Origin of the sequence: Cupriavidus sp. U2, from assembly GCF_009663685.2 — a bacterium.
Classification (GTDB): domain Bacteria; phylum Pseudomonadota; class Gammaproteobacteria; order Burkholderiales; family Burkholderiaceae; genus Cupriavidus; species Cupriavidus necator_C.
Genome location: NZ_RCOG02000019.1, coordinates 1 through 57,671 on the forward strand (window position 1 = coordinate 1; position 57,671 = coordinate 57,671).

General features: G+C 66.5%; 46 protein-coding genes (1 of these 46 running past the window's edge). 21 read left to right on the plus strand and 25 right to left on the minus strand.

Annotation, left to right across the window (positions count from 1 at the left end; all coding sequences use genetic code 11):
- Positions 1 to 300 (plus strand): IS30 family transposase (locus D9X30_RS15375; RefSeq protein WP_153946827.1); only part of this gene is annotated, 300 nt, incomplete at its 5' end.
- Between the two features lie 185 nt (positions 301 to 485).
- Here D9X30_RS15375 and D9X30_RS15380 read toward each other — a convergent pair.
- From D9X30_RS15380 to imuA, 5 genes are all read right to left on the minus strand, one after another.
- Positions 486 to 2,384 (minus strand): esterase/lipase family protein, encoded by a 1,899-nt coding sequence (locus tag D9X30_RS15380; protein ID WP_153949447.1) that lies wholly within the window; start codon positions 2,382 to 2,384, stop codon positions 486 to 488.
- A gap of 38 nt (positions 2,385 to 2,422) precedes the next feature.
- Positions 2,423 to 4,918, minus strand: a complete 2,496-nt coding sequence (locus D9X30_RS15385; RefSeq protein ID WP_153949446.1) for a type VI secretion system Vgr family protein — start codon at positions 4,916 to 4,918, stop codon at positions 2,423 to 2,425.
- 226 nt (positions 4,919 to 5,144) lie between these two features.
- Positions 5,145 to 8,585 carry an error-prone DNA polymerase gene (locus D9X30_RS15390; protein WP_153949445.1) on the minus strand — a complete coding sequence of 1,147 codons (3,441 nt, stop codon included), beginning with the start codon at positions 8,583 to 8,585 and terminating at the stop codon, positions 5,145 to 5,147.
- An 18-nt stretch (positions 8,586 to 8,603) separates the two neighbouring features.
- A complete protein-coding gene (locus tag D9X30_RS15395; protein WP_153949444.1) occupies positions 8,604 to 10,175 on the minus strand; it encodes a Y-family DNA polymerase in 1,572 nt (523 codons plus the stop codon).
- Entirely contained in the window at positions 10,108 to 10,992 is an 885-nt protein-coding gene (imuA, locus tag D9X30_RS15400; RefSeq protein ID WP_153949443.1) for a translesion DNA synthesis-associated protein ImuA, read from the minus strand. The genes D9X30_RS15395 and imuA overlap by 68 nt, the downstream gene beginning before the upstream one ends.
- A gap of 223 nt (positions 10,993 to 11,215) precedes the next feature.
- On the opposite strand from imuA, the gene D9X30_RS15405 reads away from it, so the two are divergent.
- A complete protein-coding gene (locus D9X30_RS15405) occupies positions 11,216 to 11,539 on the plus strand; it encodes a hypothetical protein (protein WP_228771042.1) in 324 nt (107 codons plus the stop codon).
- A 52-nt stretch (positions 11,540 to 11,591) separates the two neighbouring features.
- Here D9X30_RS15405 and D9X30_RS15410 read toward each other — a convergent pair whose 3' ends face one another.
- The 9 genes from D9X30_RS15410 to D9X30_RS15450 all read right to left on the minus strand — a co-directional run bounded on the left by D9X30_RS15410 (position 11,592) and on the right by D9X30_RS15450 (position 23,103).
- Positions 11,592 to 12,089, minus strand: coding sequence for a DUF1579 domain-containing protein (locus D9X30_RS15410; protein WP_153949441.1), 498 nt, complete (start codon positions 12,087 to 12,089; stop codon positions 11,592 to 11,594).
- Between the two features lie 221 nt (positions 12,090 to 12,310).
- A complete protein-coding gene (locus D9X30_RS15415; protein ID WP_249640977.1) occupies positions 12,311 to 12,676 on the minus strand; it encodes a DUF2880 domain-containing protein in 366 nt (121 codons plus the stop codon).
- A 113-nt stretch (positions 12,677 to 12,789) separates the two neighbouring features.
- Positions 12,790 to 15,906 (minus strand): efflux RND transporter permease subunit, encoded by a 3,117-nt coding sequence (locus D9X30_RS15420; protein WP_153949439.1) that lies wholly within the window; start codon positions 15,904 to 15,906, stop codon positions 12,790 to 12,792.
- A 6-nt stretch (positions 15,907 to 15,912) separates the two neighbouring features.
- Entirely contained in the window at positions 15,913 to 17,070 is a 1,158-nt protein-coding gene (locus D9X30_RS15425; protein ID WP_153949438.1) for an efflux RND transporter periplasmic adaptor subunit, read from the minus strand.
- 2 nt (positions 17,071 to 17,072) lie between these two features.
- On the minus strand, positions 17,073 to 18,542 hold the full coding sequence (locus tag D9X30_RS15430) for a TolC family protein (RefSeq protein WP_153949437.1): 1,470 nt from the start codon (positions 18,540 to 18,542) through the stop codon (positions 17,073 to 17,075).
- Positions 18,543 to 18,736: 194 nt separating this feature from the next.
- Positions 18,737 to 19,144, minus strand: a complete 408-nt coding sequence (locus D9X30_RS15435; RefSeq protein ID WP_153949436.1) for an auxiliary protein of the heavy metal cation-transporting efflux system HmyCBA — start codon at positions 19,142 to 19,144, stop codon at positions 18,737 to 18,739.
- Between the two features lie 184 nt (positions 19,145 to 19,328).
- Complete coding sequence (locus D9X30_RS15440; RefSeq protein WP_153949435.1) at positions 19,329 to 20,465, minus strand: alkene reductase; 1,137 nt, start codon at positions 20,463 to 20,465, stop codon at positions 19,329 to 19,331.
- A gap of 28 nt (positions 20,466 to 20,493) precedes the next feature.
- Positions 20,494 to 21,297: a 2,5-didehydrogluconate reductase DkgB gene (gene dkgB, locus D9X30_RS15445; RefSeq protein ID WP_153949434.1), complete on the minus strand. Its 804-nt coding sequence runs from the start codon at positions 21,295 to 21,297 to the stop codon at positions 20,494 to 20,496.
- A 126-nt stretch (positions 21,298 to 21,423) separates the two neighbouring features.
- Positions 21,424 to 23,103, minus strand: coding sequence for a long-chain fatty acid--CoA ligase (locus tag D9X30_RS15450; RefSeq protein ID WP_153949456.1), 1,680 nt, complete (start codon positions 23,101 to 23,103; stop codon positions 21,424 to 21,426).
- A 202-nt stretch (positions 23,104 to 23,305) separates the two neighbouring features.
- Between D9X30_RS15450 and D9X30_RS15455 the strand changes: the two genes are divergently transcribed.
- A complete protein-coding gene (locus D9X30_RS15455; protein ID WP_228771041.1) occupies positions 23,306 to 26,077 on the plus strand; it encodes a winged helix-turn-helix domain-containing protein in 2,772 nt (923 codons plus the stop codon).
- A 56-nt stretch (positions 26,078 to 26,133) separates the two neighbouring features.
- Here the strand turns inward: D9X30_RS15455 and D9X30_RS15460 are convergent, their stop codons facing one another.
- The 6 genes from D9X30_RS15460 to D9X30_RS15485 form a co-directional block, all read right to left on the minus strand.
- Positions 26,134 to 27,282 carry an acyl-CoA dehydrogenase family protein gene (locus tag D9X30_RS15460; protein WP_153949433.1) on the minus strand — a complete coding sequence of 383 codons (1,149 nt, stop codon included), beginning with the start codon at positions 27,280 to 27,282 and terminating at the stop codon, positions 26,134 to 26,136.
- 28 nt (positions 27,283 to 27,310) lie between these two features.
- Entirely contained in the window at positions 27,311 to 28,141 is an 831-nt protein-coding gene (locus D9X30_RS15465; protein WP_153949432.1) for an SDR family NAD(P)-dependent oxidoreductase, read from the minus strand.
- Between the two features lie 23 nt (positions 28,142 to 28,164).
- Positions 28,165 to 28,581 (minus strand): MaoC family dehydratase, encoded by a 417-nt coding sequence (locus D9X30_RS15470; protein ID WP_249640978.1) that lies wholly within the window; start codon positions 28,579 to 28,581, stop codon positions 28,165 to 28,167.
- Complete coding sequence (locus D9X30_RS15475; RefSeq protein WP_153949431.1) at positions 28,578 to 29,033, minus strand: MaoC family dehydratase N-terminal domain-containing protein; 456 nt, start codon at positions 29,031 to 29,033, stop codon at positions 28,578 to 28,580. Before D9X30_RS15475 ends, D9X30_RS15470 begins: the two co-directional genes overlap by 4 nt.
- Before the next feature lie 9 nt (positions 29,034 to 29,042).
- Positions 29,043 to 30,227: a lipid-transfer protein gene (locus tag D9X30_RS15480; RefSeq protein WP_153949430.1), complete on the minus strand. Its 1,185-nt coding sequence runs from the start codon at positions 30,225 to 30,227 to the stop codon at positions 29,043 to 29,045.
- A gap of 66 nt (positions 30,228 to 30,293) precedes the next feature.
- Positions 30,294 to 31,853, minus strand: a complete 1,560-nt coding sequence (locus D9X30_RS15485; protein ID WP_153949429.1) for a long-chain-fatty-acid--CoA ligase — start codon at positions 31,851 to 31,853, stop codon at positions 30,294 to 30,296.
- 212 nt (positions 31,854 to 32,065) lie between these two features.
- On the opposite strand from D9X30_RS15485, the gene D9X30_RS15490 reads away from it, so the two are divergent.
- The 4 genes from D9X30_RS15490 to D9X30_RS15505 all read left to right on the plus strand — a co-directional run bounded on the left by D9X30_RS15490 (position 32,066) and on the right by D9X30_RS15505 (position 37,071).
- Positions 32,066 to 33,253, plus strand: coding sequence for a CaiB/BaiF CoA transferase family protein (locus D9X30_RS15490; protein ID WP_153949428.1), 1,188 nt, complete (start codon positions 32,066 to 32,068; stop codon positions 33,251 to 33,253).
- Between the two features lie 23 nt (positions 33,254 to 33,276).
- On the plus strand, positions 33,277 to 34,263 hold the full coding sequence (locus tag D9X30_RS15495) for a tripartite tricarboxylate transporter substrate binding protein (RefSeq protein ID WP_153949427.1): 987 nt from the start codon (positions 33,277 to 33,279) through the stop codon (positions 34,261 to 34,263).
- A 146-nt stretch (positions 34,264 to 34,409) separates the two neighbouring features.
- Positions 34,410 to 35,372: a Bug family tripartite tricarboxylate transporter substrate binding protein gene (locus D9X30_RS15500; RefSeq protein ID WP_153949426.1), complete on the plus strand. Its 963-nt coding sequence runs from the start codon at positions 34,410 to 34,412 to the stop codon at positions 35,370 to 35,372.
- Between the two features lie 166 nt (positions 35,373 to 35,538).
- Entirely contained in the window at positions 35,539 to 37,071 is a 1,533-nt protein-coding gene (locus D9X30_RS15505; protein WP_153949425.1) for a class I adenylate-forming enzyme family protein, read from the plus strand.
- 42 nt (positions 37,072 to 37,113) lie between these two features.
- Here the strand turns inward: D9X30_RS15505 and D9X30_RS15510 are convergent, their stop codons facing one another.
- Entirely contained in the window at positions 37,114 to 38,016 is a 903-nt protein-coding gene (locus tag D9X30_RS15510; protein ID WP_153949424.1) for a LysR family transcriptional regulator, read from the minus strand.
- 172 nt (positions 38,017 to 38,188) lie between these two features.
- Between D9X30_RS15510 and D9X30_RS15515 the strand changes: the two genes are divergently transcribed.
- Complete coding sequence (locus tag D9X30_RS15515) at positions 38,189 to 38,983, plus strand: enoyl-CoA hydratase/isomerase family protein (RefSeq protein ID WP_153949423.1); 795 nt, start codon at positions 38,189 to 38,191, stop codon at positions 38,981 to 38,983.
- A 92-nt stretch (positions 38,984 to 39,075) separates the two neighbouring features.
- On the opposite strand, the gene D9X30_RS15520 is transcribed toward D9X30_RS15515, so the two are convergent.
- Both D9X30_RS15520 and D9X30_RS15525 read right to left on the minus strand, forming a co-directional pair.
- Positions 39,076 to 40,059, minus strand: a complete 984-nt coding sequence (locus D9X30_RS15520) for a tripartite tricarboxylate transporter substrate binding protein (protein WP_488772687.1) — start codon at positions 40,057 to 40,059, stop codon at positions 39,076 to 39,078.
- On the minus strand, positions 40,056 to 41,585 hold the full coding sequence (locus D9X30_RS15525) for a class I adenylate-forming enzyme family protein (RefSeq protein ID WP_249640979.1): 1,530 nt from the start codon (positions 41,583 to 41,585) through the stop codon (positions 40,056 to 40,058). The genes D9X30_RS15520 and D9X30_RS15525 overlap by 4 nt, the downstream gene beginning before the upstream one ends.
- A 222-nt stretch (positions 41,586 to 41,807) precedes the next feature.
- Here D9X30_RS15525 and D9X30_RS15530 point away from each other — a divergent pair, with 222 nt between their 5' ends.
- From D9X30_RS15530 to D9X30_RS15575, 10 genes are all read left to right on the plus strand, one after another.
- A complete protein-coding gene (locus D9X30_RS15530; protein WP_153949421.1) occupies positions 41,808 to 43,001 on the plus strand; it encodes an acyl-CoA dehydrogenase family protein in 1,194 nt (397 codons plus the stop codon).
- Between the two features lie 17 nt (positions 43,002 to 43,018).
- A complete protein-coding gene (locus tag D9X30_RS15535) occupies positions 43,019 to 44,143 on the plus strand; it encodes an acyl-CoA dehydrogenase family protein (RefSeq protein ID WP_153949420.1) in 1,125 nt (374 codons plus the stop codon).
- Between the two features lie 34 nt (positions 44,144 to 44,177).
- Positions 44,178 to 45,344, plus strand: coding sequence for a thiolase family protein (locus D9X30_RS15540; protein ID WP_153949419.1), 1,167 nt, complete (start codon positions 44,178 to 44,180; stop codon positions 45,342 to 45,344).
- 14 nt (positions 45,345 to 45,358) lie between these two features.
- Positions 45,359 to 45,766 (plus strand): Zn-ribbon domain-containing OB-fold protein, encoded by a 408-nt coding sequence (locus D9X30_RS15545; protein WP_153949418.1) that lies wholly within the window; start codon positions 45,359 to 45,361, stop codon positions 45,764 to 45,766.
- A gap of 12 nt (positions 45,767 to 45,778) precedes the next feature.
- Complete coding sequence (locus D9X30_RS15550; RefSeq protein ID WP_153949417.1) at positions 45,779 to 46,672, plus strand: MaoC family dehydratase; 894 nt, start codon at positions 45,779 to 45,781, stop codon at positions 46,670 to 46,672.
- A 36-nt stretch (positions 46,673 to 46,708) separates the two neighbouring features.
- A complete protein-coding gene (locus tag D9X30_RS15555) occupies positions 46,709 to 48,001 on the plus strand; it encodes a CaiB/BaiF CoA transferase family protein (protein WP_153949416.1) in 1,293 nt (430 codons plus the stop codon).
- 12 nt (positions 48,002 to 48,013) lie between these two features.
- The gene (locus D9X30_RS15560; protein WP_153949415.1) at positions 48,014 to 48,661 is read left to right on the plus strand and encodes an AraC family transcriptional regulator; all 648 of its coding nucleotides are present in this window, start codon (positions 48,014 to 48,016) and stop codon (positions 48,659 to 48,661) included.
- A gap of 76 nt (positions 48,662 to 48,737) precedes the next feature.
- A complete protein-coding gene (locus D9X30_RS15565) occupies positions 48,738 to 48,983 on the plus strand; it encodes a hypothetical protein (protein ID WP_153949414.1) in 246 nt (81 codons plus the stop codon).
- A gap of 193 nt (positions 48,984 to 49,176) precedes the next feature.
- A complete protein-coding gene (locus D9X30_RS15570; RefSeq protein ID WP_228771040.1) occupies positions 49,177 to 50,253 on the plus strand; it encodes a hypothetical protein in 1,077 nt (358 codons plus the stop codon).
- Between the two features lie 41 nt (positions 50,254 to 50,294).
- On the plus strand, positions 50,295 to 51,443 hold the full coding sequence (locus D9X30_RS15575) for a BamA/TamA family outer membrane protein (protein ID WP_228771039.1): 1,149 nt from the start codon (positions 50,295 to 50,297) through the stop codon (positions 51,441 to 51,443).
- An 80-nt stretch (positions 51,444 to 51,523) separates the two neighbouring features.
- Here D9X30_RS15575 and D9X30_RS15580 read toward each other — a convergent pair whose 3' ends face one another.
- On the minus strand, positions 51,524 to 53,512 hold the full coding sequence (locus D9X30_RS15580; RefSeq protein ID WP_153949412.1) for a PhoX family protein: 1,989 nt from the start codon (positions 53,510 to 53,512) through the stop codon (positions 51,524 to 51,526).
- Positions 53,513 to 54,470: 958 nt separating this feature from the next.
- Between D9X30_RS15580 and D9X30_RS15585 the strand changes: the two genes are divergently transcribed.
- The 3 genes from D9X30_RS15585 to D9X30_RS15595 all read left to right on the plus strand — a co-directional run bounded on the left by D9X30_RS15585 (position 54,471) and on the right by D9X30_RS15595 (position 57,000).
- Positions 54,471 to 55,898 (plus strand): L-lactate MFS transporter, encoded by a 1,428-nt coding sequence (locus D9X30_RS15585; protein WP_153949411.1) that lies wholly within the window; start codon positions 54,471 to 54,473, stop codon positions 55,896 to 55,898.
- Between the two features lie 15 nt (positions 55,899 to 55,913).
- Complete coding sequence (locus D9X30_RS15590) at positions 55,914 to 56,045, plus strand: MFS transporter small subunit (RefSeq protein WP_153949410.1); 132 nt, start codon at positions 55,914 to 55,916, stop codon at positions 56,043 to 56,045.
- A gap of 160 nt (positions 56,046 to 56,205) precedes the next feature.
- Positions 56,206 to 57,000 carry an SDR family NAD(P)-dependent oxidoreductase gene (locus D9X30_RS15595; RefSeq protein WP_153949409.1) on the plus strand — a complete coding sequence of 265 codons (795 nt, stop codon included), beginning with the start codon at positions 56,206 to 56,208 and terminating at the stop codon, positions 56,998 to 57,000.
- A gap of 22 nt (positions 57,001 to 57,022) precedes the next feature.
- Here the strand turns inward: D9X30_RS15595 and D9X30_RS15600 are convergent, their stop codons facing one another.
- Positions 57,023 to 57,671, minus strand: partial view of an SDR family oxidoreductase gene (locus tag D9X30_RS15600; RefSeq protein ID WP_153949408.1) — the 3' portion only. Its footprint extends 353 nt past the window's final position; the window shows 649 of its 1,002 coding nt (coding positions 354-1,002); its start codon lies off the right edge, out of view — the gene reads right to left on this strand; the stop codon is at positions 57,023 to 57,025.

Here is a 57,671-nt window from a genome sequence, read left to right on the forward strand (position 1 = left end):
TACGACCAGGGCAAAGAGATGGCGCATCACGCGGAGTTGACCAGGCGAGTCAGTATCGAAGTGTTCTTTGCCGACCCGCACAGTCCGTGGCAGAGGCCAAGCAACGAGAACATGAACGGACTGGTTCGAGAGTATCTACCGAAGGGCGACGATCTATCGGTCTTCTCGCAGGGGTACTTGAACAGAGTCGCGAAGGCGCTGAACTATCGGCCTCGGGCGGTTCTCGACTTCGCCACTCCCGCCGAAGCCATGGCCGAAGAGATCAACAAATTACGAACTGGTGTTGCATCTCAGACTTGAAACCGCCCTGCTATTAATGGGGCGATCAAATACCATTCTCCCTATACACCATGGGCGAGGGTTGGAAATGACAGGATTTTCTTTCATGATTGACTCCGGAAGACTAGTTTTAACGCAGGCCGACAACGTGCCCACGAACACGAGTAAACTTAGGCGCTGCACATACGGTGAAAGGAGACTTATAGTCATTGGCTGCACCCTCCCTTGATCTTGTGAACGGCCTGCGCCACGCTATAGAGCGTGGCCCATCGCGTCCACGGATGCCTGAAGCTGAATTGGTGTTCGTAACCCTTCTGCCTGAATGCCATTTGCACGCCTTGAGCCGCCTGGCCCGCCACTTCCGGAATAAGCCCCCGCGCTTGCGCTTCTGAAGACCACGCGGGCACAGTGCCATCGCCGGGTATGACACCGCTGTCCTTGACGCCGTCGTTCCGCAGGTCCGCCTGACGCATCTCCTTCCACACGGTCAAGACGACAAGTTGTCCACGCACACGCAGCTTCAGTTTGCCTTTGTGATCGTCTTCCTCTAACTCCGCACGCTTCAGTTCTTCCGGCGAGACATCGTCGGGAATATCGCCTTGCCAGATCACTTTCCCGAAGGTCAATAGCTCGCCCTCCGGCTTGCTAATCTCAACCTTTTGCAGTTCTCTACCGGCATTGACTGGGGAAGGTTCCAGTGCTCCGCTTCCGAACATTGCATAAGTATTGGGATGGTAGGTACTCGCCAGGGCTTCCTGCCTGCGCACCACGGCCGCGATAACGTTCTTGTAATAGACGTGAACGGACATATTAATTTCTTCTCTTTTCAAATACTTCGCCACCACCCCCGCCGGATCCAGCAGCTTCGGATCCGGCAATAACCCATACCACGCATCGCTGACATATAAATCCTCCAACGCGCTCGTTTCCGGAAACCGCAATCGCTCACGCCCCTTGGCATCCACCACGATCCACCACGGCTCTCCGTTGTTGTAATCGGGCATGGGTGCCAACTCCATCGGCCCTTGTGCATAGCTGGCCACTGCAATAAATTCGCGGGCATTGGCGCCGAACAGGCTCTGATTGATGAACCGTTCCAACCCACTTCTACCCTCGCCGCCAGCGCGAAATCGTCTGGCAAACACTGGGGCGCCCGTGGCCGGCTGGGCGCCATGCAGCACGGCAAGCATGTCGTCGGCGCCGCCGCATAGCACGGCAGCCATGCGCGCCACCAAGCCACCCATCGAATGGGTAACGATGATGGCCTTGTCCGTGTGGTTCTCTCTGCAAATTTCCCGGACGCCCATGATGCGTGTCTTCTTCTTTCGCCTCTTGTCCTCGAAGTCGACCCCATCGAGTACGTCCCTGGCCGACAGTTCGTTCGATTGCAGAAAGTTGTAGCCAATCGCATAGACCGGGTATCGATAGCTGACAAAGGTCTTGAATACTTCGGAATCCAGTGTCAGGGCTTCACCGGCGCCGTACCCACCGTATTCCGACGGGTGGGTACCCAGTACCGGCTTCAGGGCCGACTTCTCTCCGTCTTCGCTTCCATTCGCCCACTCGCCAATTGGCTCGCCATACTGCATTGGCTTGTTCAGCGCCCCCTTCAACCATTCCAGCGTCGGTTGGTAGCTCCAGCGATGCAGGGTGCTCCAGCCACGCCGGCGTGCTTCTGCGGCGTCGATCCCGAGCTTGGCTTCGTCGATGGAAATCAAGGGACCACGAGGGTCCACTACCGCGGGCTCTGGATCGAAGCGGGCGGCGCGCGAGGCGGCGCCCCGAAGCCACCCGCGCAACACGGCGAAGAACGCGGCAAAGCCGGAAGCAACTCCGTCCATGTTGGGTGGGTACCAGACTTCGCGGCCATTCTGACTATTCGCCAACAAACTCCCCATCACCCCCGGCAGAAAAATGACCGGTATGGGCGTTCGCGGATCGCAGTGAATCTCCTTGACGCACCGATCACTGTCAGGCGTAAGCACGGCGGACGCTATTGGCGTGCCGTCGAAGTCAAGGCCGGTGGGGAGCCGGACGGTCTGGCTGCCGCCGTCATGTGACACATCGGCTGGAGTTTGCGGATCGGTGCTTTGCGGACTATCCATCGTTCAAATTGAAGAAGGGTGACATTCGGGCAGGCGGTTCACGCCTTACCCACCTTAGGAAGAATCCGAATCCTGATGCGCTCGACATCCTGGTTCTTCTGGACGGAAGTCCTGCCGGATGCATCGGTCACGCCCACGATCTTCGACCCGTCGTCGCGCAGGATCTCGTAGGGGTGGTCACTCAACGGGTCCCCGGTGATCTCGTTACGGAGCACGTAGGCGTCGTTGAAGGCCGTCCTGGACATTTCGTTCATCGACTGCGCCAGCGAAGCCGGCCCCTGCCGCGCCATGCCATTGGATCGGATCGTGCGTTCCCCGCGCGTTCCGTCTTCAATGCCAGTCGCCGACATGCGCAGATACGAGCCCCCGCACTTGAGCAGCAACTCATCCTTGGCCTCGATCACGACCCGCCCGTTGGCGCTGGTGACGGTGATGTTCTGGTCTGCCATCAGTCGCATCTCGTCACGCTGCGCCTGTATCTCCACCTTGCCCCGGGCGGCGAACAGCTTGATGCCCAGGCGTTGGGCGAAGATGGAGATACGCTCTCCCGCCGCCACCGTGAATCGCTTGATCGCACTCACGTCGACATGGTTCGTGGCCGTCGCAATCAGATTTTCGTTGGCCGAAAGTTGAAGATCGGCTCCCGATGCCAGCGCCATGCCGGCCGGCGCGGTGGCCAGCAGCCCGGCGCGTTTGAGCTGGTCCAGCGTATCGTCCAGCAGGGCCCTCTGGCGGGCGCAGTCCGCTGCCTCCGCTTGCGCCGTCCTGGCCGCTTCCGCCAGCGCTTCGCTCGACTGCAGCGCCTGCTGCAGCAGGCTCCGGACGCGCTCCATCTCCAATTGCTGCCCGCTCGCCGCGGGCTGATCGTCCGCCGAGATCAGCACACCCTTGCCGGCACGGATGGCGCCCCACCCTGACGTCCTCAGTTCAAAGCCATCCCCGCGTTGCTTGCTGTCCGCATCGACGAGGTACCCAAGGTTGAGCTGGCTCTTGCCGCCGTATTCCGTCGACAGCTTGATGCCCTCATGGCCCTCCCAATCGTCCATGCGCAGCTTGTTGTTGCGCTGGGTACGGATGACATTGCGCGATGGCCAGCGGCCCTCATGGGTAATGAGGTCCGGTTGCACGCTGTTGTGCAGGGCGTGCGCGATGTAAGGACGGTTCGGGTTGCCGTCGTGGAAGGCGATGGCGACCTCGGTACCATCGAGCAGGGGAAAGTGAAAGCCGGTCTTCAGACCGCCTGCGAAAGGCTTGGCCAGTCGCAGCGGCACGCTTTCGCCGCCTTTGCGCCACGCGTCGAAATCGAAGTCGAAGCGGACAACGTAGCGTCCCTCCCCGGTTAAATAGGCGTACTTGTACCGGTCTGGCGCGCTGATCCTGCCGCTCAGCGTACCGGCGATGCGCGGCCACTTTCTTTCGTCGATCGGCAGACGATAGCGCCGACCCGACGGAATGGCCTTGTACGTGTTGCGATAAGCCTGGTCTCGCCCACCCTTGTGAATGACCTCGGTAACAACCTGTCCGTGCGGCGCATCGGGTAGCACCGCATCCATGCGCAGGATGCGTGCGGGGCAGAGTTCCAGGACGTTGCTCTCCCCCTCGTAGACGATCTGGCCGGCCAGTGCCGCTTCATGACGGAGCTGCGCCTCCCATCGGGCACCTTTCCAGTCCAGGTGATGGGTGCCGAAGACATAGGGCTGACCGTAGTTTCCCTTGTCATTGAAGGCGAGATTGGCTTCGTCCCTTAACCGCTCGTAGGCATGGTCCGGGTTGTAGTCGGCGGCCATGAATGACGCCGCCACGGTCCGCGCATGGGTCTGCAGCGAAAACACGGTCTCCGCGCCAGATTCGAGACCGGCCGTCTCGCGATACGGCACATGCAGCGCCGGCTGGTAGATGTAGTGGTCGATATCATCGGCGATGGTAAAGACCTCGCCAAGATGGGTACCGAACCGGCTCGGCACGAAGTAGCTGTACAGCCCTTCCTGCTCCATGAGCAGCCGGACGAAATCCCAGTCCGTCATCTGGTACTGAAGCCGGAATTTGTGCTCGGGATATTCGCGACGCGTCCGGAACGCGAACTGGTGGCCTTCCAGGCCGTGGCGCCGCAGGATGGACTCGATGATCTGCAGTGCCGTCTTCTGCTGGTAGATGCGACTGGCCGTGGTCAATTCGAGCAAGGCCACCGTGGGCCTCAGCTCCATTTCGTAGGCACAGAAATCCCGGGTGGTCCGGGTTCGCGAGAATTGCGAGATCCAGCCGGAGAACAGGCGCGGCACCGATCCGTCCGCTGGCGTCACCCTGAAGGTGGCCGGCTTGCGCAGGTAATTCTCGCGCGCCAGTTCCAGCGGATGTGTCAGCACCGCCTTGAGGCGATAGGGCTCGCCCAGACGTTCAGTGGCTTCGAATGACACCACGGACAATGCCGCGGCATCCGGTGCGGCGGGGACGTCGAGATGATAGGACTGCCGCCCCGTCAACGCGCCTTGCAGCGCCCTGCCAACCGTACTGAGCGTATCCACGACACCAGCCATGTTCCCTGCTCCGTGATTTGAGACGAACCCTGCGAACGGGAGGCGGCACACAAGCCACGCACCTCGCGGCGCACGTTATCCGGTTTCAAACCAGCGGGGAATATCGGTGTTGCGTTCTCTACAACTAACTCAAACGAAATCCTGAAATCAATTTTTGCCGATATACGGAGCCGAAATTCATCGGTAGCGGCTTGTCTCCGCCATCGCCAGTCGGAACATTCCGATGTCAATGAAAATCCCGGCTCCCCACCATCAGCCTGCCCAGCAGCGGGCTCAGGTCCACCAGCTCCTGGGCCACCAGGTGCTTCACGTCGCCCTGCCGTTGCCAGGTGCCGATCACGCCCAGCAGCGTGGCGCCCAGTACCTCCTTGCGCTGGCGTTCGACCAGGTCGGGCCAGATGATCACGTTGATCGATCCGGTTTCGTCCTCGATGGACGTAAAGATCGTGCCGCTCGCAGTGGAGGGGCGCTGGCGCACCGTCACGATGCCGCAGGCCCGCACGCGGCGGCCGTTGCCCAGGCGTGACAGCTGCTGTGCGGTGATGTACTTGAGCGCGGTCAGCCGGCGTCGCAGCAGCGTCAGCGGGTGGCATTTCAGTGACAGGCCCAGGCTCGCATAGTCGGCCGCCACGTCCTCGCCGATCTTCGGTTCGGGCAGTGCCAGCGCCAGTTCCTGGGGCGGCGCCTCGTGCAGCAGGTCGCGATGCGCGGTCTGCACCGCCGCGCCACGCGCATGCCAGCGTGCCTGGCGCCGATGGCCGGCCAACGACACCAGCGCGTCGGCCGCGGCCAGCACGTCGATATCGTGGGCATCGAGCCGCGCGCGGCGCGCCAGGTCTTCCACGTTCTCGAAAGGCCGTTCGGCACGCGCGGCCTCGATGCGCCGCGCGGCGGCCTCGCGCATGCCCTTCACGCGATTCATGCCCAGCCGTACGTCGCGATACGGCCGCCCCGGCCGCTGTGGCTCCAGCGCGCTTTCCCAACCGCTGACCGTCACGTCCACGGGCTGCGCTTCCACCTTGTGGCGGCGCGCGTCCTGCACCAGTTGCGATGCCGAATAGAATCCCATCGGCAGGCTGTTGAGCAGCGCGCACAGGAACGCGTCGGGGTGGTGGCACTTGATCCAGGCGCTCACGTAGACCAGCTTGGCAAAGCTGGCCGCATGGCTTTCCGGGAACCCGTATTCGCCAAACCCCTCGATCTGCTTGCAGATGGCCAGCGCGAAGGCATCAGGGTAGCCGCGCGACGTCAGCGCACGCACCAGCGCGTCCTGGTGCTTCTTCAGGTCGCCCCGGCGGCGCCACGCGGCCATCGAGCGGCGCAGCTGATCGGCCTGGCCCGGCGTGAAGCCGGCCGCCTCGATGGCCAGTTGCATGACCTGTTCCTGGAAGATCGGAATACCCAGCGTGCGGCCCAGCACACGACGGATCACGTCGTTGAAGTAGGTGGGCAGCTTGCCCGTGCGGCGCAGGTCCTCGCGCCGCTTCAGGTAGGGATGCACCATGCCGCCCTGGATCGGCCCGGGCCGCACGATCGCCACTTCCACCACCAGGTCGTAGTACTGGCGTGGCTGCAGGCGCGGCAGCATCGACTGCTGCGCGCGCGATTCGATCTGGAACACGCCGATGGTGTCGGCCTTGCAGATCATCGCGTAGGTGGCATCGTCGGTCTCGGGCAGGTCTTCCATGCGCGTGGGCAGGCCCGCGCGATCGGGCTCGGGATTCGGGATCATCGCCAGCGCACGCCGGATGGCGGTCAGCATGCCCAGCGCCAGCACATCCACCTTGAGCAGGCCCAGCGATTCCAGATCGTCCTTGTCCCACTGGATCACGCTGCGATCCTTCATGGCGGCGTTCTCGATCGGCACCAGCCGCGACAGCTTGTGCCGGGCGATCACAAAGCCGCCCACGTGCTGCGACAGGTGGCGCGGGAAGCCGCGCAACTGCTCGGTCAGGCTGGCCCATTGCCGCACGGCCGGCGAATCGGGATCCAGCCCGTAGCGGGATATCCGCTCGATGAATTCGGTGCCGCCGTCCCACCACGCCTGGCCCTTGACCACCTGCTCCACCACGCTCGGGTCGATGCCCAGCGCGCGCCCCACGTCGCGCAACGCGCTGCGCGACCGATAGGTGATCAGCGACGCCGCCAGCGCGGCACGGTGGCGGCCGTACTTGTCGTAGATGTACTGGATGACTTCCTCGCGCCGCTGGTGCTCGAAGTCGACGTCGATATCGGGCGGCTCGTCGCGCTCGCGCGACAGGAAGCGCCCGAACAGCAGGTTGGCCTGCTCGGGGCTGACCTCGGTGATATGCAGGCAGTAGCAGACCAGTGAATTGGCCGCCGAGCCGCGTCCCTGGCACAGGATGCCCAGCTTGCGCGCATGGCTGACGATGTCGTAGACGGTCAGGAAGAATGGCTCGTAGCGCTTCTCTTCGATCAGTTCCAGCTCGCCTTCGAGCTGCTTTTTCCATTCGGGCTCCATGCCGTGCGGGAATCGTTCGTCGATGCCCTTCCTGACCTCCTGCCGCAGATAGCCGATCGGCGTCAGCCCGTCGGGCACCAGTTCCTCGGGATATTCGTAGCGCAACGTGTCGAGCGAGAACCGGCACTGGCCGGCGATCTGCAGCGTGCGCGCCAGCGCCTCGCGCGGATAGAGCCGCGACAGCACCTGCCGCATGCGCAGGTGGGCTTCGGCATTGGGCGCCAGTGCCATGCCGCAGGCCGGCAGCGGCTGGCCAAGGCGGATGGCGGTCAGCACATCGGACAGCGGCTTGCGCGACCGCACATGCATGTTGACCGCCCCGGTGGCCACCAGCGGCACGCCGGTATCGCGCGACACCTGCTGCAGGCGTTCGCGGTGCAACGCTTCGGCATGGCCCTGCAGCAGTTCCAGCGCGATCGATACGCGGTCGCCAAACACGTCGCGGCACCATCGCGCCTGTGCGCGCAACACATCGGCATCGGGGCAGTAGTCGGGCAGCAGGATCGCCAGGCAATCGGGCATGCCGCGCAGGTGATGCGCGTCGGGCTGCGGATCGGCGATATCGGACGGATACAGCACGTAGCTGCCCTTGTCGGCGCGCCGGCGCCCGAGCGTGATGAACTCGCTGAGATTGCCAAAGCCCTCGCGGTTCTGCGCCAGCAGCACCAGGCGGGGCGGCGGCATGGTGTCGCCCGGGGCCGCCGTCAGCGTGAAGCGGCTGCCGATGATCAGATTGAACGCGTCGGCCGCGGCGGCCAGCGTTTCAAGCATCGCGTGCCGGCGTGCCGCGGCATCGGGGTCTTCGCCGAAGTCGACCGGCGCCCCTTCCTCCTCGCCACCCTCGCCACCCTCGCCACCCTCCTCGTCGTCTTCCTCGACGAAGGCCACGATGTCCTCCACATCGTCCACGTCGCCCGCACCCTGCCCCGCCGCCAGGCGCCGCGCGCTGCGGGCCACGGCTTCCCACATGTCCTCGCGCAATACCTTGATGGCGTGGTGCGCGCGGGCGGTGCCGGCCACCGAACACTCGTCGGTGAGCGCCAGGCCGCTGTAGCCCAGCTGGAACGCGCGGGTAATCAGTTCCTGCGGATGCGACGCGCCAGTCAGGAACGTGAAGTTGGAAATGCAGTGCAGCTCGACATAGTCGGGCAACGACGGCAACAGGGAAGACAATCCGGGCAACATCGCCAAGCTCCGGGGCACTCAGGCAAACAGGCCGTGCAGGAACCAGCGGTATTCGCCGCCGTCTTCCTGCCCGTCGCGCATGGGGCGGCCGGGGCGTTCGCGATAGACCCAGCAGCGCAGCCCGTCGGCGCGTTCGGCAATGAAATAGTCGCGCGTGGCCAGGCCGCCATCCCACCAGCCGGCCTCGATGCGCTCGGGGCGCGTCAGCATGACCAACGGCCCCTGGTACACGGGACGGTGCTTTTCCACACGCAGCGGCTGCGGCGCTTCCAGCAGCCAAAGCGGCCGCTCGGGCGGCAAGGCGCCCGTGGCCAGCGCACGCGCGGGCGTCTCGCCCACCGGGCACCACTGGTTGGCGCGCTCGGGACGATGGTCGGCCAGCGGCTGTGGCTGCAGCACGTTGTCGCGGCCCAGCCGGGCGACCAGCGTATCGATCAGCCGGCCCAGTTCGGCCGGTTCGGCGCCGGGCTCCGGAAACAGCGAATCGCTCTGCGGCACGCAGGTTTCCATCGTCTCCACGCGCAGCCCCAGGCCTCCTACCGGCGCATGAAAACGCACCTTGTCGAGCTTCTCGCGCAGCAGCTTCGACAGATGCACGGGGTCGCGGCTGGGCTGCGCCAGCGCCAGCGGCACCGGCGTGCTGTCGGTGTCCTCGCCCAGCCGGTAGCGTTCGTGTTCCAGCACCAGCACGCAGCGCGTCACGCCGGCCTGCTGCGCCGCCAGCCAGCCCGACAGCGCCAGCAGCAGCCGCTGCGCCCCGGCCAGCACGCCTTCGGCCGATTCGATGCGGCCCGGCAGCTCCATGCGTTGTGCAAACGCGGGCGGCGCTTCGAACCATGCAAAGCCCGAAGGAACCTTGCCATAGGCCTGGTCCAGCCGCGCCAGCAGTTCGGTGCCGATACGGCGCGACAAACCCGCGCGCGGCAACTGCCGCACCTGTCCAAGCGTATGGCAGCCCACGCCTTCGAGCCAGTCCGGATCGGTGTACGCCTGCAGGCAGGTCACGGGCAGGCGGTCCAGCAGGCGCATCATGCGCGGCGCCTGCACCGCGCGCCGGGCCGGCCGTACGATGCCGCGCGGCGTCTTGCGCAGCGGCTGGCGCGCCAGCCATGCCGCGCCCTGCGCCGTGGTGCCGCTGCCAATCTGCACGAACGTGCCCAGTTGCCGCACGCGGGTGCGGATCGCCCGGCACAGCGCGCGATGCCCGCCGAACAGCCGCAGGCTGGCCGTGACGTCGAGCATCACCGTGGCCGATTCGGGTTCCGGGTCGATCGTCACGGCCGGCGTGAAATGCAACAGCGTCAGCGCCACGGATGTCACCAGACCGGTCTCGGCGGCCGGATCGCGTTCAAGCTGCACCACATCGGCCGACAACGCCTGCACGCCGCCGCGCCGCATGCCGTAGCACACGCCCAGCGCCGCGGCCGGGCCATTGGCCAGCACCACGCGCTCGTGCGCCATCACGGCCACCGGCAGTTGCTGCAGCGTACCGTTGCCATGCGCGGCGGGGGTGCCGGCGGGCTCAGGCCAGCTCGGCTGCAGCGCGTCCAGCGGCAGGCGCGGCAGATGCACCGCGATCCAGTACGTCATGGGCAATCGGATCGAGACCCGCCGCGACGGCGGGTGTGGGAACGGCAGGCATGCCCGTGCGCCGGGGCACATGGGCCATGCCTTCGAGTGGCAACAGCAACGGCGTGTCGCGCACCGGGCCACGCCGCTTGTGGAAGGTGATCGACATCAGGTTGCCGGGCTGCGGCGACAGCGCCAGCCGCAGCACCGCCGGCGACGAGTCGTGCAGCACCCGCATGGGCCGCAGCACCCACACCACGGTATCGCCGCCCTGCGCCAGCACCTGCAGGCGCCGCAGCGCCTCGGGCCGCGCGCCGGCCAGCCACACCAGCACCGCGCCGAACGCCTGGCTACGCAGCATCTGCTCGGCCGCCCAGAGCATGTCCGTGCGCTGCGAGGCCATCGTGGCGGCCACCGGCGGGCGCACCCAGTAGAGCTGCCGTGCGGGCAGGCGGTCATCGTCCAATCCGCCCGCCAGTCCGCCAGCATTCGGCAGGTAAGGCGGATTGACCAGCGCGATGCGCCGCCCGCCGGCCGCCAGCGTGCGCAGCGCCGGCATCAGCAGGCGCAACTCGCCCGCTCCGTCCTGCGTCAGCAGCAGTTCCGTCACCGCACCGGCCGGCCACCCGCCGCCCGGCAACTCGGCGGTCAGCGCGTCATAGCCGGTCGGACAGACGGGCAGCCGGCCGGCACGGCCCAGCTGGCCCGCGCGCCACAGGCCGGGATACCGCTGTTCGAGTTCGCGCACCGATTCGCGGGGCGGCTCGGCCAGCGGGGAGGATGAGGGCGCATGGTCCTCCGCCAGAAGCGAAGGCTGCCCATGCGGGGCGGGGGTCATGATCGGGTTGTCGGCCCACGCGCAGTCGGCGCGGACATAGGAATTCGTCGAATACTGTATGTTTATACAGTATCGGGGCCGGCGCAAGGGGTACGCTATCCAAGTGTCTGAATCGGCGCTTGTGAAGTGATTTTTGCGTCCTTGCCACACTTCCGGGCGGACGATTGCAAACAAGTGTCAAGTGTCATTGTGAAGTGTCAGGCAGTGCGGAAAAATGCGCGGCATGAAAAGGAATACGCGCGAATGCGTGCATCTGCTGATCGAAGGTTTGCAGCGTCAGGGCCCGGTGCGCCGTGACGGGCTGGCTGACGCCTGCGGCCTGTCCGCCGAGGAGACCACGCGCGCATTGAAAGCCGCGCGGCAGATGAGCGTGATCGACCATGTCCCCTACGGCCCCGGCACGCCGCCCGCCGCCGTCTTCTATCAGCTGACCGGACGCCAGTTGCCGCCGGCGCGCAAGAGCACGCGAATGCCGCCAGCCCCCGATGACCGCTTCCAGCCGCTGCTGGAAGCCTGGTGGAACAGCAACGAGCTGGACCGGGCCTGATGCAGGCACGCCGCCTGATGACCGGCGGCGGCGCCACGTTGGGGTGCGTCGGCTACCTGTCCCGCCGGTAGCGGGCCTGCATGATCTGGACCCACTCGCCGTTGTCGGTCTGCATGAATGACGTCAGCGTGCGGTTGTCGTCGTCCTGAAACGCCATCACATCGCGATACTTCGCCATCTTGCCCGGCACCACGGTGCCATCCGGGCCGAACGCCGGACCATCGGCGCGCAGGGTCAACGTCTTGCCGTCGGCTTCCAGGTCGCCCTCGTAGATCCACATGTGGGTCATCATCGAACCGATGAAGGTACCCACGAAGTGCTGGCGGGCGGGGTCGTAGCCCAGCGTCATGACCGTCACGGCCGGCCCGCAGCCGGGGAATTCGCCTTCGGAGCGGGTCTGCACCCAGGTGTCGCCAATCTTGCTGACCTGCTCGGGAATCTTCCACTTCTCGGCCGGGCCTTCGGGCCCCATCTGGGCTTCGCCTTCGGCTGTCCAGTTGCCTACCAGCCGATGCAGCCAGCGGTGTTCGTTGGTGATGTCGACTTGCATGCTTAAGTCTCCGGTGGATGAGTTCAGATCGATATCGCCGTCTTGTGTACAGCGTACACAAATCCTAGGAGATGATCGGAACGATGTCCACATCGGTGTGGCAGCATGACAAAAACTTAATCTTGAGGCGCACACATCACTTGCAGTGATGAAAGGCGCTTGAGACGGCGTTCAGCCTCAGTGTGGCCGCCCGAGACGGGTGACCGGCCGCTGCCTGTCTATTACTGCGGCAGGCGAACCTTCGGCACGATGAATTGGTTGCCCGGCGCGCGCATCACGTCGCACTGGGCTTCACCCTTGCGCGCCTCGCCGGCCTGGTTCACGAATTCGATGCTGCCCACCACGCTGTAGACATCCTCCGCCACGCGGCGCGAGGTGCCTTGCACCCACCGGAACTTGTCGGGGTTCGGCAGCTTGGCCTTGACAGCCTCCATGCAGGCCACTGGCGCCTCGGGCGCTTCCGGCCTGCCGCCACGCTGACCCATTTCGATATTGACCGGTGCATCGGCGGCGGCTGCCACCATCGGCAGTCCGATGGCCACGCAGGCCAGGGCCGGCACGAGCTTGCGGCGCAGGTGTGTTGTCACAGGTGTGTACTCCAGAACGAAAACGGCCGGCACGCGCGATGCATGCCGGCCGGTTGCCATTGTACTGCGGCGAAAATCCCTTACGTCCCTTACGTGCTTACGCGCTCACGCCATTACACGGACATGTCGCGCGGTTCGGGCTTGCGGTCGTCGAACCAGCGATACAGCGTGGGCACCATCACCAGCGTCAGTAGCGTCGACGTAATCAGCCCGCCGATCACCACCACGGCCAGCGGCCGCTGCACCTCCGAGCCCGGGCCGTCCGAGAACAGGAACGGCACCAGGCCCAGCATGGCGATGGTGGCGGTCATCATCACCGGCCGGAATCTCTGGGTGGCGCCGCGCACCACCGCATTGCGCAGCGACATGCCCGACTCGCGCAGCGTGCGGATGTACGACACCAGCACCACCCCGTTGAGCACCGCCATGCCCCACAGCGCGATGAAGCCCACCGATGCCGGCACCGACAGGTATTCGCCGGTGACGAACAGCCCGATGATGCCGCCGATCGATGCAAACGGCAGCACCGTGATGATCAGCGTGGCAAAACGCAGCGAGTTGAACAGCAGGAACAGCAGGAAGAAGATCGCGGCGATGGTGATCGGCACGATCAGCTTCAGGTGGCCCATGGCGCGCTCCATGTTCTGGAACTGGCCGCCCCACTCGTAGTAGTAGCCCTCGGGCAGCTTGACCCTGGTCTCCGTGGCGGACTGCAGTTCGGCCACGAAGCCGCCCAGGTCGCGGTCCTTCACGTTGATCATCACCACCACGCGGCGCTTGGCCATTTCGCGGCTGATCTGCGCCGGGCCATCGCTGACCTCGATCTTCGCCACGCTTTGCAGCGGCACCTGCACGCCATCGGGCGCCTGCACCAGCAGCTGGCGGATGGCCTGCACGTTGCCGCGGAACTCCTCCGGCAGGCGCACCACCGCCGCAAAGCGGCGCTCGCCCTCGAAGATGTCCGTGGCGCGCTTGCCGCCGATGGCGATCTCGATGATGTCGTGGATGTCCGACACGTTCAGCCCGTAGCGCGCAATCGCCTGGCGATCGATTTCGATCGACAGGTACTGCTGGCCAGAAATCCGCTCGATACGCACATCCTCCGCACCCTTGATGCCGCCCGCCACGCGCGCGATCTCGCCGGCCAGGGCGCGAAGGCGGTCGAGATCATCGCCAAAGATCTTCACGGCGATGTCGGAACGCACGCCGCTGACCATCTCGTCCACGCGGTCCGAGATCGGCTGCGCCATCACGATCTGCACGCCCGGTATGGCCTTGAGCTTTTCGCGGATGGCGCTGGCGATGTCGTCCTGCGTCCAGCCGTCGGGCCACTCGTCGCGGTCCTTGAGGCTGGCGATCGGCGTCGACTCGTTCTGGCCCTGCGGATCGGCCGGGCTTTCGCCACGGCCCACGCCGGACACCACCGACTTCACGCCCGGCACCTCCAGCACCAGCTTGTTAGCCTGCCGTTCCAGCTTGATCGACTCTTCGAGCGAGATGTTCGGCACGCGGTCCAGCGCGGGCACGATCGACCCTTCCTTCATTTCCGGAATGAACGACGTCCCGAGCATCGGCACGATCATCACCGTGGCCACGAACAGGCCCACCGCCGACAGCACCGTCTTCCTGCTGTTGAGCAGCGCCCAGTGCAGCATGCGCAGGTAATGCCGCTTCATGAACGCGATCACGCGCGTGTCATGCTCGGCACCGCCCTTGAGCAGGTACGACGACAGCACCGGCGACAGCGTCAGCGACAGGAACAGCGAGATGGCCAGCGCAATCGAGATCGTGATGGCCAGCGGCGCGAACATCTTGCCTTCCATGCCCTGCAGCGTCATCAGCGGCAGGAACACCAGGATGATGATGCCCACACCGACGATCACCGGCGTGGCTACTTCCTGCACCGCCTTGACCAGGATCTGGTTGCGGGTCAGCCCCGACTTGTCCGCATGGCCCAGCCGCTCGAACGCGTTCTCGACGACCACCACCGAGCCATCCACCATCAGGCCGATGGCGATGGCCAGCCCGCCCAGCGACATCAGGTTGGCCGACAGCCCGATCCGGTTCATCACCATGAACGTCAGCAACGGCGTCAGCACCAGCGTGGCCAGCACGATGACCGACGAGCGCACGTCCCCCAGGAACAGGAACAGCACGATCACCACCAGCACCACGCCTTCGAGCAGCACCTTGGTGACCGTCCACAGCGCGGCGTCCACCAGCTCGCTGCGGTCGTAGTACGGCACGATCTGCAGGCCGCCGGGGATCATGCCCTTCTCGTTGATCTCCGCCACACGCGCCTTGACGCGGCTCACCACTTCCTTGGCGTTGCCGGCGCGCATCATCATCACGATGCCGCCCACGGCCTCGGTCTGGCCGTTCTTGACCACGGCCCCCTGGCGCACCTCGTGGCCGATCGTCACCTGCGCCACGTCGCGCAGGTAGACCGGCGTGCCGTTGATCTCCTTGAGCACGATGCTGCCGATATCGTCCACGCCCTTGGCCAGACCCACGCCGCGAATCAGGTACTGCTCCGCGTAGTGCGGCAGCACGCCGCCGCCCGAGTTGGCGTTGTTGCGCGCCAGCGCCTGGTACACCTGCTGCAGGCTGACCTCGTAGTGCCGCATGCGCTCCGGGTTGACCAGTGCCTGGTATTGCCGCACGTAGCCGCCCTGCGAGTTGATTTCGGCCACGCCCGGGATCGATCGCAGCAGCGGACGCACCACCCAGTCCTGCGCGATGCGGCGCTCGGCCAGCTCTTCCTGCGTCAGTTCGCGGTCACCGTCGTCGGGGCGATCCAGCGTGTACTGGTAGACCTCGCCCAGCCCGGTGGACACCGGCCCCAGCACCGGCGTCACGCCTTCCGGCATGCGGCCGGACACCTCGATCAGCCGCTCCATGACGAGCTGCCGCGCGAAGTAGACGTCGGTCTTGTCCGTGAACACGAGCGTGATCAGCGACAGGCCGGCCTTGTTCAGCGAGCGCATCTCCTCGAGTCCGGGCAGCCCCGTCATCGACATTTCGATGGGCACGGTGACAAAACGCTCCACCTCCTCGGGCGAGCGGCCGGTGGCTTCGGTGGCGATCTGCACCTGGACATTGGTCACGTCCGGGAAGGCATCCACCGACAGCTTGCCGGCCGCGCGCAGGCCAAAGAAGAACAGCACCACCGCCACCACACACACCACCAGCCGCTGTTTGATCGCGGCCTCTAAAAGCGATGTCATCATGGCGGCTTACCCCTGTTCCAGGCGCTTGCGTTCGTTGTCGAGGTGGAACGCACCCTCCACGACCACGCGATCGCCCGCCTTGATACCGCTCTGTACCACGCGCATGCCGTCGCTTTCCGAACCCAGCTTCACCTTGGTCAGGCGATACTGGCCGGGCGCCGTTTCCACGTAGACCTGCTCGTCGTTGCCGTCGCGCACCACGGCGGAACCGGGCACCACCAGCGTATCCACAGGCTTGCCCGCGATCAGCATGCTGGCCAGCATGGCCGGCTTCAGGCGCCCTTCCTTGTTCTCCAGCTCGGTACGGACCAGCACCGTGCGCGATTGCGGATTCACGGTACGGCCCACGTAGATCAGCTTGCCCGTGATGCGGCCGTTGGTATTGGCCAGGGACGGCACCTCGATGTCGACGGCCTGGCCTTCGGCCACCTGGGCCGCCTGCTGCTCGGGCACCTCGGCCACCACCCAGACCCGCGACAGGTCGGCCACGGTGTACAGCGCGTCGGCCGGCTGCACCACCTGGCCCTGGGCCACGTTGCGCTCCACCACGGTGCCGCTGATGCTGGAAAACACCGGCGAATACGACTCTATGCTGCCGTTCTTCGCCAGCGTGGCGATGGCCTGCGCGGACATGCCCAGCACGCGCAGCTGGTCGCGATAGGCGCGCATCTCCGCGGCGGCAATCGCATATTCGCTCTGGCGGCGCTGCAGTTCGGCGCGGCCGATCACGTCGGCGTCGAACAGCTGCCGCGCACGCTCGGCATTGCGGGCCTGCAGGTCGTTCTGGGCCTCGGCCTTCAGGAAGGCCATCTGCGCGGCGCCAAGTTCGCTGCTGTGCAGGCGGGCCAGCACCTGGCCGGCCTTCACTTCATCGCCCAGGATGGCGTAGAGATCGGTCACACGGCCGGTGACGGTGGCGCCGATGCGCGACACACGCTGTTCGTCGAAGTCGATACGGCCCGCCACGCGCAGCATCTCGCTGAACGGGGACGATGCCACGGGTGCCACCTTGAGGGTCTTCTGCAGGTTGTCTTCGGCCTTGACGATGCCGGGCGGCAGCTTGGGCGCCTCGGCAACGGCTTCGGGTTCCTTGGAGCAGCCGGCCAGCGACATCACCATCACGACGGCGGCGGCAATGGAAAGCAGGGAATGAGAGGGACGCATGTTCAGTTCAGATTCTGGGAGACGGGCCGGGAGGGCACGACGGCAGCGGCGCCAGGCGTGGCCGACATGAGTTTTTCGATCTGGATGGCGGCGATCTGCAGTTCGTACTGCGCGTTGATCAGTTCGCTGCGCGCATTGCGCAGCACGCGCTGGGCGTCGAGATAGTCGAGAATGCCGCGCTCGCCAAAGCGGTAGGCGGCTTCCGCCACGCCCAGCGCCGATTCGGCTTCGCGCACGATGCCCGATTCCAGCGCGGTGACCTGCGCCTGCGTGATCTCGTACTGCTGGTAGGCGGTGTCCAGCTCCTGCGTGAGTTCGAACTCGCGCGCCTCCAGCGCGGTACGCGCCTGCGTGGCCTGCGCCGTGGCTTCGCCCACCGGGCCGCTGCGGCGGTCCCACAACGGAATCGTCATCACCAGGCCGATCTGCGAGACGTTGTTGTCCGGCTGGCGATCGGTACTGGCGCGCAGCGACACCTCGGGCCAGCGCAGCGAACGCTGGTAGTCCACGCCCAGGCGGGCGCGTTCCAGTTCGCTGCGGCGCTGGTTCAGTTCGGCGTTGTTGGCCTGCATGCTGTCGCGCAGCACGGCCAGGTTCGGCACGTCGGGCGTATTGGCCAGGCTGCCTACCAGCCCGAAGCGCACCGGCATGGCGCCGCCCACTTGCTGGCGCAGCGTGGCCTTGGCCTGATCGACGCGCAGTTCGGCCGTCTGCAGCGTCTTCTGCGCCGCCAGCAGTTCGGTATCGGCCTTGATCAGCTCATAGCGTGGCGCTTCACCCACATCCACGCGCACCTTGGCGCGCTCCTGGATCTGGCGCATCAGGTTCAGGTCCTCGCGCGCGGCGGCCAGTTCGGTCTCGCGCCGCAGCACCTGGAAGTACGCCGTCTTGACCCGCGCGGCCAGTTCGGCACGGAAGGTCTGGCGCTGGGCCTCGGATGCCTCCAGCCCACGGCCGGCCATCTGCTGGCGCAGGTTGCGCTGGTTCGGATAGTCGAACTTCTGGACCACGGCGTACGACGGCGCGTTGCCGCTGGCCACGCCCGGCTGCTTGCCGGACAGCCGCCCGTACATCACTTCCACCTGCGGGTTCGGATACGCGCGGGCGCTGCTGATGGCGGCAGTCGCGGCATCCACATTGGCCTGCGCGGCCTCCGCGCCCTTGTTGGTCGATTGCGCGAGTTCCAGCAACTGCGGCAACCCGAAGGATTCCGCCTCGGGCGTGGTGGCACGCGGCATGGCCTTGGCCGCCAGCTTCATGCCAGGCGCCGTGGTGCCCGTGGCGGGTGTCGCAGCCGGCAACTGGCCAGCGCCGGCCTGCGTCCCGGTATGGGCCATTTTCGCGGGTGCGTTGGCAGGCGCGTTGGCAGGTGCGTTGGCAGGCGCGGGGGCTGGCACGGGCTGAACGGCCCAGGCCGGCGCCGCCACGAACGACAGCGACGCGACCCAGGTCAACGATTTCTTGGTCTTCATGTCGGAATGGTTCAAACGGTACGGCTTGCCCGGCCACCCACGGCAGGCGCGCCGCGTGCCGGCCGGCATCGGGACACCGGGGGCAAACGGCAAACGCTTTCAGCCGCGACGCAGGGCGGTCGCGGGCATCAGGGGGCGCAAGGGCAAGGACGAGCGCACCGTCCGGGCATCAGCCGGAACGGTGGCCGGGAGACTCAGGCGAGGAGATTGGGCGGCCGGAACAGGCCTTCGGATTCGAACGTGGTGCGCGCGGTGGGCGCCTGGAAGCGGTCGCTCACGGATTCGGCGGGTTCGAAATTGGGGAGGACAAAGAGGGCGCTGGTTTCGTCGACCGCATCGAACAGATCGAGCGGGTCGAGCAGGTCAGCCGACCAGATATTGCAGTAGCCCGGAGGCGGCCCATCATCGACAACCTCGTCGTCGGCACCGAAGTCGGGGTCGCCCGGCAGCACCAGCTGGGCCAGGTCGTCACCGGTTGCCAGCGACGCATAGTCTGGCACCTCGGCCTGTGCCGCCTTGACCGCCTGAATCGCTGGCTCGACTTGCGGCACAGCCGCGCGCACGTTCGCCGCTGCCGAAAAGGACAGCGCGGACAGGCACATGGCAGTCAGCAGGAAGAGAACGAAACGTAACAAGATGGGGGCGCGATTGCAGACATTGGGCAGACAATGCCGACGACATTGCTGCGGCACAGCATTGTAACCGAACGCAACAATTGACTAGGAAAACGGCTATGAGTTCCTTTGGAGCGCGCCCGGGCGCCCCCAGCTTGCATGACTGTATATATCAGGCGGCCCTGACGGCCAGCGCGGGATAGTCGGTCAGCCCCTTCGCCCCGCCGCCGAACAGCGTGTTGCGGTCGTGCGGGTTCAGCGCGGCGCCGGTGCGCAGGCGCTCCGGCAGATCGGGATTGGCCACGAACGGACGGCCGAAGGCGATCAGGTCGGCCCAGCCTTCGCGCAGCGCGGCATTGGCGCGCTCGGCGGTGTACTTGCCGGCGTAGATCAGCGCGCCCGGGAATACCTCGCGCAGGCGCTGCTTGAACGCCAGCGGCATATGCGGGGCATCGTCCCAGTCGGCCTCGGCAATGTGGATATAGCCCACGCCCAGCTCGCCCAGCCGCTTTGCTGCCGCCGTATAGGTGGTTTCCGGGTCCGCATCGACGCAGCCGTTCAGCGTGGTCAGCGGCGCCAGGCGGATGCCGACCCGGTCTTTGCTGCCGGTGCCCTCGATCAGCGCCTGGGCCACCTCGCCCAGGAAGCGCAGGCGGTTGTCCAGCGATCCGCCGTATTCGTCTGTGCGGTGGTTGGCCCCGGAGTCGATGAACTGGTTGACCAGGTATCCATTGGCGGCGTGCAGCTCCACGCCGTCGAAACCGGCCGCCATCGCATTGCGCGCGGCCTCGCGGTATTCGTCGACGATGGCGTGGATCTCGTCCACTGTCAGCGCACGCGGCTGCGATGCCTGCACGAAGCCCGGCGTGCCGTCGCGCTCGGCCACGAAGACGTTGACACCCTGTGCCTGGATCGCCGACGACGAGACCGGAGACTGGCCGTCCAGCAGGCTGATATGGCTGAGCCGGCCCACGTGCCAGAGTTGCGCGAAGATGCGGCCGCCGGCGGCATGCACGGCGCGCGTGACCTTGCGCCAGCCGGCCACCTGCTCGGGCGTATGGATGCCGGGCGTCCACGCATAGCCCTTGCCCAGCGGCGAAATCCACGTGCCTTCGCTGACGATCAGGCCGGCGCCGGCGCGCTGGGCGTAGTACTCGGCCATCAGCGCGTTGGGCACATCGCCGGGCTGGCTGGCGCGCGAACGCGTCATTGGCGGCATGACGATGCGGTTGGGCAGGGTCAGGTCGCCCAGCGACAGGGGCTGGAACAGCGGTGCTTGCGAAGCGGTATCGATCGAAGGATGGCTCATCGGGAAACTCCTGTGTGGATCGATCGGATCAGTCCCACGCCGGCGCCAGGGCCGAGGGGCTGACCTCGCGGCCGTTTCGCTCCAGCGCGGCGATGGCCGCCATGTCGTCGGCATCGAGCTTCAGGTCACGTGCCAGCAGGTTGCTGGCCAGGTTCTCGCGCTTTGTCGACGACGGAATCACCGCATAGCCAAGCTGCAGCGCCCAGGCCAGCGCCACCTGCGCCACCGTGGCGTTGTGCTTCGCGGCGATGCGCGCCAGCACCGGGTCCTTCAGCACCTTGCCGTAGGCCAGCGTCATGTACGACGTCACGGCAACGCCCTGTTCCTTCAGGTATGCAGTGAGCTTGCGGTTCTGCAGGTACGGGCTCAGTTCGATCTGGTTGGTCGCGATCTCGCCCCGGCCCACCACGTCGATGGCCTGCTGCGTCAGCGCGATATTGAAGTTCGACACGCCGATCTGGCGCGTCAGGCCGCGCGCCTTGGCCTCCGCCAGCGCGGCCATGAACTCGGGCAGCGACACGCCATTGCCCGGCGCCGGCCAGTGGATCAGCGTCAGGTCCACGTAATCGGTGCGCAGCTTGTCCAGGCTCTCGCGCAGGCTCGGCACGAGCTTGTCGGCGGCGTAGTTCTCGGTCCAGATCTTGGTGGTCACGAACAGCGCGTCGCGCTTGACGCCGCTTTCGCCGATGGCCCGGCCCACGTCAGCCTCGTTGCCATAGATCTGCGCGGTATCGACCGCCCGGTAGCCCAGATCCAGCGCGTTACGCACCGAATCCACGGCGGCCTGGCCAGTCAGACGGAACGTGCCAACACCAAAAGACGGGATGCTCATCGGGTAACTCCTGTGAAATTGCGGATTCGGTTCAGCTGGAATGACCGCAGTATGCCGAAGCTACCTTTGCCGATTAAGCCGTGTATTGGCGAATAAATGTTGATCTGAAATCAACAATTGGGCGGGTCAGTCGTCCATCTCCTGCAGCACGCGCCACTGAATCTTGCCTGTACCGGACTTGGGCAAAGCCTCCACGAAGCGGACGATGCGCGGGACCTTGTAGGTCGCCATGTGCTCTCGGCACCACGCGATGATGGACGCCTCGTCGGTGCCGGGCGCCCCATGCTGCCCCGGCTTGAGCACCACCACGGCCTTTACCGTTTCGCCGCGGCGGGCATCCCGCGCGGCCACCACGCAGGCCTCGTGGATGGCCGGATGGCCGTACAGCAGGCTCTCCACCTCCGCGGGCCACACCTTGTAGCCATTGGCGTTGATCATGCGCTTGAGCCGGTCGCGCATGAAGAAGTAGCCCTCGTCGTCCACGTAGCCCAGGTCGCCCGTGCGCAGGAAGCGCTTGCCGTCGATCTCGATGAAGGTTTCGGCGTCGGCCTCGGCATTGCGCCAGTAGCCGGCCATGATCTGACCGCCGTGCAGCACGATCTCGCCGGTTTCGCCGGGCGGCAGCTCGGCAAGCGTGGCCGGGTCCACCACGCGGGCGTCCACGCCAAACGTGGCCACGCCCAGGCACTCGCGCTTGGCGCGATGGCGCGGATTCGACAGGATGAACGCCGCCGTCTCGGTCATGCCATACGCTTCCACATAGGGCAGGCCGAATCGCGTTTGCAGCGTGGTGGCAACCGCTTCGGGCATGGCCGCGCCACCGCCGCCCAGGAACGCCAGGCTGGACAGGTCGCGGGCATCGATGCCGGGCTGGGCAAAGAAGTCCACCAGCATCGCCGGGGGTGCATTCCAGTTGGTGACCCCGAAACGCTCGATCAGTGCCGCCGCCAGCGCCGCATCCCAGCGCGGCATCAGCACGATGGTCGCGCCCAGGTACAGCGGGCTGTGCATGCCGTTCTGCAGGCCGAGCATGTGGAACAGCGGCGCCACGGCCAGAAACACGCTCTCCGGCCCGTTCGCGCGCCAGACCTGCGAACCGGCCGCCGCGCACATCAGCGAGCGATGCGTGTGCATGCATCCCTTTGGCCGTCCGGTGGTGCCCGATGTGTAGGCCAGCAGTGCCAGGGTTTCCGGGCCGGCTTGGTGCGGCAACGGCACGCGCTGCGCCGCCATCGCCGCCAGCCACGTCGTTCCCGGCCCGGCCATGCCGGACGCGGGCGGCGGGTTGCGATCCCGCACCCACCCGGGCACCGGCAGGCCGCCGTCGTCGGCAAGCGCATCGGCATAGGCAAAGGTGATCACGCGTTCGATGGCCTGCCCATGCAGCGGCGCCACCTGCGCGTAGAGGTCTTCGGCGACGATGGCCACGCGTGCGCCGCTGTCGGCCGCCACATGTTCGATCTCGCCCGTCAGCCACATCGGGTTGGCCGGCACCAGCACGGCCTCGGCCCGCAGAATTGCGTAACTGGCAATGATGTATTGCGGGCAGTTCTGCGCGCACAGCATGACGCGGTCGCCGGGCTGGACGCCGCAGTCCTGCTGCAGGTAGCCAGCCAGCCGCTCGATCTCCTGCAGCAGCTGCGTGTACGGAATGGCGGTGCCGAAGTACTGGATGGCCGTCTTGCCGGGATAGCGGCGCGCCGCGTGTTCGACGTTGTAGACCAGGCTGGTGGCCGGTACGTGGATCGTGCGCGGCAGCCCTGACGGCCAGTGCGCAGCGCGGCAGGCGGTCGATGCGGGCACCATGGATGCAAGGGTCATCGTGAAGTCTGGAAGTCATCGGGGAGGCAGGCCGCCCAACGATAGTACGGGGCGCCGCGTTGCGTATTTGCGATTTGCGAATCGGGCCTTCGCCTGCCGCAAACCGGGGCGGCCCCGGGTATCCATGCGCGCAAAACCCATGTAACAATCGCGGCCACAAGAACATCGATCCAGGAGACCCTCCGCCATGCAGCCCAGCCCGCCGGGTGCGCGGCGGCACGACGCCGACGGCACCGCGAGGCCACAGGCGATGCCGACGATGCCGACGATTGTTGCGTCGAAACTGGTGCCACCGGCCTGTGCCGATTCCCATCTGGCACGTCCGCACCTGGTCGACAGCATGCTGGCCGCGCACAGCGCGCGGCTGGTGCTGATCCGTGCGCCCGCCGGCTTCGGCAAGACCACGCTGATGCAGCAATACGTGGCCGCACGGCAGTCGCTGGGGCACACCACGGCGTGGCTGCGGCTGGATGCCGCCGACAACGACCTGCCGCGCTTCCTGGGGCACCTTGGCGCCGGGCTCCGCGCCCTCGCGCCCGACACGCCGCAGGCATCGGCCTCCGCCGAACGGCTGGCGGCCAGCGTGATTGCCGCCGTAGGTTCGCAGAAGGCACCGTTCGCGATCCTGCTCGACGACTTCGAAACGGTCCAGAGCGAATCCGTGCTGAACTTCGTGCAGCTGCTGCTGGAATCGCTGCCCCCCGTCGGCACGCTGGTGGTGGCCTCGCGCACCATGCCTGCACTCGGCCTGGGCCGCCTCCGCGCCCGAGGCAACCTGCTGGAACTCCAGCCTGGCGCACTGCGCTTCACCCTGCCCGAAGCCACGGTGTTCATCCGCGACAAATGCGGCCTTCCGCTCGGCGATGCGGAGGTATCCAGGCTGCACCGCCATACCGAGGGCTGGGCGACCGCCATCTTCCTCGCCACGTTGTCGCTGCGGCAGCGCACCGACTACGGCCGCTTTGTCTCGTCGTTTTCGGGCTCGAACACCGAGCTGGCCGAGTATCTCGCCGAGGACATCCTGGGCGGGCAGACCGACGCGGTGCGCAGCTTCCTGCTGGAAACCAGCATCCTGTCGCAACTGTCGGCGCCGCTGTGCGATGCCATTCTGGGCCGCACCGATAGCCAGGCCATGCTGGCCACGCTGGAGCGCAACAACCTGTTCCTGTTCCCGCTCAACGGCGAGCACGACGAGTACCGCTACCACAGCCTGTTCGCCAGCTTCCTGCAGCATCGGCTGCACGCGCTCGACCCGGCACGGGAAACCGCGCTGCACGCGGCGGCGGCGCGCTGGTATCTGGCGGCCGACCGGCCCGTCCCTGCCATCGACCATCTGCTGCGCGCGGGCCTGCACCACGAAGCCATCGCACTGATGGCACAGCACGCCGACGCCCTGCTCAACAACGGGCGCGTCAGGCTGCTGTCCCGCTGGTTCGATCTGGTCCGCGACAAGCTGCGTACCGCCGACCCGCGCGTACGTATCAGCGCCGCATGGACCTTGCTGCTGAACCGCCGCTTCGACGAAGCCATGGCCACCGTGCAGCAGATTGCAGACGACACGATCGCCGACGCGGCACGCGAGGCGGTGCAGCTGCAGGCCGAAACGCTACGCTGCGTGCTGTTCGCGATGACGGACCAGATCGATGCCTGCCGCCGCACCGGTCTGCCGCTGCTCGACCGCCTGCCACCCGACGACTCGTTCCAGTACTGGATGCTGGCCAATTCGGTGGCGTATGGCCTGGTGTCGGGGCGCCGGCACGACGAAGCGCGCCAGGTGCTGGCCCATGCCGGTGCCGGCGGGCGGCTCGGGGCCGCGCCCGGGGCCGCATTGCTGCGCAGCGTGGCCGACTGCCTGGAGAGCATCATCGACCTGATCCACGGCAGGCTGGGACGTTCGATGGCCCGGCTGCGCACGGCACAGCAGGCGTGGCAGGAGCGTCCGGACGCGGTCACCGGCGGCCGCGCCGCGGCGGGCGTGATCCTGGGGCTGCTGCTCTATGAATCGGACCAGATCGATGAAGCGGCGCGCTTTGTCAACGACACGCTGCCGTTTGCCAAGATGACCGGCCCGGTCGATTCGATGACGACCTGCCATATCCTCAGCGCCCGGATTGCGCTGGCGCGCGGCGACCGCGACGTCTGGCACCGCCGCCTGCACGAACTCGATGAACTGGGCCGCCAGGTGCAATCGCAGCGGGCGATCTGCTCGGCGTGGCTCGAGCGCGCTCGTGTGGCCACGCTCGACGGCGCACTCGATGCCGCCGCGCAGTCGCTCGATGCCGCGCAGACGCACGGCGCATGGGAAGCCCTCGACGAGGCCGGCTACGGCAATGAGGTGGATACCCCGACGATTGGGCGCTGGCGGCTCGACGTTGCCCGCGGCGCCAGTCGCGCGGTGTGCGATGCACTGGCTGCCGCCATCGCCACGGCTGCCGCACAGCAGCGCCACTGGCGCCTGCTCAAGCTGCGGTTGCTGCATGCGATGGCGCTCGATTCGGTGGGCGAGGAACGGGCCGCCTTCGACGCGCTGACCGCCGCACTGCGCGTGGCCAGCCACGAGGGACTGATCCGCACCTTCGTCGACGAAGGCGACCGGCTGGCCGGCCTGCTGCAGCGGTGGAGGACCGCGCAACGCGGCGGCACGATGTCGGGCGTGGCCGCAACGTTCGTGCCGGCGCTGCTGGCGCGCATGGGCATGTCGGAAAACACTGGCACGGCCGCCCCGTCGCCATTCCAGAGCCCGCCCGCACCGGACGCGGGCCTCGACGCGCTGACGGCCCGCGAACTCGACGTCGTGCGGATGCTGTCGCTGGGCCACCGCAATCGCGCGATTGCCGAAAAGCTCTTCGTCTCCGAACTGACCGTGAAATCGCACCTGCGCCGCATCAGCGCCAAGCTTGGCGCGCAAAGCCGTACCGAGGTGGTGGCGATTGCGCGCGCGAGGGGGTTGCTGGATTGACTCGCTGAATCGCTCCCCTCTCCGCAGGCGGGAGAGGGGAGGAAAGCCCCGTCCGCCTACAACGTCCGCGCGATCAGTTCCTTCATGATCTCGTTCGACCCGCCGTAGATCTTGCCCACGCGCGCGTTGACGTAGAGCCGCGCGATCGGATACTCGGCCATGTAGCCGTAGCCGCCGTGCAACTGCAGGCATTCGTCGATGATCTCGCAGCTCTTCTGCGTGCACCACCACTTCGCCATGGCCGCGGTCTCGGCGGTCAGTTCGCCGCGCAGCACCTTGCCCATGCAGTCATCGACAAAAGCACGCGCCACGGTGGCGTGTGTCTTGCATTCGGCCAGCTTGAAACGCGTGTTCTGCATCTCCAGCAACGGCGCGCCGAAGACCTGCCGGTCGCGCACGTAGGCCACAGTTGTCTCCAGCGCACGCTCCATCGACCCCAGCGCGCCCAGCGCGATCACCATGCGTTCCTGCGGCAACTGCTGCATCAGCTGGTAGAAGCCACGCCCTTCTGCGTCGCCAAGCAGGTCTTCGCGGGGTACGCGCACGTTGTCGAAGAACAGCTCGGCGGTGTCCTGCCCCTTCTGCCCGATCTTCTCCAGCACGCGGCCGCGCCGGAAGCCCTCCAGCCCGGCCGTCTCCACTACCACGATCGACACGCCCTTTGCGCCCTTGTCCGGGTCCGTCTTGACCACCACCAGGATCACGTCGGCCAGCAGGCCGTTCGAGATAAAGGTCTTAGAGCCGTTGATGACATAGTGTGCGCCGTCGTGCAACGCGCGCGTCTTGACGCTCTTCAGGTCCGATCCGGCGCCGGGCTCCGACATCGCAATCGCGCCGACCAGCTCGCCGGCGGCCATCTTCGGCAGCCACCGCTGCTTCTGCGCCTCGGAGCCATAGCGCAGGATGTAGTGCGCCACGATGGCGCTGTGCACGTTGGTACCCAGGCTGGTCGCCATGGCGCGCGCCTGCTCGTAGGCGATGATCGCTTCATGCGCGAACGACCCGCCCCCGCCGCCATAGGCTTCGGGAATGCTGGCGCAGAGCATGCCGACCTCGCCGGCCTTGCGCCAGGTTTCGCGGTCCACATGCTGCTGTTTCCCCCAGCGTTCCTCGTGCGGCACGAGTTCGCGCTCGATGAACTTGCGGATCGCGTCCTGGAATATCGACAGATCCTCCGTCATCCACGGGCTCTGGCTTGTCGGCATGGCAGTGCTCCTTTGCGTTGCGCGCGGTTCAGGGACGTCCGCCGCCCACCACCAGCACCTGGCCGCTGATGTAGTTCGACTCCGGAATGCACAGCAGGTAGACCGCCCCGGCGGCCTCGGCCGGCGTGCCACCGCGCCCCACCGGGATCATCGCCTCGACGTTCTTCATCAACTGCGCATTGACGCCCACCTTGATCTCCTTGCCGGCGATGTCGATGGTCGAGTTGTTGCCGTCTCCGGCCACGGCTTCGGTCAGGCGCGTCTTGATCAGGCCGAAGGCCACGCTGTTGACGTTGACCTTGTAGCGGCCCCACTCCTTGGCCAGCGCGCGGGTCAGCCCGTTGATGGCGGCCTTGGCGGCCGAGTAGTTCGCCTGGCCCGCATTGCCCATCACGCCCGACACCGAAGAGATATTGACCACCTTGCGGAAGATCTCCTGGCCGGCCTCGGCCTCCGCCTTGGCGGTCTCCTTGAAATGGTCCGCCGCCGCGCGCAGGATGCGAAACGGTGCCGTCACGTGCACATCCATGATCGACGACCATTGTTCGTCGGTCATCTTCTGGATCACGTTGTCCCACGTATAGCCGGCGTTGTTGACGATGATGTCGAGCGCGCCGAACGACTGCAGCGCGGTTTGTACGAAACGCTGGCCGAAGTCTGCCTCGGTGACACTGCCCGTGCAGGCCACGGCCCGCCCGCCTGCCGCCACGATCTCGCGCACCACGGCATTCGCCGGCTCGGCGTCCAGGTCGTTGACCACCACGGCGGCACCCTCGCCGGCCAGCTTCAGCGCAATCTCGCGGCCAATACCACGGCCCGAGCCCGATACGATGGCAACCTTGCCATTGAGCTTGCTCATTTGTGTTGTCTCCCTTTTGATGTTCAGCGGTCAGGCGCGATCAGCGCCTCGCCCGTCAGTTTGATGTCGCCTTGCTGATTGCGCGTGGTCAGTGCGATGCGCACCGTCCCCGTCGCCTCGTCCTTCTCCGTGACCACGCCCGTGCACGAGACCGCATCGCCGACATGGGTGATGGCCGCGAAGCGCACCGAGAACTCGCGGATCGCGTGCTGTGGCGCCCAGTTGGTCAACAGGCGGCCAAGATAGGCCATCGACAGCATGCCGTGGGCAAACACATCGGGCATGCCGGCGCGCCTGGCGAAGTCGGTGTCGACGTGGATCGGGTTGTGATCGCCGGATGCCCCGGCGTAGAGCGCCAGCGTGAGCCGGCTCAGCGGCTCGGCAGTGAACGGCGGTAGCGTGCTGCCCACCTCCAGTGCTTCGAATCGAACCGGATTCACGCGGCCTCCTGGCTGTTGCGCACCACGACCACGCTGCGCAGGTCGGCCACGGCGGCGCCGTCGGCATCGGTGACGCGCGTCTCGCGCACCACGAAGCCCAGCGCCCCGCCTTTCTTCTCGTAGATGTCCGCGATGCGCATCTCGAAGTGCAGCCGCTCGCCGGCGAACGCCATGCGGTGGTAGCGGAATGCCTGTTCGCCATGCAGGACGCGGCCAATATCGATGCCCAGCAGGTCCAGCGTGGCACGCGGGTTCGGCGCCTCCATTTCCAGGCAGAAGAGGAATGTCGGGGGCACCGGCAGCCCCGGATACCCTGCGGCTTTGGCGGCTTCGGCATCGGTGTAGCGGGCGTCCGCCTGACCCGTGGCCTTGGCGAAGAAGCGCAGGCGTCCGGCTTCGACCTCGGCCACGTGGCGCGACACCACCGTGCCGATATGTTTCGTGTCCAGCATCGGGGGCTCCTACTGACGCTCGTACAGCGTCACCACGCAGGCGCCGCCAAGGCCAAGGTTGTGTTGCAGCGCCAGTCGCGCGCCTGCCACCTGCCGGTCCTGGGCCTGGCCACGCAGTTGCCACACCAGTTCGGCGCATTGCGCCAGGCCCGTAGCGCCAAGCGGATGCCCCTTCGACAGCAGGCCGCCGGATGGATTGGTCACCACGCGGCCGCCATACGTGTTGTCGCCGTCGAGGATGAATTTCTCGGCGGTGCCTTCGGGCGTCAGGCCAAGCCCTTCATACGTGATCAGCTCGTTGGCGGTAAAGCAGTCGTGCAACTCCACCACGTCGATGTCGGTGGGCGCCACGCCCGATGCCTCGTACACGGCCTGCGCGGCGGCCCGCGTCATGTCGTAGCCCACCACCTTGCGCATGTCGCCTTCATCGAACGTGCTGTTGCGGTCGGTGGTCATCGACTGGGCGCGAATCGCCACGCGCGTATCCAGGCCGTGCCGCTTCGCGAAGTCTTCGGAGCACACGATGGCCGCCGCCGCGCCACAGGTGGGCGGGCAGCATTGCAGGCGCGTCAGCGGGTCGAACACGGTCGGCGACGCCATCACCTCTTCCAGCGTGACCGTATTGCGGAACACCGCGAACGGATTGCGGGCAGCGTGCTGGCGCGCCTTGACCGAGATGCGGCCGAACGTATCGGGCCGGATGTCGTATTCCTTGATGTAGTCGCGGCCTGCGCCGCCGAAGAACTGTGCTGCACGCGGCGCGGCTTCATCAAAACCCTGGATGGCCTGCATGGCATCGACAAAGCGGGCCATCGGCGACGGACGGTCGGTATAGGCGCCCTTCAACGCACCGGGCACCATCTGCTCGAAGCCCACCGCGATGGCACACTCGATGGCGCCGCTGGCCACCGCCTGGCGCGCCAGGAACAACGCCGTCGATCCGGTGGCGCAGTTGTTGTTGACGTTGATGACCGGGATGCCGGTCAGCCCAACGCCGTAGATGGCGGCCTGGCCGGCCGTGGAGTCGCCGTACACATAGCCCACGTAGGCCTGCTCCACCAGCGCGTAATCGACGCGGGCATCGGCCAGCGCCGCGCGAGCCGCGTTGGCACCCATGATCGGGTAGTCATCGCTGGCACCGGCCTTGGTGAACGGAATCATGCCGACGCCTGCAACCAACACTTTCCTGCTCATGTTCGTTTCCTTGAAGATTGGAGATTCGTGAAACCGGGGGAATCGGGGAAATCGGGTAAAAGCGGTTCAGCTCACCTGACGTGCCTGTCCCTGCCAGTACTGCTCGCGCAGATCGCGCTTGAGGATCTTTCCGGCGGCCGACAGCGGCAGCGCCTGCCGGAACTCGAAACTCTTGGGGCACTTGTAGCTGGCCAGCGCCGCACGACAGTGCTCGCGCAACGCCACGTCGGTGGGCGACATTCCGGCGCGCGGCACCACCACCGCATGCACGGCCTCGCCCCAGCGTTCGTCGGGAATGCCGATCACCGCGCAGCTGGCCACCTCCGGATGCAGCGACAGCACGCTCTCCACTTCTGCCGAATAGACGTTCTCGCCGCCAGTGACGATCATGTCCTTGAGCCGGTCGACGATGAACAGGTAGCCGTCGTCGTCCATGTAGCCGCCATCGCCGGTGTAGAGCCAGCCGTCGCGCAGCGCCTGCGCGGTCTCCTGCGGGCGGTTCCAGTAGCCGCGCGTGATATTGGCGCCGCGCACGATGAGCTCGCCCACGCGATGACGCGGCAGCTCGTTACCCTGCGGATCGACGATGCGCATCGTCACCCCGAAGCCGGCACGCCCCGCAGAGCGATACAGGCCGCTGGCGCGGCCCGCCGGGCCATGGTTTTCGGGGGGATTGACGCTGATGACCGGCGACGCCTCGGTCATGCCATAGGCGTGATAGAACGCGATGTCCGGCATGGCCGCCAGGGCGCGGTCCAGCACCCCGGCCGCAATCGGCGAGGCGCCGTAGTAGATGCGCTGCAGGCTCGACAGGTCGTGGTCGCCAAAGGACGGATCGTCGAGCACGGCCTGCAGCATCGTCGGCACCATCATCAGTTCCTCGATGCGCTCTTGCTCGATGGTCTGCAGCACCGCCGCCGGGGCAAAGCCCGGATGGATCACCTGCACGTCGCCGGCCACGATATGCCCGACAGCCCGCGCCATCGCAGCGGTGTGGAACAGCGGCGCCACATGCAGCGACACGAAGGTGCCGTGCCCGGTGCGAAACTCGGCCATGCGCGAGACCGCCGATGCCCAGAGATTCAGATGCGACTGCATCACGCCCTTGGGCTTGCCGGTGGTGCCGCCCGTGTACATGATCGTGGCCAGATCCTCGCCGCCACGGAACACATCGGCCACCGGCCCGGCCCCGGCGATCAGCGCCTCGTAGTCGAGCATGCCGTCGGGCACTTCGCGCTCGCCGGCGTAGATCACACGCGGCGGCCGCCTGGCCGCGGCCACGATGCCGGCCACCATCGGCACGAACTGGTCGTCGACGATCAGGATGCCGGTATCGCAATCGTCCAGCGAATACACGATCTCCGGCACGCTCCAACGAATATTGACCGGATTCAGCACGCCGCCGCCCCACCACACCGCCAGCATGTATTCGATATAGCGGTCCGAGTTCAGCGCCAGCATGCCCACGCGATCATCGGGCGCCATGCCCAGCGCCCGCAGCGCACCGGCCAGCCGCGCCACGCGGTCATGCAATGCCCGGAACGTACGGGTGCGGCCGCCAAAAACGGTGGCACGGCTGTCCGGCGTCTGCTGCATGCAGCGATGCAGCCCCTGCGTCAGATACATGTGTCGCCTCCTTGATGTGATGCGAACGCCAGATGCATGGCCTGGCGGTGGATGTCATGTCCTGGGCACCGACTGTACGGACGCCCCGGCGCCGTGTCGTGCTCCGAACGAACCAATTTGCATGCTGCGGCGCGATTGGTCCGAACGGACCAAGACAGGCTCTGCCCCCGGTGAAAGAATCGGCCGGACTTCAACACACGGGTGACACGGGCATGAGCGGACCGCTGGCAGGGCTGAGGGTTCTGGACTTTTCGACGCTGCTGCCAGGGCCGTTCGCGACCCTGGCGCTGGCAGACCTGGGCGCCGACGTGATCCGGATCGAGGCGCCCACGCGTGCCGATCCCGTGCGGCGGCTGGCACCGCAACGGCATGGCGTATCGGCCGTCCACGCCTGGCTCAACCGGAACAAGCGTTCGCTGGCACTGGATCTCAAGCAGCCTGAGGCCGTCGGGATCGTGCAGCGGCTGCTGCGCACGCACGACATCGTGGTCGAGCAGTTCCGGCCCGGCGTCATGACCCGTCTGGGTCTCGGTTACGAGCAGCTGCGCGCCATCCAGCCGGCGCTGATCTACTGCTCGATCACCGGCTACGGGCAGGACGGTCCCTACCGCGACCGCGCCGGCCACGACATCAACTATCTGGCCATTGCCGGCGCGGCCAGCTACAACGGCCACGACCATCCCACCCCGCTGGGCATCCAGGTGGCCGATATCGCGGGCGGCAGCCTGCACGCCAGCGTGGCCATCCTGGCGGCACTGGCGCACCGGCACCGCACCGGCGAGGGCCAGCACGTGGATGTCAGCATGACCGACGCCGCGTTCAGCCTGAACGCCATGTCGGGTGCGGCCCACCTGGCCGGGGGCCGTGCCCCGCGCCCGGGGTCCGAGCGCCTGAACGGCGGCGCCTTCTATGACTACTACGCCACGGCGGACGGCCGGCATTTCTCCGTCGGCAGCCTGGAACCGCAGTTTCTCGAACGCTTCTGCCATGCGATGGGGCATCCGGAATGGTTCGCGCTGGCGCAAGCCGACATGCCGCGCCTGAAGCGCGAGATCGCCCACGTGTTCCGCAGCCAACCCTATGCGCACTGGTGCGCGGTGTTTGCCAAGGTGGACTGCTGCGTGGAACCCGTGCTCACGCTCGAGGAGTCGGCCTGCCATCCGCAGTTGCGCGCGCGCCGTATGGTGGTCGATGTGCCCGTCACTGACCCGGGCGATGCGGACACGCTGCCGCAGATTGCCCATCCCGTGCGCTATTCGGCAACGCCGCCGGCCTATCGCCATGCCGGCGAGACGCTTGGGCAACAGAGCCGGGCCATCCTGGCCGAGCTGGGCTATGGCGACGACGAAGTCACCGTCCTGGCCCGCGCAGGCGTCATCGCGCCGGGCGACGCGACATAAAAGACCAGACCTGGGAGACTGACATGCAGCACAGCAGGAGACATTGGATGGGCCAGGCCGCGGCATTGGGCGGCGCGGCGGCATTGGCAAGCTGGCCCGTCCGGGCCGACAGCACGTATCCAGGCCGGCCGTTACGGCTGGTCGTACCGTATCCGGCGGGTGGCGGTGCCGATACCATCGCGCGGCTGATCGGGCAGCAGCTGGCGCAGGCCTGGAAGCAACCGGTGGTGGTCGACAACAAGCCCGGCGCCAGCGGCATTCTCGGCAACGACATCGTCGCCAAGGCCGCGCCCGACGGGTACACGCTGCTGCTGGCCATCACCGCGATGATCCAGTCGCCCAGCCTGTACCGGAAGATGCCATATAACGTGGAGCGGGATTTCCTGCCCGTGTCGCTGGTAGCGCGTTCGTCCGACCTGTTCGTGGTGCCGTCGCGCGTGCCGGCGCGCACGCTTGCCGAATTCATCGCGCTGGCCAAGGCCAGCCCCGGCAAGCTCAGCTACGGCTCGTACGGCAACGGCACGTCGTCGCACCTGCATGGCGAGCAGTTCAAGATCCAGGCCGGCATCGACATCATCCATATTCCGTACAAGGGCGCGGCGCCGCTGGTCAGCGACATCCTTGGCGGTCAGGTGGATGCCGCGTTTGTCGATGTCACGTCGGCCAACAGCTACCTGGCCGGCGGCAAGTTTCGCGTGCTGGGCATCACGGGCACGCAGCGGCACGCGGCGCTGCCAGCCGTCCCCACGTTCTCGGAGGCCGGCCTGCGCGGATTCGAGCCCAATGGCTGGTTCGGCATCTTCCTGCCCGCCGGTACGCCGCGGCCGATTGCCGACCGGCTGGCGGCCGACATCGGCCGCATCGTGAAGCAGCCCGAAGTGTCGCAGCGGCTTGCCGCCATGGGCCTGCAGCCGGTGGCCTCCAGCCCGGCCGAACTGGCCGCGGTGGTCAGCAACGACACCCCGAAATGGGCGGAAATCGTGCGCACGGCACGCATCCAGCTTGACTGAAGCCCTCACGGGCAAGGCGGGAAGCGGGCCGGCGCGCCCGCTATCGCTTCAACAAAGCCCACCTTCAACAAATGCAAATTGCCTGACCGGCGGGCGTGCCGCAAAGTCTCCCCAACAACAGCCTGATACAGAAACAGGAGGAGACCATGCTGCGAATCATGCTTGCCGGCGCCGTGCTGGCGCTGGCCCACGGAGCGGCTCTGGCCGACACCTATCCCTCGCGCCCGGTGCGGCTGCTGGTGGGCTATGCGCCTGGCGGCCCCGTTGACACCGCCGCGCGCATCTATGCGGACTACATGGGCCGCGTGCTCAAGCAGCCGGTCATCGTCGACAACCGCGCCGGCGCCAGCGGCGCCATCGCGGCCGGCATGACCACCAGCGCCAAGCCCGACGGCTACACGCTCTACTTCGTGGCCAGCCCCACGATGACGATGACGCCGCTGATCCAGAAATCGGTCAGTTTCAAGCCGGCGCAGGACTTCACCTACGTGGGTCTGATTACCGACTACACCAACGTCCTGCTTATCAACAAGGACTTCCCGGCGAAGAACGTCGACGAACTTGTGTCGTATGCGCGCAAGCATCCGGGCGATGTGAGCTTTGGCTCGGCCGGCATCGGCGCCTCGAACCACCTGTCCGCCGAACTGCTGGCGCAGATGACCGGCGTGAAGATGCTGCACGTGCCGTACAAAGGCAACGCACCGGCCATGGCCGACGTCATCAGCGGCAAGGTGACGTTCATGTTCGACATCACCGGCACCGCCATCGGCCATATCCAGGGCGGCAAGGTGCGCGCGCTGGCCGTGACGTCGAAGACCCGCAACGCCGCGCTGCCAACGGTGCCCACGCTGGTCGAGTCCGGGCTCAAGCAATATGACCTGACTGGCTGGTACGGGCTGGTCGGCCCGCTCGGCATGCCTGCCGACGTGACCGACCGGCTGGTCAAGGCTCAGCAGACCGTGGGCCAGGACCCGGCGTTCCGCGCCCGCATGGCCGACGGCGGCTACGACCTGAACATCACCGGCCCCGCGCCGCTGCAGGACCGTATCAAGAAGGAACTGGCCCTGTGGGGCAACGTGGTCAAGACAGCCAGGATCGAGGTGGAATAACCTAGCCCGCCCCCCGCGGCGCGCCGTTCCGCCCCGGCGAAGTACCGCTTTCCCGATGACGAATTGCGCGGCCCCGTGGCTGCCCATACACTGCGACGAGCCGGCATCCGTGTGACTGCGGGGTCGGCGCCACTCCGAAATCCACTCTGCAAAGGACTTGAGCGAGATGCCGCAGGACCGAGCCATCGCGAATCGCATCAGCGACATTCCCCGCCATTGGGCAGCCCATGCGCCCGACCACGTGGCCGTGCATGAAGGCGAGCGCACGGTGAGCTTTGCGCAGCTCTGGGAAGGCGTCGGGCTGGCGCGGCAGTATCTGGAGGACCAGGGCGTCGGCACCGGAGACCGGGTCATGATCACCGGCGAAAATTGCCTGGCGGTCATCACGCTGGTCTTTGCGTTGTCCGAACTGGGCGCCTGGCCGGTGGTGACCAACGCCCGGCTGACGGCGCGCGAGATCGAGGAAATCCGTGCACACTGCACACCTCGCTTGATGCTGTTCACGCACGCCGCCTCCCCCGATGCGCTGCGCCATGGCCTGCGCTACCGCGCCCGCGAGATCGCCCCGCCCGGGCTGGGGCCGCTGATGGCTGCCGATGTGGACGCGCGCAGCGAGCGCGAGCCGCAGGCGCTGGCGCACGAGGTGGCCGCGCTGATCTACACGTCGGGCACCACGGGCCAGCCCAAGGGCGTGATGGTCACGCATCGTGGCCTGCTGCACTATGCGCGGGTCACGGCCGACACCCGCAGGATCGGGCCGGGCGACTGCGCCTATGCAGTGATGCCAATGTCCCATATCTTCGGGCTCGCCACGCTGCTGCTGGCTACCTTCCAGGGCGGCGGCAGCCTGTACCTGGTGGCCCGGTTCAATGTCACCGACGCCTGCGCCGCGCTGCAACGCGACGCGATCTCCATCCTGCAGGGCGTGCCGGCCATGTTCAGCCGCATCCTGGTGCACCTGCAGAAGCACGGCATCGCCACGCTGCACCCCAAACGGCTGCGCTATCTCTATACCGGCGGCGGCCCGCTGGAGCCCACGCTCAAGCGCAACGTCGAAGCCGTCTTCGGTCAGCCGCTGCACCATGGCTATGGCATGACCGAATACGCGGGTTCGTTGTTCATCACCCGCATGGACCGCCCGCGCAGCGACTGCTCGGCCGGCGAGATTGTCGAAGGGGCCGAACTGCGCATCGTGGATGCCAACGGCGAAACGGTGCCACCGGGCACGGCTGGCGAGCTATGGGTGAAAGGCCCCGGCGTCATGCGCGGCTACTATCGGGACCCCGTCCAGACGGCGGAGGCCCTGCGCCCCGACGGCTGGCTCAACACTGGCGATATCGGCCGGCTGGGGCCCGATGGCGCGCTGTATATCGTCGGGCGCACGCGCGATCTGATCATCCGCTCGGGCTTCAGCGTCTATCCGATCGAGGTGGAATCGGTCATCAACACACACCCGTCGGTGCGGATGTCCGCCGTGGTTGGCCGGCCCGCCGCCGATGGCAACGAGGAGATCGTGGCGTTCGTGGAGTTGCGCGAGGGCGAGACCTTCGATGCCGCCGAACTGCACGCCTATCTTGCCGAGCGGCTGTCGCCGTACAAGCGGCCCGCGCAGATCGTGCGCGTACCGGCCATTCCCACTACTGCCAGCGGCAAGCTGCACAAGCACCAGTTGCGCGGCATCGTCGCCGAGATGGCCTAGCGTTCTGCACCCAAGCACCCCGGGCACCCGGATGCCCGGCTGTCACGCGGGGTTGCCGGTGCCGTCTTCCACCAGCAGGTCCACCAGCTTGCGCGCGAAGACCGGCAGCGCGTCCAGGTCCGCCACGCAGATCTGCAGCTTGCGTTCGGCCCAGTCGTCCTCGATCTGCACGATATTCAGCGCCATGGTCTGCGCATGGCGGCGCGCGGTGCTCTCCGGCAGCACGCCGATGCCGACATTGGCCTCGATCATCCGGCCCGCCGTCTCGAAATTGCTGACCTGGATGCGCCAGTGCAACTGGCGCTGCAGGTCGGAGGCGGCGCGTTTCAGGAAGTTGTGGATCGCGCTTTCCTCGGGCAGGCCGATGAAGTCGTAGTCCAGCGTCTCGACAAACCGCACGCGCTTGCGCTGGGCCAGCGGGTGGCTCAGCGCCGTGGCCAGCACCAGGCGGTCCAGCCGGTACGGCATCACCTCCAGCCCGTCCATGTTGACGCCGCTGGCGGCGATGCCGATATCGACCATGCCTTCCTGCACGGCCCGCACGATGTCGGGGCTGAGCCGCTCGCGGATATCGACGGTCACGTCGGGATGATTGACCAGGTACGTACGCAGCACCCCCGGCAGGAACTCGCTCATGGCCGTGGTGTTGGCGAACACCCGCACATGCCCCTTGATGCCGGACGCGTACTCCTGCAGGTCGCCGCTGAGCTGTTCGATCTGCCGCAGCACCCGGCGCGCGTGGGCCAGCAGCGTCTCGCCGGCGGGCGTGACCTTGACGCCCTGGCTGCTGCGGCTCAGCAGCTTGACGCCCACCTGCTCTTCCAGGTTCTTGATGCGCGTGCTGGCCGCCGGCAGCGACAGGTGGCAACGTTCTGCACCGCGGGTCAGGCTGCTGGCTTCCGCAATATGCGTGAAGAGATTCAGATCGACCAGATCGAAGCGCATGTCGTTGTCTCCAGGGTAACCAGCGATTATCCCCTGAACGCCGGCACTTTTTCCATTCTCGCAATTACCGAGAGGCCTTCACTGCCGGCGAATGCCGGATTCAAAACATGCAAATAGCCGCGCGGCCGCGCATCGGTCAAGCTGTGCCATCGAACCCTCATGGAGACACCCGATGGCAGAAGAACAGACCCTGCTGGTGGACATTGCCGACGGCATTGCCACGCTGACGCTGAACCGCCCCCAGAACAAGAACGCACTGAACGGTCCGATGCGCGACGCCCTGCGCGAAGCCGTGCAGCAGATCCGCGCCGATCGTACGGTGCGTGCCGTGGTGCTGCGCGGCGCCGGCACCGACTTCTGCTCCGGCGGCGATATCCGCGCGATGAACGTCACCGCCGCCGACGCCGGGCGCAATCGCATGGACGACCTGCACGGCTGGATCGCCCTGCTGGTCGATCTGGACCGCCCGGTCGTGGCCGCAGTGGATGGCGTGGCGTACGGCGCCGGCTTCAGCCTGGCATTGCTGGCCGATTTCATCGTGGCCACGCCGCGTGCGCGCTTTTGCATGCCGTTCATGAAGGTCGGCCTGGTGCCCGATTGCGGCGCACTGTACACGCTGCCGCGCGTGGTGGGCATGGCACGCGCCCGGGACCTGGTCTTCAGCGCGCGCGAAGTCGGCGCTGAGGAAGCCCGGCAGATTGGCGCCGTGTTCGAGATCGTCGAACAGGACCAGCTTCACGTACGCGCCGGGCAGCTGGCACGCGGACTGGCCGGGGCGTCGCCGACGGCGTTCGCGCTGACCAAGCGGGCGCTGAACCAGTCGAACGGCGCAGACGTGCGCGCCATGCTGGAGCTGGAATCGCTCGGCCAGGGCATCGCGTTTACCACGGACTACCACCACGAGGCCGTGCGCCGTTTCAAGGAAAAAGAGCCGCCGCTGTTCCAGTGGCCAAGTTCGGCTGCCTGATGTTTTGCTGCCATCTCCCTCGGATTTGCTCCCCTCTCCCACGGCGTGGGAGAGGGGAGCGCATAACGGCGGATATCGCATTGGCTTGACGCTCACCCCGCCGTAATCCCCGCCGTCTGGATCACCTTGCGCCACTTCTCGATTTCGCTGTGCAGGCGCTGGCGCATCTGGTCCTGCGTGCCGGCGTCCGCTTCGGCGCCAGCCTGCAGCAGTCGCTGCTTGACGCCGGCGTCCTTCATGGCGACGTTGAAATCGGCATTGATCTTGTCGAGGATCGGCTTCGGCGTCTGGGCCGGCGCGAACAGTGCGGCCCAGGAATAGGCTTCGTAGCCGGGCAGCCCCGATTCGGCCACGGTCGGCACGTCGGGCAACATCCCCGAACGCTTGCGGCTGGCCACGCCCAGCACCTTGATACGTCCCGACTTGATATGTTGCAGCGCGGTAGGCGCGTCACTGAACATCAGCTGCACCTGGCCGCCCAGCAGGTCATTCATGGCTGGCCCACTGCCCTTGTATGGTACGTGCTGCAGCTTGGTACCCGCTTCCATGTTGAACAGCTCGCCCGCCAGGTGCGTGCCGCCGCCATTGCCCGACGACCCGTAGGCCAGCGTGTGGCCGCTTTTGGCGTAGGCGATGAGCTCCTTGATGTTGCTGGCCGGCACCGACGGATGCGCGACGACGAACACCGGGAACATCGCGGCAAAGCTGACCGGCGCAAAGTCCTTCTCGATGTCGTACGGCAGCTTGCCCATCAGCGACGGGTTGACCGCGTGATGGATCGACCCCAGGAACAGCGTGTAGCCATCGGGGGCTTCCTTGGCGGCGATGGTGGCGCCGATGGTGCCGCCCGCGCCAGCGCGGTTGTCGATGACGATCGGTTGCTTCCAGATCTCGCCCAGCTTCTGGCTGAAGATGCGCGCGGTGCTGTCCACCGGACCGCCAGGCGGAAATGGCACGATCACGCGCACGGGCTTGGCCGGCCACGTTTCCGTGGCGAACGACGCAAACGGGTACGCCGCGGCGCCGAACAGGCCGGCGGCCAACAGGCGCCTGCGCATGGCGGACGATGGGTTCATGCTGGGTCTCCTTGGGTCGACATCGAACCGGCCTGCTCCTGCAGCACGCGCTTGAGGATCTTGCCGTTGTTATTGGTGGGCAGTTCGGCCAGCGCCACGATGCGCGCGGGCCGCTTGTACGGCGCCAGGCGGCCGCGCAGGTGGCTGCGCAACGCCTCCGGTTCCAGCGCCGCGCCGGGGCGCAATTCCACGAAGGCGACGATCTCCTCGTTGCCGTCGCCCTCGGCCACGCCCACCACGGCTGACCGCTGGATGCTCGGATGGGTGTTGAGCGCGGCCTCCACCTCGGCCGGGTAGACGTTGAAACCGGAGCGGATGATCATCTCCTTGAGGCGACCGACCACGAACAGCGCGCCATCGGCATGCATCTCGCCGAGGTCGCCGCTGGCGTACCAGCCGCCCTCGCGCATCACCGCTTCGGTGGCCGCCGCATCGCGGAAGTAGCCTGGCATCAGCCCCCTGCCCCGCAGCCAGAGTTCGCCGCGCTGGCCCAGCGGCAAAGGCTCGCCGGTGGCGGGATCTGTCACCTGCACCTCGGCCTCGGCCACGGCGTAGCCGGCGCTGGTATCGGCGCGCTGCTCGCCCAGACGCGTCACATGGACCGATCCCGCGTATTCGGACAGGCCATAGCCATGGTGCAGCGTCAGGCCGAACGTGGCTTCCACGCGCGTCTTCAGCGACAGGTCGAGCGGACCCGCGCCGGTATAGAGATAGCGCAGCGCCGGGGCCACCGGCTGCGCGATGCCCTGTTCCTGCAGGTAAGCCAGCAGCCGCGAGAACAGCGTGGGCGGCCCCTGCAACTGCGACACGCCGTGACGGGCCAGCGCGTCGAGCAGATCGGCGGGATCGAACTGCGGCCGCATTACCAGCTGCGCGCCGGCCAGCAGCGAACTGAGCAGCACCGTGCCCAGGCCGAAGATATGGGTCATCGGCACGAAGGCATAGCTGCGGTCGGCAGGCCCTAGCGCGCGGGCATCGCGCGTCACTCGGGCGAAATGGATCAGTGCGTCATGCGTCAGCATCACGCCCTTGGGCTCGCCCGTGGTGCCCGATGTGAAGATCAGGGCGGCCACGTCGTCGCGCAGCGGCGCCGGCTCCTGCAGCGCATCGGCACGCACCGCCGACCGATGCACGCCCGGCAGCGCCGACGGTACGGCCCCGAAGCGTTGCGCGTGCGCGGCGGCGGCGCGCGACGCCGCGGCGGTGAAGTACACCAGCCGGGCATCGGCACGGGCGGCGAAGGCATCGATCTCGCCATCGGCCATGCGGGCATTGACGCCGCACGACCACGCGCCCACGCGGCTGCACCCCAGGATCAGCGCAGCGTGCTCGGGACAGTTCTCGGCCACCACCATCACGCGGTCACCGGGCCGCACGTCGAGTTCGCGCAGTTCCGCCTCGGCCGCGTCCGTCAGCGCGCCCAGGTCGGCAAAGCTCAGGCTGCGGCCGTCCGGCAGGTGGAGAAACGGTTGATCGGGGGCCTCGGCCAACCAATGGTCAAGCAACTCATGAATCCGGGTCGTCACGCTAGCCGTCCTTGCTGAATGCGATGAAGAGGTTCGCGCAGCATGGCGCCAAAGCCGGGCAGGCGCCATTCGTAAATCACAAGGGCCGGCTTCGCTGGCCTGAAACCGCGCTGCGGAATGCGGCGGCCGCGCATTTCGGTATCCGGAAGGCTGGATTCGGCAATCTCGAACCAGCGTGGCGTACACGCCCATAGAATCGTTTTCACTGACCGGAGACAGTTCATGGACCTGCGTTTCACAAGAGAAGAAGAAGCCTTTCGCGAGGAAGTCCGCGCCTTTGTGCAGGCCAGCCTGCCCGCCGACATCCGCGACAAGGTGCTGGGCCATCGCCGCGTGGAGAAGGACGACTATGTGCGCTGGCACCGCATCCTGCACGCCCGGGGCTGGGGGGCGCCGACGTGGCCCACCGAGTGGGGCGGCACGGGCTGGAACGCGCTGCAGCGCCTGATCTTCGAGATCGAGACCTTTCGCGCCGGCGCGCCGCGCATGCTGCCGTTCGGGCTGACGATGATCGGCCCCGTGCTGATGAAGTACGCCAGCGCCGAGCACAAGGCCCGCTTCCTGCCCCGCATCCCGACCGTGGAAGACTTCTGGTGTCAGGGCTATTCCGAGCCGGGCGCCGGCTCCGACCTGGCATCGCTGCGGACCCGCGCGGTGCGCAAGGGCGACAAGTACATCGTCAACGGTCAGAAGACCTGGACGACGATGGCCCACTTTGCCGACTGGATCTTCTGCCTCGTGCGCACGGACGCCGAGGCCAAGCCGCAGGAAGGCATCTCGATGCTGCTGATCGACATGAAGTCGCCCGGCGTGACGGTGCGGCCGATCAAGACGCTGGACGGCGGCCATGACGTGAACGAGACCTGGTTCGAGGACGTCGAGGTGCCGGTGGAAAACCTGCTGGGCGAGGAAAACAAGGGCTGGACCTACGCCAAGTACCTGCTGGGACACGAACGTACCGGCATTGCCGGCATCGGCCACTGCTATCGCGAGTTGCGCCAGTTGCGGCACTACGCGGCCGAGACCACCGACGGCCGGGGCCGCCCGCTGATCGAGGACCTGCGCATGCGCGACAAGATCGCCCGCGTGGAGATGGATCTGCTGGCGCTTGAAATGCTGCTGCTGCGCGTTGCCACCCAGGCAGCCGGCACGCCCGGTCCCGAGGCGTCGATCGTCAAGATTCGCGGTTCCGAACTGCAGCAGGACATTGCGATGCTGCAGATGGAAGTGGCTGGCCCGAATGGCTGGCCGTATTCGCCGGACTGGCTGGAGCCCGGCGTGCCGCAGCCCGTGAGCGGCCCGGACTGGGCCGCGCCCGCCGCATCCACCTATTACGACATGCGCAAGACCACGATCTACGGCGGCTCGACCGAAGTCCAGAAAAACATCATCTCGAAGATGATCATCGGTTTCTAACGCAGGGGACGACAGGCATGGATTTCACTTACAGCGAAGAACAGCAGATGCTGGCCGACAGCCTGCGCCGCTTTGTCGCATCCGAGTATTCGTTCGAACATCGCCGCCGCAATGCGCGCGAGCAGGGCGGCTTCGACCGCGCCACGTGGCGGCAACTGGCCGACATGGGCGTGCTGGGCTTGACCATTCCGGCGGACCACGGCGGTTTTGGCGAGGGCCCGGCCAGCCAGGTGGTGGTGCAACGCGAACTGGGCCGCGGGCTGGTGCAGGAGCCTGTGATTCCGGCGGCCATTGCCACGGCCATCCTGGCGCACCATGCGCCGGCCGCGCAGCAGGCCGAATGGCTGCCCGCCATCGCCGATGGCAGCAAGGTGCTGGCGCTGGCCTATCTGGAACCCGCCACGCGCTATCGGCTGGACGCGGCGCAGACCGCTGCGCGCCAGCGCGAGCCGAACGGCTACGTGCTGAGCGGCGCGAAGTCGGTGGTGTGGCATGGCGGTGCGGCCGATACCTACCTGGTCTCGGCAAAGCTCGATGGCACGCTGGCGCTGTTCCTGGTCAGCCGCGACGCGCCGGGGCTGACGGTGACCGCCTACCCGACCATCGACCGCCTGACCGGCGCGGACCTGAAGCTGACCGATGTGCCGGCCACGCTGGTCACCGTCAACGGGCTGCAGGGGCTGGAACTCGGCATCGACCACGGCATTGCCGCGCAGTGCGCGGCGGCGGCCGGCGCGATGGAGCGGCTGATCGAGATCACCGCCGAATACCTGGGTGCGCGCAAGCAGTTCGGCAAGCCGCTGGCATCGTTCCAGGCGCTGCAGCACCGCATGGCCGACATGCTGCTGCAGAAGGAACTGGCACTGTCGATGGCCTACGTGGCCGCGCAGGGGCTGGATGCCACCGACACCGACGAACGCCGCCGCAAGGTATCGGCCGCCAAGGTGGTCACCGCACGCGCGGCACGCTTTGTCGGCCAGCAGGCCGTGCAGCTGCATGGCGGCATGGGCATGACCGACGAACTCGAAGTTGGCGACTATTTCAAGGCGCTGGCCATGACCGATGTGCTGCTCGGCGACACCGACCTGCACATGGAACGCTACAACGCCTCCATGGCCCCTATCGCCCCCATCGCGGCCTGATCCGCACACCAGACATCAGAAGGAAGACACATCCATGAGCATCCATGGCAAGGCATACATCGTCGGGGCCTACGAGCACCCGACCCGCAAGGCACCGGACAAGACCGTGCCGCAACTGCACGCCGAGAGCGCCCGCGGCGCGCTGGAAGACGCCGGCCTGACGCTGGCCGACGTGGACGGCTACTTCTGCGCCGGTGACGCCCCCGGCCTGGGCATGGTCAACATGGTCGACTACCTGGGACTGAACGCGCGCCATGTGGATTCGAGCGAAATGGGCGGGTCGTCCTATATCGCGCACGTCTCGCACGCGGCGCAGGCGATTGCCGCCGGCAAGTGCAACGTGGCGCTGATCACGCTGGCCGGGCGTCCACGCTCGGAAGGCTCCAGCGGCACGCAGGCCCGCAACTGGGGCGCGAACCTGCCCGACCAGCCGTTCGAGGCGCCGTTCAGCCCCGTTACCGTCAACCTGTACGCGATGGTGGCGCAGCGCCATATGTACGAGTTCGGCACCACGCCCGAACAGCTGGCGTGGATCAAGGTGGCCGCCTCGCATCACGCACAGCACAACCCCAACGCGATGTTGCGTGAATTGGTGACGGTCGAGGACGTACTGAACTCGCCGATGATCTCCGATCCGCTGCATCGTCTGGACTGCTGCGTGGTATCCGACGGCGGCGGTGCGCTGGTGGTGGCGCGCCCCGAGATCGCGGCGAAGCTGAACCGGCCGAAGATCAAGGTGCTGGGCGCGGGCGAACACGTCAAGGGCCTGCTCGGCGGCCAGGTGGACCTGTCATGGTCGGCCGCACGCGTGTCCGGCGCGGCGGCCTTTGCCGAGGCTGGCGTCACCCCGTCCGATATCCAGTACGCATCGATCTACGACAGCTTCACCATCACCGTGCTGATGCAGCTCGAAGACCTGGGCTTCTGCAAGAAAGGCGAAGGCGGCAAGTTCGTGATGGACGGCAACCTGATCTCTGGCGTGGGCAAGCTGCCGGTCAACACCGATGGCGGCGGGCTGTGCAACAACCACCCGGCCAACCGCGGCGGCATCACCAAGGTGATCGAGGCCGTACGCCAGCTGCGCGGCGAGGCCCATCCGGCCGTGCAGGTCAAGAACTGCCAGCTTGCGCTGGCCCAGGGGACCGGCGGCTACATGGGATCGCGCCATGGCTCGGCCACCCTGATCCTGGAACGCGAATAAGCGCGAGGCTAACCATGACCACTCCCTACGTTCCCACCGTTCTCAAGTCCCCGGACGAACTGCCCGACAACGCGCCGTTCTGGCAAGCCGCCCGCGAAGGCCGCCTGCTGGTGCGCCACTGCAAGTCGTGCGGCAAGCCCCACTGGTATCCGCGTGCGTTGTGCCCGTTCTGCATGGGCGACACCGACTGGAAGGACGCCAGCGGCCTGGGCGAGATCTACTCGTTCAGCATCACCCGCCGCGCGGGCCCCAATCCGTTCTGCATCGCCTATGTGAAGCTCGATGAAGGCGTGACCATGCTCACCCATATCGTCGACACGGACCTGGACAGCGTGCGCATCGGGCAGCGTGTGAAGGTGCGCTTTGCCGAGACCGAAGGCGGCGCACCCGTGCCCGTCTTCGCGCCGGCCGAGGCGTCCTGAGCGGAGCAGCCGATGGCCATCCACTACCAGCACCTGCGCAAGCGCGCCTTTCCCCCGGTGCGCCAGCACTACACGATGCGCGACACCATGCTGTACGCGCTGAGCCTGGGCCTGGGCAACGACCCGATGAACGCGTCGGCCCTGCCCTTCGTCTACGAAGGCACGCCGGGCGGGCTGCGCGCGCTGCCGTCTCAGGCCGTGGTACTGGGCTATCCCGGCTTCTGGGCCCGCGAGCCCGATACCGGCATCGACTGGGTCAAGCTGTTGCACGGCGAGCAGCGGCTGCGGCTGCATCGCCCGCTGCCCGCCAATGCCGAGGTGGTGGGTCATAACCGCATCACCCACCTGACCGACAAGGGCGCAGGCAAAGGCGCCATCATGGTCACCGAGCGCCGGCTGGAAACCGTGCAAGGCGAGTTGCTGGCCACCATCCAGCAAGTGTCGTTCCTGCGCGGCGACGGCGGCTACAGCACGCTCGATGGCGGCCAACCCAGCGACGAACCGCTGCCCGCACTGCGCCCGGTGCCCGAAGACCGGCCGCCCGATTTCGTCGATACCCAGCCCACGCGCCCCGAGGCGGCGCTGCTGTACCGCCTGATGGGCGACTTCAATCCGCTGCACGCCGATCCTGCCGTGGCCGGCGCAGCCGGATTCGAGCGGCCGATCCTGCATGGCCTGGCCAGCTACGGGCTGGTGGCCCACGCATTGCTGCGGCAATGTGCGGGCCACGACCCGGCACGGCTGCGCGCGTTCGATATCCGCTTTGCCGCGCCGGTGTTCCCCGGTGAGACGCTGGTGACGGAGATCTGGCGCGACCCGCAACATGCCGGCCAGTTCCAGCTGCGCGCCAGGGTGCTGGAGCGCGACAAGGTCGTGCTCAGCCATGGCTGGGCCGAGATCGCCTGATTGCCCGCCCCGCCGAATTCGCCTGATTTCTTCGCTATGACCGCTTCCAACGAACCTACCTCCGGCCTGCCGCCGCCGTCGCGGCAGACCGGCGCCCTCAGCCATCTGCGCGTACTGGACCTCTCGCGCGTGCTGGCGGGTCCATGGTGTACGCAGAACCTGGCCGACATGGGCGCCGACGTCATCAAGATCGAAAAGCCCGGCGCTGGCGACGACACCCGGCATTGGGGGCCGCCGTACCTCGATGGCGATGATGGTCCCACGCGCCAGGCCAGCTACTTCGCGGCGTGCAACCGCAACAAACGATCTGTGACCGTGGACATCGCCACGGCCGAGGGCCAGAAGCTGGTGCGCGAACTGGCGCAGCAGAGCGACGTGGTCATCGAGAACTACAAGACCGGCAGCCTCAAGCGCTACGGGCTCGACTACGAGACGCTCAGCGCGCTGAATCCGCGCCTGGTCTACTGCTCGATTACCGGGTTCGGCCAGACCGGTCCTTATGCCGCACGGCCCGGTTACGACCTGCTGGTGCAGGCCATGAGCGGGCTGATGAGCATCACGGGCCAGCCCGATGGCGAACCGGGCGGCGGCCCATTGCGCGTGGGCGTGGCGGTGATCGACGTGTTCACGGGCATGTATGCCACCACGGCCATCCTTGGCGCGATCGAGGCGCGCCACCACACCGGGCGCGGCCAGCAGATCGACATCGCGCTGCTCGACGTGGCCATGGCGGTACTGGCCAACCAGGGCGCCGGCTACCTGAACGCCGGCGTCGTGCCGACGCGGCAGGGCAATGTGCATCCGAGCGTGGTGCCATACCAGGACTTTCCGACCCGGGACGGCAACATGCTGCTGGCCATCGGCAATGACGGCCAGTTTGCGCGTTTCTGCGAGGTGGCCGATGTCGACTGGGCACGCGACGAGCGTTACGCCACCAACAGCGCCCGCGTCGCCCATCGCGACACGCTGATTCCGATGATGTGCGATGTCACGCGCGCCAGGCCTACCCACGAATGGATCGGCCTGCTCGAGGCGGCGTCGGTGCCCTGCGGTCCGATCAACGACATCGGGCAGGCGTTCGCCGACGCGCATGTGCAGCATCGCGGGCTGCGCGTGGAGCAGTATCGCTATGCGACGTCCGACCGTCCAGAGGCCGACACCGTGAACCGGATCCGCTCCACCGCCAGTCCGCTACGATTGTCCGATACGCCGCCCACGCTGCGCCACGCGCCGCCTGCGCTGGGCCAGCACACGGACGAAGTGCTGCGCGAATGCCTGGGGCTTGGGCCGCAGGCCGTGGCGGACCTGCGCGCCAAGGGCGTGCTCTAGCCGGCTGCCGACATGCGGCTCAGCATCGAGTCGGCGTCGCACCTGCGCCTGGCGCGGCTGGCGCCGGCGTTTCCGGTCACGGTCACGGCCACGCGTGGCACGGCCGTTTTACGGCGCGACGGATTCGATCGCATGCTGGTACCGGGCCTGCCGTGCAGGGTCGAACCGTTCCAGGGCTTCGACCTGCTGGTGGACGGCACCATGGCGCAGCCAGCCGGCTGTCGGATCGACATCGCGCCGGCGACTGACCATTCCGACCACGCGCTGCTGCATCGCGTGCTGTCGCGGCGCATCTTCCTGCAACCCGATCTGCCATGGCGTGCCGAATTCGCTGCCGGCTTGCTCGGCCTGCCGCCCGAACATATCCGGCGCGCATTGTTTGCGGAAGGTGCGGCCTTCGGAGACCTGTGCCGGACGCAGCGGCTGATGCGGCTGCTGTTCGAGGCACCGCACGGGCGCGCCGGCCTGCCGTCGCTGAAACGCCGCGTTGGCTGGCCGCCGGGCCATGACGTGGAAGCATCATTCCATGACAGATTCGGCATCACGCTCGATCTGCTGCGGCACGCCACGGCCACCCACGATGCGCGACGCCGGGCGGGCCAGCCCGTAAGGGTTCCGCAGCCTGCCGCGCACTATTGGCCCAGCCTATCCCCCGCATAACAAACCGGTCTTGGACGCTATACCCGGAAAGGCGGATCATCGCAGTCAACGGTTTCCCCCACCCCCGGAGTCTTTGATGAAGTCCGCCCTGCTCGCCCTGTGTGGCGCAGCCTCCCTCCTTGCCTCGCTGTCCGCCGTTGCCGGTCCCGACTTTGCCGTGATCGAGCGCGCGCGCGCCAACGCCCATCAGCGTCAGCAGGTCAGGCCCGCCGCATGCCATTGCGACATCGCGACCGGCCCAGGTACCGGCGTAGCCACCACCCCCGCCATCCCATCGGCCAGCGCGCCGAAGGCTGCTCTCGCGCCGATCCATACGAGCTGACACCGCCGGCAGGCAAGTTCCCGCGCAGGCTCCCGTCAGCGCCGCGGCACGGCCCGCTTCGGCCACGAAGTCGATGAACCGACGCACACGCTGAATCTCCTAAGTCGCTTTTCGAAAACATTCACTTCGGCGCTGGCGGGCAATCGGGGAATATCGGTGCCATCCGCATCGATCCCCAGGAATCCAGCCACCCATGTCCGCCTGCGGCAGCCAGCGCGGCGCCACCGTCCGACTGTCCCTGCGCCACAGGCTGGCCAGCCTGACGGCGGCGGCGGCGCTCGCCCTGCCGGGCATTGCCCACGCGTGGACGGCGGGCGGCAGCGGCGGCGCCGCGGCCGCCACGGCGTCGCCCGATACGCATTCGGGTCCGTATCGCGGCATCGTGGGCCCGGTGGGAACACCGGAACCCGCGCCGGCCGAGCCGCCGCTATGGGACCGCGCGCTGCCCTTCTTCGCCCAGCGCGTGATCGACAAGGGCTACAACCTGCCCAATCCGTACGACATCGGCTATTCGTACTTCGACGGCTACCAGCGTTACCAGCTTAGCGACCTGCAGGTATCGGCCGGCAGCAATCCGCTGCGTGCGGCCGATTTCGTCCAGTTCCAGCAATCGCGCATCCACAACACCTCGAACCAGGTGCAGGTGGGGGCCTGGCTGTTTCCGTTCATGAATGTGTACGGGATCGTCGGCAACGTGCAGGGCAGCGGATCGATCGACATCGGTTTTTCGTCGCTGACCGATCTGGAACGCTTCTTCGGCATCAACGTCGGCTGTGGCGGGCGCCGGCCACAGGCGGCTTGCAGCCAGCCGATCAAGCTGCCCACCCAGCACGCCAACTACAGCGGGCACACCTATGGCGGCGGATTCACGCTGGTAGGCACTTACAGGCAGCTGTTCTTTTCGCTGCCGGTGACGTACACGGTGGCGGACATTACCATGTCCGAGACGCCCATCAAGTCGATCAACATCGGGCCCCGCGTGGGCTGGAATATCCGGCTGGGCCATGGGCTGGGCCTGCTGACCCCGTATGTCGGCGCCACGTACTTTCGCACGCGCGCCACCATCACCGGGCATTTCGACGTGCCGCTGCCCGACACCGACGGCCAGACCGCACGGCTGAACTACCAGATCGGCGAGCATGTGACGGGGTACTGGAGCGGCTCTGTCGGCGCCAGCTGGACGATCAACCGCAGCTTTGGCCTGCTGATGGAGGTGGGCTATGGCTACAACCGCAACAACATCATCGCCACCGGGTTCTTCCGGTTCTGACGACCATGCGCGCCGCCCCGCTTCCGGCCTCTCTGTGCACGATGCTGCTGGCAGTCTGCGCCGGCAGCGCGGGGGCGCAGACGTCCACCGCCGACGTGGCGCCGGAGCCCCGGCCCGAGCCGGAGCACGTGAGCTGGATCGACAAGGTGCTGAACAAGCTCGGCGCGTCGAAGGAAGTGGACCTGAGCCATGGCATCGACTGGGGCGTGCTGCCCGGACCGTTCTACAACCCCGAGATGGGACTGGGCGTCGGGGCCGCCGCGGTGGGCCTTTACAAGCCGAAGAACGCCGAGAAGGACACGCAACTGTCGACGCTGAACCTGCACGGCTTTCTGACCACGTCGGGTGCGGTGGGAATCGGCGTGGACAACAACACGTTCTTTGCCGACGACAGCTATCGCTTTGTCTTCAGCGGCGCCCTGATCAACATGCCGACCTCGTACTGGGGCATCGGCTACGACAACGCCATCAACGACGCCAACAAGGAAGGCTACACGGGGCGCGGCATCGTGGTGCAGCCCCGCGTCATGGTGCGGGTGCGCCCCAATATCTACGTGGGCGGCGGCTACGATTTCGAGTATGACAATGCCGCCCAGCTGGAGCGCGGCGCCAGCAGCGCACTGGCCACCGACCCGCACGGCACGCGGGTGCTCAGCAGCGGCCTGACCGCGCATTTCTCGTACGACACGCGCGACTTCCTGCCCAACCCCTACAAGGGCCAGGCGCTGCTGGTCAATGGCACGGTCTACCGGCGCGCCATCGGCAGCGACAACGATTTCGAATCGCTGGAAATCATCTACGACAACTACTTCCGGATGCGCGATCGCGATGTGCTGGCCTTCGACCTCTACGGCAAGTTCAACTGGGGCGATGTGCCCTGGAGCATGATGTCCAAGCTCGGCGACAACCGGCGCATGCGCGGCTATTTCATGGGCCAGTATCGCGACAAGGCCATGCTGACCGCGCAGGTGGAATACCGCTGGCATATCGCCGGGCGCCAGGGCATGGTGTTCTGGGCCGGCACCGGCGCCATCGCCGGCAACCCCGGCGCCCTGACGTCGGCCCACTGGCTGCCGAACGCGGGCGTGGGCTACCGCTTCGAGTTCAAGCCACGCGTCAACGTGCGGTTCGACGTCGGCGTCGGCCGCAGCACCAAGGGCGTCTACTTCCAGATCAACGAGGCGTTCTGAACACCCGGGATCTTCGAGGCACAGGAAAACGCCGCGGACCCTTCGGCCCGCGGCGCCGTGAGGCCTGACGGCAGCCGGAATTACTTGCCCAGCTTCATGCTCGTGGGGTCGGCCGTCAGGTAACCGACCGAGGCGCCCAGGCCGTTCTTGTAGTTGGCGAACACCAGCGGCTCCACCTGCGCCTTGACCTGCGCCTTGATGCCGTCGCCAGCATGCTGGAAGTTGCTCATGATGTACGTCCAGCCGTTGATCTCGTCCACGGCGTGCAGGCCCGTCGATTCCGCACCGGCCGGCACCGACATCAGGCGCGACAGCTTCTTCGTGTCGACGTTGTACGCCCACAGGAAGTTGTTGGTGTGGCGGCTGCTGTCCTCGCCGATGAACAGCGTGCGCAGCTTTTCCGAGAACTTCAGGTTGTCCGGGTTGCCGATGGTTTCCGGGTCCGCCGTATTGCCCAGCGCGTCAGCCGTGATGTCCTTGCCGACGATCAGCGCCTGGGTATGCACCGGCATCCATTCGCTGTTGATGGGGGCGCCGCCCGTGTCCTTCTGGCCGCCGGCCAGCTTGTGCTGCAGTACGCCGCCCGAGTTGATGGCAGCCGGCACGCTGATGCCGCTCTCGGCGTACCAGCCCTTGGCCGTGTTGTTGACCACCATCGAATCGACGATGTTCTGCAGCGCAGAGTAGGCGATCTTGTCCTTGATGTTGACCGTGGTGCCTTCCATCTTGGTGAAGCCCATGCTGCCGCCCTTCAGCGCTGCGTAGCGGTGGGTTTCCAGGAATGCGGCGACCAGCTCCTTGCCCGGCTTGACGCGCACCCACTGCGCCGCACCGCTGAGCATGATCTTCGTGTACGTGCTGTCCGACGGATCGGTAGCCGAGTAGTCCATGATGTCGGCGAACGTGTGCGACTTGGCCCAGGCTTCCACCTGCGCGCTCGTGGCATGGCCCAGCTTGATCCAGGTAAGGTCGGCACCGGGTGCGGCGGGGTCCACCGAGAAGCCCGAACCCACCTTGGCCACGTAGAGCGTACCGGCGGACAGGTCCTTTTCCTGGTCGGCGACGAACACGAACAGGCCGCTGTTGGTGGCGTCGTCGCCCATCAGCACGGTGCGGTTGTCAGGCATCACCTGCACCAACTCGTGCGAGATACGGCCCACGCAGTAGTGCTTCTTGATCGAGCCCGTGCCGTCGGGGTTGACCGTGACTTCCGGCAGATGGCCGTACAGGTAGGGGTTGAACTTGATCGTCGAGGTGCCGTACAGGTTCAGCGCATAGTCGATGCACTGCTGGTTCGTGTCGGCAGTGCGCGCGTCCGGCTCGTACTCTTCGCTCGACAGGTGGGTGTTCCACGGCGACAGGCTGGCGCCGCAGGTGATCCACAGGCCGTTGGCGCCCGACGTGTCCACGTTGTGGTATTTCACCAGCGTCAGCTTGCCGGTGGCGGGGTCCTGGTCCAGCGTCAGCACGGCGATCGGGGACGGCAGGCGGCCGTACATGTCCTTGGCCTTGGCCTGGTCCCATGTCGTGTATTCGAACTGCACCACGGCGAAGACCGTGTTGCCCTTCACGCCGGCGACCTTGGCGCCGTCGATCTTCAGCAGGGACGTGCCGTCCGGCGAGTCGGAGAAAAACTGCCTGTTGCCGCTCACCGACGGATCGATGATCGGGCTGTTATTGATGTTGAAGTAGCCGCCGGCCAGGATCTGGCCACCATTGCCATCCGGCACCATGTCGCCGGTCATGAAGAACGGCTGGTACGCCAGCTTGTAGGTCTGCGTGCTGCCGTCGCTGAGCTTCACCGACAGGCTGGAGCCGACCGTGGTCGTGGCCATCGCGGCCGGGTTGCTCAGCGAAGGCGCGGCCATGCCCGTGAACTCGGCCGAAACGAAGCTCGGCGTGACGGTGCCCGGGGGCGTGGTAGCGCCCGGGGTCACGGCTGCAGGCGCATCGTCGCCGCCGCCGCAACCCGCCAGCAGCGAGGTGGAAGCCAGGCCCAGCGGCAGCATCGGCGCGCCGGCCAGGAGTTTCAGGGCCTTGCGGCGCGAAGCGTCAGGTTTTTCGAACATCTGTATGGTTCCCGTCTGGTTGTTATCGAACGCGCCATGCCCATGGCCGGCCATTCGCGCTTGTGAGGTCGGCGGCACAAGACCGCGCCGGAACGCATCCTATGGACGGTTTATGACAACAAGTTGAACCCGACGTGAATGACTCATACATCCAACACCCGGTTGCATGTCCCGCCGAGGGGGCGGTACAAATCGCAGGCAAAAAAAAAACGCCGCAGCCAGGGTCTGGCCGCAGCGTGTCAATTCGCCGGTCCGCACGACACCCACTATGTCGCCCGTTGCACCCCATTTCTGGTTCGACCGGCTTGTCCTTTCATGGCAGAGGAAAACCGCCACCGGGACGGATCGTAGTGGCCAACCATGTCGGCCGCATGACAACGTGTCTTGACATATGACCAGGCCAATCCATGGCTGATGTTTTGCCCGGCAAAGGGGTAAGCGGGGCCGTCGAATGGCTGCCAGAGTGTTGTGAAAATCAAACGGATACAGGAAACCTCTGCGGATTTTTTCTCATGAGCACCAGAAATTCAGGTATTTGCGGAATATGTCATCTTTAGCCTATTGAAGTGATCAATCCGGGGGGATATGGTTCTGCGCATAATATTTTCCACGGCAATATATGCAACTCCGTGCATATATTGTTCGCCCCAGCCGGAAAAACAATGATCCATGCCATGACGGAACGCAGGCTGCGTCTCCAGCCGCCCTCATTCCCGGCCCCTTCAGGCCATGCCGGCGCGCGTTCGCGTGCCCGGTTCCGTTTATCCGTTTGTAGCAACCCGTAGCAACCGTCGCCATTTCCGGGCCAAAACGTCTCTGAAAGCCCGGCATGGCGACAACCTCTGGAGGTCATCCGCACCGAGGGTGTGACGGGGTCAACCGACGGGCCAGCCAGACCCGGCGGACGCGCCAGACTGCACGGACGGATTACCGAGGATCCACGACTGGAGAACATCCAATGAGCAGTGTTATGAATGAAGGCGGCATGGCGTCCCAAGGGCCGGCGCCGTTCTTCTCGAAGGAAGCGACCTACGCCAAGCCGGGATTTTCCCGCTGGATGGTCCCGCCTGCCGCGCTGGCGGTCCATCTCTGTATCGGTCAGGCCTATGCATTCTCGGTATTCAATGCCCCGCTTTCCAAGGTGATCGGCATTACCGAATCCGCGGCTGACGACTGGAAGCTGACCACGCTGGGCTGGATTTTCTCGCTGGCGATTTTCTTCCTGGGCATTTCGGCCGCATTTGCCGGCAAATGGCTGGAGCGCGTCGGCCCCCGGCGCACGATGTTCACGGCGGCCTGCTGCTTTGGCGGCGGCTTCCTGATTTCGGCGCTGGGCGTCTATACCCACCAGATCGTCCTGCTTTACCTGGGCTACGGCGTGCTGGGCGGCATCGGGCTGGGCCTGGGCTATGTGTCGCCGGTGTCGACGCTGATCCGCTGGTTCCCGGACCGCCGCGGCATGGCAACCGGCATGGCCATCATGGGCTTTGGCGGCGGCGCGATGATTGCCGCGCCGCTGTCCGTGGCGCTGATGAACTACTTCAAGAGCGCCACCTCGGTGGGCGTGACCCAGACCTTCCTGGTCATGGGCGTGGGCTACTTCATCTCGATGACCATCGGCTCGCTGGCGATCCGCGTCCCGCCGCCGGGCTGGAAGCCGGAAGGCTGGACCCCGCCCGTGGTCGAGAACAAGATGATCACGCGTAACCACGTGCATATCGACGAGGCACTGAAGACGCCGCAGTTCTATCTGCTGTGGCTGGTGCTGTTCCTGAACGTGACGGCCGGTATCGGCGTGCTCGGCCAGGCGTCGCTTCTGATCCAGGAAAGCTTCAAGGGCAGCGTGACCGCCGCGGCCGCCGCCGGCTTCGTGGGCCTGCTGTCGCTGTTCAACATGGGTGGCCGCTTCTTCTGGGCCTCGTCGTCGGACTGGATCGGCCGCAAGAACACCTACTTCGTGTTCTTCGCGCTGGGCGCCGTGCTGTACTGGCTGGTGCCGCAACTGGGCGCCAGCGGCAATATCGCGCTGTTCGTGCTGGGCTACTGCGTGATCATGTCGATGTACGGCGGCGGTTTCGCCACCATCCCGGCCTACCTGGCCGACATGTTCGGTACCGCCTTCGTGGGCGGCATCCACGGCCGTCTGCTGACCGCCTGGGCCGCCGCAGGCATCGCCGGCCCGGTGCTGGTGAACTACATCCGCGAATACCAGGTGGCGCACGGCGTGACCGGCGCCCAGGCCTATGCCATGACGCTGCACATCATGGCCGGCCTGCTGGTGGTGGGTTTCATCTGCAACCTGCTGGTGTCGCGCGTCAACGCGAAGCACCACATGAGCGATGCCGACGTGGCCGGGCTGGGTGCCAGTGCCGGCGCGGCCCACTGATCAGGAGTCATGCAAATGGAAAACCAGAACCTCAGCGCACAACCGACCAACAAGGCACTGCTGGCCGCCTTCTGGCTCTACGTGCTGGTCCCGCTGGTGTGGGGTGTGTCGAACACCATCACCCAGGCGATGAAGCTGTTCCAGTAAGCGTCTGCCCGCCCTGGGCAAGCAACGAAGGCCGCAAGCGATTGCGGCCTTTTTTGTTTTTTGCGGCATCGCACGGCGGGAATGCTGCATTCCGCACGCGAGCCTTGCACATTGCCGCCGGCTTCATACACTTGACGGGCCTACCTACCCTGGAGTTCACATGAAGATCGACCTGTCGGGCAAGACCGCCCTGGTAACCGGATCCACCGCCGGCATCGGCTTTGCCACGGCGCGCGGCCTGGCCGGCTCGGGCGCACGCGTGATTCTCAACGGCCGCAGCCAGGCCAGTGTCGACAAGGCCATCGCGGCGCTGAACGCCGCCGTGCCCGGTGCCGACGTGGCTGGCTTTGCGGGCGACCTGGTCGATGCCGCCGTCTGCGACACGCTCGTCAGGACCCATCCCGACATCGACATCCTGGTGAACAATCTTGGCATCTTCCAGCCGCAGGACTTCTTCGAGATCCCGGACAGCGAATGGTCGCGCTTCTTCGAAGTCAACGTGCTGACCGGGGTGCGGCTGTCGCGTGCCTATGCGCCGGGCATGGTCCAGCGCAAGTGGGGCCGCATCGTGTTCGTGGCCTCGGAGTCGGGCGTCAATATCCCGGTGGAGATGATCCACTACGGGTTCACCAAGACCGCCCAGCTGGCGGTGTCGCGCGGGCTGGCCAAGCGGCTGGCCGGCACCGGCGTGACGGTCAATTCGGTGCTGCCCGGCCCCACGCTGTCCGAGGGCGTCGAAGCCATGCTCAAGGATGACATCGCAAGGACCGGCAAATCGGCCGAAGAGGTGGCCGCCGATTTCGTCAAGGCGCACCGCAGCACCTCGCTGATCCAGCGTGCGGCCACGGTCGACGAGGTGGCCAACATGATCGTCTACGCGTGCTCCACGCAGGCGTCGGCCACTACGGGCGCCGCGCTGCGCGTGGATGGCGGCGTGGTCGATACGATCCTCTGAACGGCAGACCTGGCCTGGACGCCTACCCCCTTCGGTGGCGTACCAGCGCGGCCATGGCGGCCGATGCGCCCACCACCAGCGCCGTCGTCAGGATCGGATGGCGGGTGGAGGCCGTATAGGGACACGATTTCATGGTCCGGCGGTCTCCGGTCCGCTCTATCAGACTGTTGCCGGCGGCGTGCAGCGCGTTGTCGTCGCGCGGCCCCGCCGGCATGTCGGTCTGCTGGGCGCGGCCCATGAAGCGCCGCATGAAGCGGTCGAACGCGTGCGGCGCGTAGTACGCCGCTGCCGAGTATGCCTTGGCCGATGCCCCCACGAACAAGTCGCGGCGCGGGTGTTCCGCGGCAAACAGGATCGCCTCGGCGGCCATCGATGGATCGTAGAGCGGCGACGCCTGCCTCGGCTCCACGTGGAGGAAGTTTTTCGCGTGGGTGACGATGGGCGTATCCATGCCCGCTGCCTTGATCAGCGTGACCGACACCGGCGCCTTTTCCTGCTCGAGTTCCAGCCGCAGCGTGTCGGTAAAGCCCTTGATCGCATGCTGCGACGCCACATACGCGCTTTGCAGCGGCAGCGGACAGTCGCACGACTCGCTACCCATGTTGATGATGGCGCCGCCGTTCTGGCGCAGGTGCGCCACGGCGGCCAGCGATCCGTGCACGACGCCCCAG

Excerpts from the sequence above, each read along its gene's own strand:
- D9X30_RS15395 (WP_153949444.1), bottom strand. The coding sequence starts at position 10,175 with ATGACGTACTGGATCGCGGTGCATCTGCCGCGCCTGCCGCTGGACGCG.
- D9X30_RS15435 (WP_153949436.1), bottom strand. The coding sequence starts at position 19,144 with ATGTGCCTGTCCGCGCTGTCCTTTTCGGCAGCGGCGAACGTGCGCGCG.
- D9X30_RS15425 (WP_153949438.1), bottom strand. The coding sequence starts at position 17,070 with ATGCGTCCCTCTCATTCCCTGCTTTCCATTGCCGCCGCCGTCGTGATG.
- D9X30_RS15540 (WP_153949419.1), top strand. The coding sequence starts at position 44,178 with ATGAGCATCCATGGCAAGGCATACATCGTCGGGGCCTACGAGCACCCG.
- D9X30_RS15565 (WP_153949414.1), top strand. The coding sequence starts at position 48,738 with ATGAAGTCCGCCCTGCTCGCCCTGTGTGGCGCAGCCTCCCTCCTTGCC.
- D9X30_RS15505 (WP_153949425.1), top strand. The coding sequence starts at position 35,539 with ATGCCGCAGGACCGAGCCATCGCGAATCGCATCAGCGACATTCCCCGC.
- D9X30_RS15510 (WP_153949424.1), bottom strand. The coding sequence starts at position 38,016 with ATGCGCTTCGATCTGGTCGATCTGAATCTCTTCACGCATATTGCGGAA.
- D9X30_RS15380 (WP_153949447.1), bottom strand. The coding sequence starts at position 2,384 with ATGGATAGTCCGCAAAGCACCGATCCGCAAACTCCAGCCGATGTGTCA.
- D9X30_RS15420 (WP_153949439.1), bottom strand. The coding sequence starts at position 15,906 with ATGATGACATCGCTTTTAGAGGCCGCGATCAAACAGCGGCTGGTGGTG.
- D9X30_RS15535 (WP_153949420.1), top strand. The coding sequence starts at position 43,019 with ATGGATTTCACTTACAGCGAAGAACAGCAGATGCTGGCCGACAGCCTG.
- D9X30_RS15515 (WP_153949423.1), top strand. The coding sequence starts at position 38,189 with ATGGCAGAAGAACAGACCCTGCTGGTGGACATTGCCGACGGCATTGCC.
- D9X30_RS15595 (WP_153949409.1), top strand. The coding sequence starts at position 56,206 with ATGAAGATCGACCTGTCGGGCAAGACCGCCCTGGTAACCGGATCCACC.
- D9X30_RS15485 (WP_153949429.1), bottom strand. The coding sequence starts at position 31,853 with ATGTATCTGACGCAGGGGCTGCATCGCTGCATGCAGCAGACGCCGGAC.
- D9X30_RS15530 (WP_153949421.1), top strand. The coding sequence starts at position 41,808 with ATGGACCTGCGTTTCACAAGAGAAGAAGAAGCCTTTCGCGAGGAAGTC.
- D9X30_RS15440 (WP_153949435.1), bottom strand. The coding sequence starts at position 20,465 with ATGAGCCATCCTTCGATCGATACCGCTTCGCAAGCACCGCTGTTCCAG.
- D9X30_RS15455 (WP_228771041.1), top strand. The coding sequence starts at position 23,306 with ATGCAGCCCAGCCCGCCGGGTGCGCGGCGGCACGACGCCGACGGCACC.
- D9X30_RS15410 (WP_153949441.1), bottom strand. The coding sequence starts at position 12,089 with ATGCAAGTCGACATCACCAACGAACACCGCTGGCTGCATCGGCTGGTA.
- D9X30_RS15390 (WP_153949445.1), bottom strand. The coding sequence starts at position 8,585 with ATGTTGCCCGGATTGTCTTCCCTGTTGCCGTCGTTGCCCGACTATGTC.
- D9X30_RS15520 (WP_488772687.1), bottom strand. The coding sequence starts at position 40,059 with ATGAACCCATCGTCCGCCATGCGCAGGCGCCTGTTGGCCGCCGGCCTG.
- D9X30_RS15500 (WP_153949426.1), top strand. The coding sequence starts at position 34,410 with ATGCTGCGAATCATGCTTGCCGGCGCCGTGCTGGCGCTGGCCCACGGA.
- D9X30_RS15450 (WP_153949456.1), bottom strand. The coding sequence starts at position 23,103 with ATGGTGCCCGCATCGACCGCCTGCCGCGCTGCGCACTGGCCGTCAGGG.
- D9X30_RS15430 (WP_153949437.1), bottom strand. The coding sequence starts at position 18,542 with ATGAAGACCAAGAAATCGTTGACCTGGGTCGCGTCGCTGTCGTTCGTG.
- D9X30_RS15465 (WP_153949432.1), bottom strand. The coding sequence starts at position 28,141 with ATGAGCAAGCTCAATGGCAAGGTTGCCATCGTATCGGGCTCGGGCCGT.
- D9X30_RS15575 (WP_228771039.1), top strand. The coding sequence starts at position 50,295 with ATGCTGCTGGCAGTCTGCGCCGGCAGCGCGGGGGCGCAGACGTCCACC.
- D9X30_RS15590 (WP_153949410.1), top strand. The coding sequence starts at position 55,914 with ATGGAAAACCAGAACCTCAGCGCACAACCGACCAACAAGGCACTGCTG.
- D9X30_RS15460 (WP_153949433.1), bottom strand. The coding sequence starts at position 27,282 with ATGCCGACAAGCCAGAGCCCGTGGATGACGGAGGATCTGTCGATATTC.
- imuA (WP_153949443.1), bottom strand. The coding sequence starts at position 10,992 with ATGACCCCCGCCCCGCATGGGCAGCCTTCGCTTCTGGCGGAGGACCAT.
- D9X30_RS15560 (WP_153949415.1), top strand. The coding sequence starts at position 48,014 with ATGCGGCTCAGCATCGAGTCGGCGTCGCACCTGCGCCTGGCGCGGCTG.
- D9X30_RS15385 (WP_153949446.1), bottom strand. The coding sequence starts at position 4,918 with ATGGCTGGTGTCGTGGATACGCTCAGTACGGTTGGCAGGGCGCTGCAA.
- D9X30_RS15570 (WP_228771040.1), top strand. The coding sequence starts at position 49,177 with ATGTCCGCCTGCGGCAGCCAGCGCGGCGCCACCGTCCGACTGTCCCTG.
- D9X30_RS15475 (WP_153949431.1), bottom strand. The coding sequence starts at position 29,033 with ATGCTGGACACGAAACATATCGGCACGGTGGTGTCGCGCCACGTGGCC.
- D9X30_RS15495 (WP_153949427.1), top strand. The coding sequence starts at position 33,277 with ATGCAGCACAGCAGGAGACATTGGATGGGCCAGGCCGCGGCATTGGGC.
- D9X30_RS15555 (WP_153949416.1), top strand. The coding sequence starts at position 46,709 with ATGACCGCTTCCAACGAACCTACCTCCGGCCTGCCGCCGCCGTCGCGG.
- D9X30_RS15550 (WP_153949417.1), top strand. The coding sequence starts at position 45,779 with ATGGCCATCCACTACCAGCACCTGCGCAAGCGCGCCTTTCCCCCGGTG.
- D9X30_RS15580 (WP_153949412.1), bottom strand. The coding sequence starts at position 53,512 with ATGTTCGAAAAACCTGACGCTTCGCGCCGCAAGGCCCTGAAACTCCTG.
- D9X30_RS15490 (WP_153949428.1), top strand. The coding sequence starts at position 32,066 with ATGAGCGGACCGCTGGCAGGGCTGAGGGTTCTGGACTTTTCGACGCTG.
- D9X30_RS15480 (WP_153949430.1), bottom strand. The coding sequence starts at position 30,227 with ATGAGCAGGAAAGTGTTGGTTGCAGGCGTCGGCATGATTCCGTTCACC.
- D9X30_RS15585 (WP_153949411.1), top strand. The coding sequence starts at position 54,471 with ATGAGCAGTGTTATGAATGAAGGCGGCATGGCGTCCCAAGGGCCGGCG.
- D9X30_RS15405 (WP_228771042.1), top strand. The coding sequence starts at position 11,216 with ATGAAAAGGAATACGCGCGAATGCGTGCATCTGCTGATCGAAGGTTTG.
- dkgB (WP_153949434.1), bottom strand. The coding sequence starts at position 21,297 with ATGAGCATCCCGTCTTTTGGTGTTGGCACGTTCCGTCTGACTGGCCAG.
- D9X30_RS15545 (WP_153949418.1), top strand. The coding sequence starts at position 45,359 with ATGACCACTCCCTACGTTCCCACCGTTCTCAAGTCCCCGGACGAACTG.